Source organism: Vibrio sp. FF145 (assembly GCF_041439075.1).
GTDB classification, from domain to species: domain Bacteria; phylum Pseudomonadota; class Gammaproteobacteria; order Enterobacterales; family Vibrionaceae; genus Vibrio; species Vibrio tasmaniensis_A.
This window is the reverse complement of the sequence record NZ_JBGONH010000033.1, coordinates 1-57,671: the sequence shown is the minus strand read 5'-3', so window position 1 is coordinate 57,671 and position 57,671 is coordinate 1. Positions and strand designations below refer to the sequence as shown.

The 57,671-nt window shown below is 40.6% G+C and carries 56 protein-coding genes and 1 pseudogene (1 of these 57 running past the window's edge); 15 read left to right on the top strand and 42 right to left on the bottom strand.

Features of this window, described 5'->3' with window-relative positions; genetic code table 11:
* The 4 genes from ACED42_RS13700 to ACED42_RS13685 all read right to left on the bottom strand — a co-directional run.
* Nucleotides 1–574, bottom strand: partial view of a glutathione S-transferase N-terminal domain-containing protein gene (locus tag ACED42_RS13700; protein ID WP_017053113.1) — the 5' portion only. It extends 92 nt beyond the left edge of the window; the window shows 574 of its 666 coding nt (coding positions 1–574); the start codon lies at nucleotides 572–574; the stop codon falls past the left edge of the window.
* An 88-nt stretch (nucleotides 575–662) separates the two neighbouring features.
* Nucleotides 663–1,289, bottom strand: coding sequence for a LysE family translocator (locus tag ACED42_RS13695; RefSeq protein ID WP_017053112.1), 627 nt, complete (start codon nucleotides 1,287–1,289; stop codon nucleotides 663–665).
* Between the two features lie 68 nt (nucleotides 1,290–1,357).
* Nucleotides 1,358–3,013 (bottom strand): SgrR family transcriptional regulator, encoded by a 1,656-nt coding sequence (locus tag ACED42_RS13690; protein WP_017103371.1) that lies wholly within the window; start codon nucleotides 3,011–3,013, stop codon nucleotides 1,358–1,360.
* A gap of 97 nt (nucleotides 3,014–3,110) precedes the next feature.
* Nucleotides 3,111–3,272 carry a hypothetical protein gene (locus ACED42_RS13685; protein WP_017053110.1) on the bottom strand — a complete coding sequence of 54 codons (162 nt, stop codon included), beginning with the start codon at nucleotides 3,270–3,272 and terminating at the stop codon, nucleotides 3,111–3,113.
* A gap of 259 nt (nucleotides 3,273–3,531) precedes the next feature.
* On the opposite strand from ACED42_RS13685, the pseudogene ACED42_RS13680 reads away from it, so the two are divergent.
* A pseudogene (locus ACED42_RS13680) lies at nucleotides 3,532–4,234 on the top strand (IS110 family transposase); the annotation flags it as partial.
* Between the two features lie 192 nt (nucleotides 4,235–4,426).
* On the opposite strand, the gene ACED42_RS13675 reads toward ACED42_RS13680, so the two are convergent.
* From ACED42_RS13675 to ACED42_RS13655, 5 genes are all read right to left on the bottom strand, one after another.
* Nucleotides 4,427–4,717 (bottom strand): hypothetical protein, encoded by a 291-nt coding sequence (locus ACED42_RS13675; RefSeq protein ID WP_133151482.1) that lies wholly within the window; start codon nucleotides 4,715–4,717, stop codon nucleotides 4,427–4,429.
* Between the two features lie 23 nt (nucleotides 4,718–4,740).
* On the bottom strand, nucleotides 4,741–5,232 hold the full coding sequence (locus ACED42_RS13670) for a hypothetical protein (RefSeq protein ID WP_017099651.1): 492 nt from the start codon (nucleotides 5,230–5,232) through the stop codon (nucleotides 4,741–4,743).
* Nucleotides 5,233–5,813: 581 nt separating this feature from the next.
* Complete coding sequence (locus tag ACED42_RS13665) at nucleotides 5,814–5,978, bottom strand: AlpA family transcriptional regulator (RefSeq protein WP_102250018.1); 165 nt, start codon at nucleotides 5,976–5,978, stop codon at nucleotides 5,814–5,816.
* 153 nt (nucleotides 5,979–6,131) lie between these two features.
* Nucleotides 6,132–6,788, bottom strand: a complete 657-nt coding sequence (locus ACED42_RS13660) for an inovirus-type Gp2 protein (RefSeq protein WP_102250019.1) — start codon at nucleotides 6,786–6,788, stop codon at nucleotides 6,132–6,134.
* Nucleotides 6,778–7,047, bottom strand: coding sequence for an AlpA family transcriptional regulator (locus tag ACED42_RS13655; RefSeq protein WP_017081608.1), 270 nt, complete (start codon nucleotides 7,045–7,047; stop codon nucleotides 6,778–6,780). The genes ACED42_RS13660 and ACED42_RS13655 overlap by 11 nt, the downstream gene beginning before the upstream one ends.
* 162 nt (nucleotides 7,048–7,209) lie before the next feature.
* On the opposite strand from ACED42_RS13655, the gene radC reads away from it, so the two are divergent.
* The 5 genes from radC to ACED42_RS13630 all read left to right on the top strand — a co-directional run bounded on the left by radC (nucleotide 7,210) and on the right by ACED42_RS13630 (nucleotide 10,165).
* Complete coding sequence (gene radC, locus ACED42_RS13650; protein ID WP_371702930.1) at nucleotides 7,210–7,674, top strand: DNA repair protein RadC; 465 nt, start codon at nucleotides 7,210–7,212, stop codon at nucleotides 7,672–7,674.
* Nucleotides 7,671–8,102 carry a DUF2787 family protein gene (locus ACED42_RS13645; protein WP_371702929.1) on the top strand — a complete coding sequence of 144 codons (432 nt, stop codon included), beginning with the start codon at nucleotides 7,671–7,673 and terminating at the stop codon, nucleotides 8,100–8,102. The genes radC and ACED42_RS13645 overlap by 4 nt, the downstream gene beginning before the upstream one ends.
* Nucleotides 8,103–8,196: 94 nt before the next feature.
* On the top strand, nucleotides 8,197–8,643 hold the full coding sequence (locus ACED42_RS13640; RefSeq protein ID WP_102250021.1) for a DUF2787 domain-containing protein: 447 nt from the start codon (nucleotides 8,197–8,199) through the stop codon (nucleotides 8,641–8,643).
* Between the two features lie 82 nt (nucleotides 8,644–8,725).
* Nucleotides 8,726–9,499 carry a hypothetical protein gene (locus ACED42_RS13635; RefSeq protein ID WP_241909274.1) on the top strand — a complete coding sequence of 258 codons (774 nt, stop codon included), beginning with the start codon at nucleotides 8,726–8,728 and terminating at the stop codon, nucleotides 9,497–9,499.
* Nucleotides 9,500–9,877: 378 nt separating this feature from the next.
* Nucleotides 9,878–10,165, top strand: coding sequence for a hypothetical protein (locus ACED42_RS13630; protein WP_102250023.1), 288 nt, complete (start codon nucleotides 9,878–9,880; stop codon nucleotides 10,163–10,165).
* A 44-nt stretch (nucleotides 10,166–10,209) separates the two neighbouring features.
* Here ACED42_RS13630 and ACED42_RS13625 read toward each other — a convergent pair whose 3' ends face one another.
* A complete protein-coding gene (locus tag ACED42_RS13625; RefSeq protein WP_371702927.1) occupies nucleotides 10,210–10,473 on the bottom strand; it encodes a helix-turn-helix transcriptional regulator in 264 nt (87 codons plus the stop codon).
* A 551-nt stretch (nucleotides 10,474–11,024) separates the two neighbouring features.
* Entirely contained in the window at nucleotides 11,025–12,497 is a 1,473-nt protein-coding gene (locus ACED42_RS13620) for a hypothetical protein (protein ID WP_371702925.1), read from the bottom strand.
* A 214-nt stretch (nucleotides 12,498–12,711) separates the two neighbouring features.
* On the opposite strand from ACED42_RS13620, the gene ACED42_RS13615 reads away from it, so the two are divergent.
* Nucleotides 12,712–13,365, top strand: coding sequence for a hypothetical protein (locus ACED42_RS13615; protein WP_371702923.1), 654 nt, complete (start codon nucleotides 12,712–12,714; stop codon nucleotides 13,363–13,365).
* Between the two features lie 60 nt (nucleotides 13,366–13,425).
* Here ACED42_RS13615 and ACED42_RS13610 read toward each other — a convergent pair whose 3' ends face one another.
* From ACED42_RS13610 to ACED42_RS13595, 4 genes are all read right to left on the bottom strand, one after another.
* On the bottom strand, nucleotides 13,426–14,541 hold the full coding sequence (locus tag ACED42_RS13610) for a tyrosine-type recombinase/integrase (protein ID WP_371702934.1): 1,116 nt from the start codon (nucleotides 14,539–14,541) through the stop codon (nucleotides 13,426–13,428).
* Between the two features lie 303 nt (nucleotides 14,542–14,844).
* A complete protein-coding gene (groL, locus tag ACED42_RS13605) occupies nucleotides 14,845–16,491 on the bottom strand; it encodes a chaperonin GroEL (RefSeq protein WP_012603091.1) in 1,647 nt (548 codons plus the stop codon).
* Between the two features lie 52 nt (nucleotides 16,492–16,543).
* The gene (locus ACED42_RS13600) at nucleotides 16,544–16,834 is read right to left on the bottom strand and encodes a co-chaperone GroES (protein ID WP_371702921.1); all 291 of its coding nucleotides are present in this window, start codon (nucleotides 16,832–16,834) and stop codon (nucleotides 16,544–16,546) included.
* Between the two features lie 182 nt (nucleotides 16,835–17,016).
* On the bottom strand, nucleotides 17,017–18,141 hold the full coding sequence (locus tag ACED42_RS13595) for an LPS O-antigen chain length determinant protein WzzB (protein ID WP_371702919.1): 1,125 nt from the start codon (nucleotides 18,139–18,141) through the stop codon (nucleotides 17,017–17,019).
* 156 nt (nucleotides 18,142–18,297) lie between these two features.
* Here ACED42_RS13595 and ACED42_RS13590 point away from each other — a divergent pair, with 156 nt between their 5' ends.
* A complete protein-coding gene (locus ACED42_RS13590; RefSeq protein ID WP_371702917.1) occupies nucleotides 18,298–19,632 on the top strand; it encodes an MATE family efflux transporter in 1,335 nt (444 codons plus the stop codon).
* Nucleotides 19,633–19,945: 313 nt separating this feature from the next.
* Here ACED42_RS13590 and gpmM read toward each other — a convergent pair whose 3' ends face one another.
* The 20 genes from gpmM to ACED42_RS13490 all read right to left on the bottom strand — a co-directional run bounded on the left by gpmM (nucleotide 19,946) and on the right by ACED42_RS13490 (nucleotide 44,111).
* Complete coding sequence (gene gpmM / locus ACED42_RS13585) at nucleotides 19,946–21,478, bottom strand: 2,3-bisphosphoglycerate-independent phosphoglycerate mutase (protein ID WP_269336588.1); 1,533 nt, start codon at nucleotides 21,476–21,478, stop codon at nucleotides 19,946–19,948.
* Nucleotides 21,479–21,700: 222 nt separating this feature from the next.
* Nucleotides 21,701–23,632 carry a polysaccharide biosynthesis protein gene (locus tag ACED42_RS13580; protein ID WP_371702916.1) on the bottom strand — a complete coding sequence of 644 codons (1,932 nt, stop codon included), beginning with the start codon at nucleotides 23,630–23,632 and terminating at the stop codon, nucleotides 21,701–21,703.
* A 168-nt stretch (nucleotides 23,633–23,800) separates the two neighbouring features.
* On the bottom strand, nucleotides 23,801–24,349 hold the full coding sequence (locus ACED42_RS13575; protein ID WP_269336585.1) for a sugar transferase: 549 nt from the start codon (nucleotides 24,347–24,349) through the stop codon (nucleotides 23,801–23,803).
* A 5-nt stretch (nucleotides 24,350–24,354) separates the two neighbouring features.
* Nucleotides 24,355–25,302, bottom strand: coding sequence for an SDR family oxidoreductase (locus ACED42_RS13570; RefSeq protein ID WP_269336584.1), 948 nt, complete (start codon nucleotides 25,300–25,302; stop codon nucleotides 24,355–24,357).
* Nucleotides 25,299–26,450: a glycosyltransferase family 4 protein gene (locus ACED42_RS13565; protein WP_269336583.1), complete on the bottom strand. Its 1,152-nt coding sequence runs from the start codon at nucleotides 26,448–26,450 to the stop codon at nucleotides 25,299–25,301. Before ACED42_RS13565 ends, ACED42_RS13570 begins: the two co-directional genes overlap by 4 nt.
* A 1-nt stretch (nucleotide 26,451) precedes the next feature.
* Complete coding sequence (locus ACED42_RS13560; RefSeq protein ID WP_269336581.1) at nucleotides 26,452–27,645, bottom strand: hypothetical protein; 1,194 nt, start codon at nucleotides 27,643–27,645, stop codon at nucleotides 26,452–26,454.
* Entirely contained in the window at nucleotides 27,645–28,448 is an 804-nt protein-coding gene (locus ACED42_RS13555; protein ID WP_269336579.1) for a polysaccharide deacetylase family protein, read from the bottom strand. The genes ACED42_RS13560 and ACED42_RS13555 overlap by 1 nt, the downstream gene beginning before the upstream one ends.
* Nucleotides 28,432–29,508 carry a hypothetical protein gene (locus tag ACED42_RS13550; protein ID WP_269336578.1) on the bottom strand — a complete coding sequence of 359 codons (1,077 nt, stop codon included), beginning with the start codon at nucleotides 29,506–29,508 and terminating at the stop codon, nucleotides 28,432–28,434. Before ACED42_RS13550 ends, ACED42_RS13555 begins: the two co-directional genes overlap by 17 nt.
* Nucleotides 29,509–29,510: 2 nt before the next feature.
* Nucleotides 29,511–30,164 (bottom strand): hypothetical protein, encoded by a 654-nt coding sequence (locus ACED42_RS13545; RefSeq protein ID WP_269336577.1) that lies wholly within the window; start codon nucleotides 30,162–30,164, stop codon nucleotides 29,511–29,513.
* The gene (locus tag ACED42_RS13540) at nucleotides 30,154–31,005 is read right to left on the bottom strand and encodes a GT-D fold domain-containing glycosyltransferase (protein WP_269336575.1); all 852 of its coding nucleotides are present in this window, start codon (nucleotides 31,003–31,005) and stop codon (nucleotides 30,154–30,156) included. Before ACED42_RS13540 ends, ACED42_RS13545 begins: the two co-directional genes overlap by 11 nt.
* Nucleotides 30,980–31,912, bottom strand: a complete 933-nt coding sequence (locus ACED42_RS13535) for a glycosyltransferase family A protein (RefSeq protein WP_269336574.1) — start codon at nucleotides 31,910–31,912, stop codon at nucleotides 30,980–30,982. Before ACED42_RS13535 ends, ACED42_RS13540 begins: the two co-directional genes overlap by 26 nt.
* A complete protein-coding gene (locus ACED42_RS13530) occupies nucleotides 31,872–32,960 on the bottom strand; it encodes a hypothetical protein (RefSeq protein WP_269336573.1) in 1,089 nt (362 codons plus the stop codon). The genes ACED42_RS13535 and ACED42_RS13530 overlap by 41 nt, the downstream gene beginning before the upstream one ends.
* A gap of 5 nt (nucleotides 32,961–32,965) precedes the next feature.
* Complete coding sequence (locus ACED42_RS13525) at nucleotides 32,966–34,036, bottom strand: glycosyltransferase (RefSeq protein WP_269336571.1); 1,071 nt, start codon at nucleotides 34,034–34,036, stop codon at nucleotides 32,966–32,968.
* A 1,384-nt stretch (nucleotides 34,037–35,420) separates the two neighbouring features.
* The gene (locus ACED42_RS13520) at nucleotides 35,421–37,592 is read right to left on the bottom strand and encodes a polysaccharide biosynthesis tyrosine autokinase (protein ID WP_269336569.1); all 2,172 of its coding nucleotides are present in this window, start codon (nucleotides 37,590–37,592) and stop codon (nucleotides 35,421–35,423) included.
* A gap of 128 nt (nucleotides 37,593–37,720) precedes the next feature.
* Entirely contained in the window at nucleotides 37,721–38,161 is a 441-nt protein-coding gene (locus ACED42_RS13515) for a low molecular weight phosphotyrosine protein phosphatase (protein WP_269336567.1), read from the bottom strand.
* A gap of 119 nt (nucleotides 38,162–38,280) precedes the next feature.
* Nucleotides 38,281–39,417, bottom strand: a complete 1,137-nt coding sequence (locus ACED42_RS13510) for a polysaccharide export protein (RefSeq protein WP_269336566.1) — start codon at nucleotides 39,415–39,417, stop codon at nucleotides 38,281–38,283.
* A 486-nt stretch (nucleotides 39,418–39,903) separates the two neighbouring features.
* Nucleotides 39,904–42,171 (bottom strand): YjbH domain-containing protein, encoded by a 2,268-nt coding sequence (locus tag ACED42_RS13505; RefSeq protein ID WP_371702909.1) that lies wholly within the window; start codon nucleotides 42,169–42,171, stop codon nucleotides 39,904–39,906.
* Nucleotides 42,171–43,025, bottom strand: coding sequence for a capsule biosynthesis GfcC family protein (locus ACED42_RS13500; RefSeq protein ID WP_371702907.1), 855 nt, complete (start codon nucleotides 43,023–43,025; stop codon nucleotides 42,171–42,173). The genes ACED42_RS13505 and ACED42_RS13500 overlap by 1 nt, the downstream gene beginning before the upstream one ends.
* A gap of 21 nt (nucleotides 43,026–43,046) precedes the next feature.
* Nucleotides 43,047–43,751, bottom strand: coding sequence for a YjbF family lipoprotein (locus ACED42_RS13495; protein WP_371702905.1), 705 nt, complete (start codon nucleotides 43,749–43,751; stop codon nucleotides 43,047–43,049).
* 111 nt (nucleotides 43,752–43,862) lie between these two features.
* Nucleotides 43,863–44,111, bottom strand: a complete 249-nt coding sequence (locus ACED42_RS13490; protein ID WP_371702903.1) for a hypothetical protein — start codon at nucleotides 44,109–44,111, stop codon at nucleotides 43,863–43,865.
* A 259-nt stretch (nucleotides 44,112–44,370) separates the two neighbouring features.
* On the opposite strand from ACED42_RS13490, the gene ACED42_RS13485 reads away from it, so the two are divergent.
* The 5 genes from ACED42_RS13485 (at nucleotide 44,371) to ACED42_RS13465 (ending at nucleotide 48,912) form a co-directional block, all read left to right on the top strand.
* The gene (locus ACED42_RS13485) at nucleotides 44,371–44,805 is read left to right on the top strand and encodes a rhodanese-like domain-containing protein (RefSeq protein ID WP_371702901.1); all 435 of its coding nucleotides are present in this window, start codon (nucleotides 44,371–44,373) and stop codon (nucleotides 44,803–44,805) included.
* Nucleotides 44,806–44,904: 99 nt separating this feature from the next.
* Nucleotides 44,905–45,372 carry a protein-export chaperone SecB gene (secB, locus tag ACED42_RS13480; RefSeq protein WP_009847959.1) on the top strand — a complete coding sequence of 156 codons (468 nt, stop codon included), beginning with the start codon at nucleotides 44,905–44,907 and terminating at the stop codon, nucleotides 45,370–45,372.
* Nucleotides 45,373–45,550: 178 nt separating this feature from the next.
* Nucleotides 45,551–46,597 carry an NAD(P)H-dependent glycerol-3-phosphate dehydrogenase gene (gene gpsA, locus ACED42_RS13475; RefSeq protein WP_371702900.1) on the top strand — a complete coding sequence of 349 codons (1,047 nt, stop codon included), beginning with the start codon at nucleotides 45,551–45,553 and terminating at the stop codon, nucleotides 46,595–46,597.
* A gap of 268 nt (nucleotides 46,598–46,865) precedes the next feature.
* Nucleotides 46,866–47,687, top strand: coding sequence for a serine O-acetyltransferase (gene cysE, locus ACED42_RS13470; RefSeq protein ID WP_371702898.1), 822 nt, complete (start codon nucleotides 46,866–46,868; stop codon nucleotides 47,685–47,687).
* 73 nt (nucleotides 47,688–47,760) lie between these two features.
* Nucleotides 47,761–48,912 (top strand): murein hydrolase activator EnvC, encoded by a 1,152-nt coding sequence (locus tag ACED42_RS13465; RefSeq protein ID WP_371702896.1) that lies wholly within the window; start codon nucleotides 47,761–47,763, stop codon nucleotides 48,910–48,912.
* Nucleotides 48,913–49,345: 433 nt separating this feature from the next.
* Here ACED42_RS13465 and ACED42_RS13460 read toward each other — a convergent pair whose 3' ends face one another.
* The 5 genes from ACED42_RS13460 to rffG form a co-directional block, all read right to left on the bottom strand.
* Nucleotides 49,346–49,984: a TetR/AcrR family transcriptional regulator gene (locus ACED42_RS13460; RefSeq protein ID WP_086050227.1), complete on the bottom strand. Its 639-nt coding sequence runs from the start codon at nucleotides 49,982–49,984 to the stop codon at nucleotides 49,346–49,348.
* A gap of 107 nt (nucleotides 49,985–50,091) precedes the next feature.
* The gene (locus ACED42_RS13455) at nucleotides 50,092–51,216 is read right to left on the bottom strand and encodes a DegT/DnrJ/EryC1/StrS family aminotransferase (protein WP_371702894.1); all 1,125 of its coding nucleotides are present in this window, start codon (nucleotides 51,214–51,216) and stop codon (nucleotides 50,092–50,094) included.
* A 17-nt stretch (nucleotides 51,217–51,233) separates the two neighbouring features.
* A complete protein-coding gene (rfbC, locus tag ACED42_RS13450; protein ID WP_371702892.1) occupies nucleotides 51,234–51,779 on the bottom strand; it encodes a dTDP-4-dehydrorhamnose 3,5-epimerase in 546 nt (181 codons plus the stop codon).
* Nucleotides 51,766–52,641, bottom strand: a complete 876-nt coding sequence (rfbA, locus tag ACED42_RS13445; protein WP_269336554.1) for a glucose-1-phosphate thymidylyltransferase RfbA — start codon at nucleotides 52,639–52,641, stop codon at nucleotides 51,766–51,768. Before rfbA ends, rfbC begins: the two co-directional genes overlap by 14 nt.
* Nucleotides 52,641–53,735, bottom strand: a complete 1,095-nt coding sequence (gene rffG, locus ACED42_RS13440) for a dTDP-glucose 4,6-dehydratase (RefSeq protein WP_135445129.1) — start codon at nucleotides 53,733–53,735, stop codon at nucleotides 52,641–52,643. Before rffG ends, rfbA begins: the two co-directional genes overlap by 1 nt.
* A 360-nt stretch (nucleotides 53,736–54,095) precedes the next feature.
* On the opposite strand from rffG, the gene rfaD reads away from it, so the two are divergent.
* Both rfaD and lpxM read left to right on the top strand, forming a co-directional pair.
* Entirely contained in the window at nucleotides 54,096–55,037 is a 942-nt protein-coding gene (gene rfaD / locus ACED42_RS13435) for an ADP-glyceromanno-heptose 6-epimerase (protein ID WP_029223856.1), read from the top strand.
* A gap of 75 nt (nucleotides 55,038–55,112) precedes the next feature.
* Nucleotides 55,113–56,066 carry a lauroyl-Kdo(2)-lipid IV(A) myristoyltransferase gene (gene lpxM, locus ACED42_RS13430; RefSeq protein WP_012603053.1) on the top strand — a complete coding sequence of 318 codons (954 nt, stop codon included), beginning with the start codon at nucleotides 55,113–55,115 and terminating at the stop codon, nucleotides 56,064–56,066.
* Nucleotides 56,067–56,130: 64 nt separating this feature from the next.
* Here lpxM and ACED42_RS13425 read toward each other — a convergent pair whose 3' ends face one another.
* Nucleotides 56,131–57,015 (bottom strand): lipopolysaccharide biosynthesis protein, encoded by an 885-nt coding sequence (locus tag ACED42_RS13425; RefSeq protein ID WP_371702889.1) that lies wholly within the window; start codon nucleotides 57,013–57,015, stop codon nucleotides 56,131–56,133.
* Nucleotides 57,005–57,671 (bottom strand): glycosyltransferase (locus ACED42_RS13420; RefSeq protein ID WP_371702887.1); only part of this gene is annotated, 667 nt, incomplete at its 5' end. The genes ACED42_RS13425 and ACED42_RS13420, both read right to left, overlap by 11 nt.

Here is a 57,671-nt window from a genome sequence, read left to right as displayed (position 1 = left end):
GCAGCCACTTCAACGTTCCATAGACGATATAGTCTGAATACATGGGCGCATCGCCCGATAAATATCGTGTCTTAGCTAAATAAGATTCCAGTACTCTCATTTTTTTGAGTAAATCGGCCTTTGCTAAATCTTGGTTGTTGTTTTGTACATTTTCCAAGCTGTCCTGAAAGTGTTTCTCTCTAGAGGAACGAAAGTATTCTTTATCTCGATCTTTAAGCTTGCAGTAAATGTCGAAGATGGCAATTTTGGCAATGTCCGAATGTAATGATGCTGCCCACTCATGGAAAAAAAGTGCCATTAAACGCCCTTTTTTACCGCCAAATAATGAGGGTAATTCAGGGTAGTGAGCCTCAAGATAATCAGCGATGTTAAACGAATCAGAGAGTACCGTTTCACCATCTTTGATGGCGGGGAGTGTAGAAAATTGCCCCTTAAACTTAGCCTGAAGGTCGACAAAAGATAGGTCAGTGGTATCAAACGCTATATTTTTGTGTATCAAGCACATTTTCGTTCGCCAACAATAAGGACTGAATTTTAAGCCATCGTCCCCACACAGTTCGTAAAAAGTGATCATAAGTGTCTTACTCCGAGAGTTGCTAAATAGGTGTAATGGTTGTGCTGGGCACAGTGTGTTCAATCTTGAACGCGGTTCTCAGTCGAGATTAAGTGGGTTCTTTAACTGCTAGAATACCTGCGGCTCCGAGCAGTAAAGCACCACTTCCTCTGGTCACAGTGTTAAGAGATAGTCTGCTCGCATTAACAATGCGCCTGGCCGAAAATGCATAAAACATTACTAAGCTGAAATCAAGAAATGCCATGGTTGGGCACATCACCATCAGTTGAGGTAACACTGGCAAGTCAGGGTTGATGAATTGCGGAAAAAAAGCAGAGAAGAATATGATGGCTTTGGGATTACCAGCGGCGACTAAAAAGCCAGAATAGAACAACTTTTTGTTCGAGGCCTGCAAATCCGAGTCGTTGAGGTCTAAGCGCTCAACTTGTTTGGGTTTAACGAGGAGCATTTTTAGCCCCATGTAAACCAAGGTCATGACACCAAAGACTTTAATGACAGTAAATGCCATTACCGAACTCGCAAGGATGACTCCTAAACCCAAGGCAACTAACACCATTTGAATAAAGTTAGCAGAGATATCCCCAAGGGCGGTATATAACACACGTTTATGACCATATCTCAGTGCATGTGCAATACCTAAAAATATGCTAGGCCCCGGTGTTGCGGTAAGAATGAGGGAGGCTGCGACAAAACTGAGCCAAACGTTAAAATCCATTTTCTATCCTTAATTATCCGTTAAACACTGCAAACAAAATTGCCACTCAAACACTACCATACCAGCGATTACTCCAACCACATATTCACCAGAGACATGACACCCATATTGTTTGTTTCTGTGCCATACAAATTGTCCGCTCGAGTGACGGTGAAATGATTGCGCCAGAGAGGGCAATAATAATAGTTCTGAATAAGCCAATCCTCCGCTCGATACAGCTTGTGCAGAAATTCCTCACTGTCGTTACTTTCCTGCATGAGCATATCAATAAAGGTTAATAGGCTTTGTTTTCCACGTTCAGGCAAACATAGGCTAAACACATTGCCGCAAAGTAGCCATTCGTAATACTGGAACGTCAGGTCGTCGCCAAATACGTAACAGTCGTAAGAGACATCAACAGCCACATCTTGAGACTGTCCTTGAAGATATACCTGCCAAATAACCCCTTTTTGAGACAACGCATCAAGCAAAGGTTGCAACTCCCTCATATGACTGTCTACCACTTCAATGACCACCGGGCGAGCCGGCAGTTTCATGTCGTGATTGAACAAGTGAAATCCCTTGTCTTGATGGCAATCCATCACGCTGTTCGCTGATCTTTTTGGGCCATCAAGCGTAAAACGTCGACTATGATGAACAAGCCAGGCTCTTTCTTGAGCGGACAAGGCGTTTGCATGATGATGAAACTGAAAAACAGTACACCCACTGCGATCGACTTTTTGTGGCTGAGCGGGTTGAGATTCGCAATAGAGCAGTTCTGCCACGTGCATAGGCGTTTGAGGTTGTGCATCGCTACACCAAAACTCTACTCGTTCAATATGGCCACCAAAGCCAAAATAGTGGTTGTTACGAACCAAACTCCAATACTGTTTTTCCAGACTTTCGGCCCGATATGCTCCACACCCGATAGGTTTTGATGCCTGATAATCAAAAATCGCACTGTGAGAATCGGCTAATAAATGAAGCAAAACTGGGTCAGATTGACGCATAGAGAAAATGACCCACTGTTTATCTATGTCAATCCGCTCGACATGGCGAAATAAAATTTGATATGGGTGAGGCGTGTTGAGACGCATCTCGATATTTTTTTTGACCAGCTCCGGTGTCAGCGCTTCTCCATTGTGCATCATTATGTCAGTGCGAATGCGAAGACGGATTTGTTTGTCGCTGAAATGAAATTGGTGTGCGATGTGAGGCACAATATCATTTTGAATGGGGTCATAGCGCACTAAGGTATCGAACACGCTTTCGATCAATAAAATAGAACGAGCGGACTGTGCCAAATGTGGATGCCATTCAGGCAGCATATATGGCACTAAATACATTAAAGTGTTCTGCTTTTTCAGTTCCTGTTGTGCGTCCCCTAACCAGAGAGGTATGTGATCTTGAAACAGGTGGACTTCGCCAAATTGAGTGGCTAGCCGAAATGCCTGATTCATTCTGCCAGACCGAGCCATTTGCTCTAACTGAGTCAGCAGTGAGGCCTCAAAACTTTTGAGTAGTGTCAGTTTAGAACGATGGCCACGTCCCTGGCCCGCAGCCCAATGGATAAGCCCAAAACTCTCAAAGGCAGCCATTAGCTTACTCACGTACCTTTCTGAACAGACCAGAATTTCGGCAAGGGTGACGATATCGACATCATAAGTTTCATTGCGAAAAAAATGTTTCTCGAGTTGCTTTAAGCGTTGTAGATGACTCGTAGACAACGACTGAGAACCTACCATGTCAACCTCAAAAATATGTTCATTAGATACGACGGCTCACTCTGACACTTGACGAAATAACGTAAAATTGTTCTTTTTGTCATCTCAGAGTCCGAGTTTAATATAGGTGGACTAGCTGACCAACTAAGAAGCCCACCAAGAAAACTATACCAGATAAACGCGGACGGCTTTGAGTTTGTATCACTGTCATCGTTTGAGGTTGTTCTGGTAAGTACTGTTTCGCATTTAAAGTATAGAAGGTGTAATCTAATGGATTCATGGTTCACTCACACAGCAGGGGATCATGTCGCTATTATCAGTGAATAAACCCGAAGTAATAACGTTCGCTTTACTGTGAATAGTTCATCTTTTAATTAATAAAGGAAGGCTCTATTTTTCATCTGCCACCAAACCAACTAATTCAATAAACACGTAGAGGTAGATCAATCCCAGTCACATTCAATATTAGCAATCGACACTACATCTTCATCAGAGCAAACGTAGGTAGGCTTGCCAACATGGGGCTCAAAGGTTACGTAACCCGCTTTGTTCCTACCAAATCTCCTGACTCTGTTCATCGTGCGTAAGTATTGGGTACGTGAACGTACTACTCTAATGAACAGTATTCGAGCGTTACTGTCTAAATTCGGTCTCATTATTACGGGCGGACGATTTTCTTTAATGAAACCAGTTCCCCTCACGCTGGAAGATGCTGAAAACGAACTTCCACACTTAGATCGAACTGTTATTGCTGACGCGTACTATCACCTTGAACAACTTAACTAACGTATTGCGGATACCGAGCAAGTCTTCGATGCCTTTTCAAAGGTCAGTGATAATGTTCTACAGATCATGAAGCTCAGAGGAATTAGCCCACAAACAGCAACGGCTATTCTGGCCTCTATTGGCAACGGCTCTCAGTTTGTGAAAAACAGAGATTTTTCCGCTTGGCTAGGGTTAGTTTCGACGCAGTATTCAACCGGCGGCAAACCCAGATTGGGCAGGGTTACCAGACACGAAGACTAGTATCTACACACCTTACTCGGCTATAGTGCTAGAACGGTCATTGCTAATCTAGTTGATAAACAAGACAGGCTCAGTCAGTGGTGTCGAGGTGTGTTGGAACGACGAGGAATGAACCGAGTTATTGTCGCTCTTGCAGCAAAGAATGCTCGAACTATCTGGTCGCTATTACACACCCAAACGGAGCAAAATTTAAGTTATATGGATTACAATTTCTAGGCGAGAAAGTCTGCGTTTGAATGCGCCACAGACAACGAGTTAACTTGTTTTTGGACAAAACCTTGCCAGTACTTTTGCTAAATTAGAAAACCATCAATAACTAGGGGTATGTCAAATCTACTTGTGAAGAGCTAGTGCGATGAGTAGCATCGCACTAGCAAAAGTATTGGTTTAGGTGCGTATTAAGTGCCGTTATGTAAAATATGACGTTCCACACTCTAAATGTGAATGACTTAATGGTGGGTACTCTCTCAATAGCTTTGATCTTACTTCTTGAAAGTGACTCTGATTAGCCGACAACCAACTGCTCACATATTCATTAAATCTTATGTGCCTTTCTGGATTGGCGTTAACAGAACGTTGAAAGTGGCAACTAATAACAATCATTGCCCCTTCATATCTTTCTTCAGATGAGTGATTTGAGTTGTTGTATTTACTCCAGCCATTTCTTTTTTCATTTTCTAATCTTTCATATTCGCTCATATACCCTCATATAAAGTTTATTATCAATGAGAACCATCACAATTCAATGTTTGATATGCACGCTTAAAACCATCTAATGAATACCATACATTTAGATAATCAGATGATTTACCAATATAAGTTTTCACCTCAAACCCCATAGCATCTTCACCATTTAACTTGTTGAGATCAGAGTTGGTAAAAACGTATATATGACGATACCTCTCACTTCCTGATACCACATCAAAATATGAAAATTTTGGTTTCGCCAGTTTATTACCAAAAAAATCATTTACATGATAAGACGTAACTTTGGTTTCATACCTACCTGGTTCATAAGCTAAATATGGCTCAATCGTTAACTGAGTAGCTTTCGCAGAACCAGCATTACACTCCATAACAACTTTGATATTTTTATATAGAGAGTAAGACTCAGCATTTTTTACATTACCAGAGCCTTCCCAGTTATTAACTTTCCAATCCGCATGAGCTAATGATGATAGAGTTACAAATAACAAAAAAATTAATATTTTCATGGAGATATGCCTTAATTTTGAAATCCAATTATCTCAAACCAAAAAGCCAAGATCAAATTTGACGCTAATCTTGGTCTCAGACCAAAAATGTCACTATCTGCATCAAAAGTCTGTCCTGTCCTGTAGTCATTATTCCTATTATGGTAAATGCGCGAGTTTGCTATCAGAAACAGCCCTCAAACGCTCTTAGCGAAGTTTTTAGACACTTGATCAAGGCGATATTACTTCCATAACGCCTTGTAAGTTTGTGACGCTTTCAAAGCGATTGACTGGGCAAAAATTAGCAAATTCATTTGAGCTAAGAACTGCACTCTGCCCCCCATTTTTTTGTTCTTTGTGAGCTTTGGGTGTCAGATTAGTTCTATTTGGTCAAAATCCACTCGCATTTGAATGTAGACTTTTTGGCGAAACCAATTTTTGGGGCAGAAACTTTTTTGAGTAGTCGCACTAAAGGGCTCTTATCCCGAAGCAACTTAGATAACTTTATTCTAGCCCAATGAAACAAGACGCCTCCGACTCAAACCCCTTCTCTAAAAGGGCATAAAGCCAGCAGCATTCGCTGCTGGCTCATGTCATTGCTACTATCTGCTCTCAATCCATTCATCCAACTCATGCTCAACCCATGCTGAGGCTCGCTCTCCAAGCGAGACATTGCGTGGGAACTCCCCGTTAGCCATCATTTTGTAGATGGTCGACTTACTTAACTGCACTCTTTCTATCACTTCTTTTAAACGAACTAATCTCATGAAATTCTTCCTCTATGGTTATCACTCATGAGATAGAGTTGAAGTGTAAAAATTTCCCTAACCTAATATCAGCCTGTAGATATAGGACATCCCGTTATTGGTTTACCTTCCAGCCCGTAACATCAATCATACTTGTGCTGGTGGCCTCGCGGATTATGGTTGTCTTTTCTTTGACCTTTTTTCTCTCGGCTTTCTCGGCTGCCTTCCTTTCTTTTTAGATTTACTGACAAATGAACCTATCGTGCTTTGAACGTCAATATCATGATTTGTGCTGAGTTTGGCTTGTCTGCTTAGTACGAAGAACAAGCAGCGGTGTTGGTGGTCAAAATCCTCATGGTCTTTATTGAGTTCAATCAGGGGTTGAGTAAGAAAGGAGCAAAGTTCACTGATGTCGTATTGGCTTGTCTGTGTGGTCGTTGCCCACGTTCGCGTAATGTCTTTCGTCAGTTTTTTTCTGATTTGGTATTCATTTGCCATCGGTTGGTAGGAAGCTGCATCTAAAAACATCGTGAAGCGGTAGCTGATTGCGCCAGTGTCAGATATTTCCTTTTTCCATATCACGCTAATCTTATCCTTCTGTCTGTAATGGCAGAATCGATAAAACCACTGATTAAATAACGTCTTGGCTTGATGGTTGTACTTTCTGGGTATGCCTAGCCGAAACCGAAATACATAACTGTGACCAAAACGACTTAAGACACTTCGATAAGCAAAATAGAGTTTTTCTATCAGTGGCAGCGAAAGCCCCCCATCCACCGTATCGATTTGGTACTCACGGAAACATTCATTCTCAATCGTATTATCGACCATAACGTTTCTCCTGCTTTGCTTTCAACTCAGCCTGCTTGATTAACTTCTCATCTCGCTCTTGTATCTTTTCTAGTATCCAATTTTGGATATCTTGATATCGCCAACCAATGGCTCTTGCGCCTAGGGACACGGATTGAGGAAAAGTATTTTCCTCCATAAAGCTGTATATCGACGCTCTGGAAAGACCGCTGATATGAATCACTTCTTTAAGTCTTATCAAGCGATTCGGGTGTTCAGTGTTTGAATGGTTTGGGTTCATGGTTATTGCCTTTGTTGGTATCACTCAAACAAAGACGCAGGTCTGTATTTTTTATCTCAACAAGTCTCAGTCGGTCTCATAGTGGATTTGGATTCGATTGAAGAATTATTCACATCTATATCATTCCCTTGAGCACTGCATTTATTGATACAAGGAGAAGATATGGAAACGCTATATACTTTCAGCGCTCCCGTTACGGAGCACCAGATATTAGAGAAAGCCGTCGAGATCTTAGAGAGTCGATTGGTCAGCGGGGATGCCTTTACACGTCCGAATGACACGAAAGCCTTTCTACGCTGCAAGCTAGGAGAATATGAGAGAGAAGTCTTTGGGGTAATGTTACTCAACAACCAACATCAGTTGATTGAATTCAATGAGTTGTTCTTTGGCACGGTGGACAGTGCTTCAGTGTATCCACGAGAAGTGGTGAAGCTGGTACTTGAGAGAAACGCCTCAGCAGTGATTTTTGCTCATAACCATCCATCGGGTGACTCCAACCCATCACAAGCTGATAGACGCATTACAGAGCGTTTAAAGGATGCTTTAGCACTGGTTGGTGTGCGAGTACTCGACCACATTGTGGTGGGCAGTGATTGTGTCTCTTTTGCTGAGAGAGGTTGGCTATGAATCGTAGTATCAAACGTAATTTCAAACTCGACTTGTTCCACCAGCTTGTCAAGCTATTGATTGAGCAATATGACATCCCCACCGAAACAAAACGAGTGGCGCTTAATCTCAAGGTCGCAAGCTTCTATCGCAACCGAAGCGGGATACAACCGATTGAGGTACAGCTTGAACGAGCTAACACTAATGAGCCTTGGGAAGTGCGATTCATCGCTTCTTTTGATTACCCGACACCAGAAGCTGAGAGTGTTGATGTGGCTTTGTATTTCAACTTCAAGCATCAATGGTTCTACCAACCTGACATCCAACGATGTGAGCTCAATCGGCCTGAGGTGCAGTCGCTCTTCATTAGCTGGCTTAAGGCGTTCACCAATCACCTAAAGGCATCACAGTTCGATACACAGACGTTAACGGTCGTCAGTCAATTCTAGTCGTTGTCACTTCAAGCATCCCCCACCACATTCGATTCAAATCAAACTCAGGTACATATCATTGACCTGACCAAAACGATTGAAAGGAAAACCTATGAAATCTCAAACATTAACAATCACAGCGCCATACTCACCAGTCTCTCAGAAGCTTAAGAGTTTGTTGAAAAGCAAGATGGAGACATTCTGGAAACAGAACCCAACCAAGAAGGACGGTGAAAGCCTCACCATTAACTTTCGAGATACCACTTACAGTGCTGAAGCGGGAGGGTATCATCCTGTCGAAATCATGTTACTGAAAGAAGATGAGAGTCAGTATCAAATCCAATATCTCACTGACTTCGCTTACCAAGGCAACATCTACCCAGAACTTGAGCGTAATGTCGATTTTGATGTCGCTAACGGACAAGCGCTCATTGCCCCTATGGGATGGCAAAGCTGTCACAACCAAGCCATTGTGGAGTTCTACTCTCTCTGGGAAGGTAACTTTCTCGCTTACTTACAAATGGGAGCCTATGACGAGATTAAAATATCGATGAGCTAAAGACGCTATCGGCCAGATAGTGACGTACCCATCGCTAGGATGATTGCCATTCTATCAATCAGCCACCAGCAGTGACCTAACAATGACAACAAGGGATAAAGCCAGTACCACAGAGCAATTATCATTGGTGTTTGAGTTGTATCGACGCATACCACAAGGTCGAAAGGTGACGGCTAAGCAGCTTCAGGCTGAGTTAGCCGATGCAGGAATGTACCGAGGCATCAGAAGCGTACAGCGTAATCTTGATGTCATTGTCGATTATTTTGATGTCGACAAAGACACTCGAAGTAAACCTTTCGGTTACAGTCGCGGAATGTACAGCCAACCAACCTTAAGCGCTAGGGATCTTGTCTTACTACAGCTTGCTAAAGCAACCCTTAGTCAGCAACTTCCATCATCCTTAGAGTACGCCATTGATTTTACATTCAGCCTGTTACGAGCTCAGCCACGCTCCTACACAGGAATGAAACCACCACAAGGAGACACAAGCAAAGCACATGCTGCGATAGATGAACTAAACGCACCCGACCTGCTAGGGGAGTTTTTCGAACCCATTTCAGTGGCACTGGTTCATCAAAAGCAAATCACGCTTACCCTTAAATCCGGTGAGCAGATAGAGCAAGTTTCACCTGTTGGTATTACGACCACCACAAGTGAGCTTTATCTCGTCTACCAAAACACATTCAACGATTACGACGACCTTCCTTTAACCTGTATTGCTAAGCTGAAAGTACTGACCTTCTACTTTGATTACCCGTCAGATTTTCACTTACAACAATATCAACTCAAGTCAGAGCCTCAGCGTTCGGCTCTACAAACAACCAATATCACTCAGTTGATTGCATCGGACAGATAGTGACGCAAGCAGTGATACCTTACTTCTGTTTCACAAATTCAATGGAACCTACAGGGCACTTACTCCCTTTCATGTTCCATTGAGCCATAGCGCAATCAAAGTAAAGTATGGGCACTAATCTTACATCAACTCCATTAGGTTAGTGTGCAAGGCAGAACTGTGCTTTATGAGTGGCTGCGCCATCAACCGTCTTTAGCTAAGACGAGCAGTGTTAAGGGGGACGGCCGCCCCCTTAGTATGGCCTAGTCGAAACAACCTCATCTGAGACGCATATTATTAAAGAAAACCCTGTTTTTCGACCATTTGCGTTTACCCCACCAGTCGTCACTTCGTTGAGTTTTACCTAATTAATACACACATCTCAATTGGAGAATCATCATGAAATCAATCATTACTAAAGTTATCACACTAGCCGCTTTAACCCTTTCAATGAACGTAAGTGCTGCCAGTGCTATTGATGCACTCAGTGTCGAATCGATTAAAGCCACCCTGACACCTGAGCAGATCCAACAATCTCTCAATCACTGGAAACAGAATGAACTGAAGCAGCTCGAATCACGCGCACAGGCCATCTCAGATAGAGCACCTATTGAAGCAAGACGAGAGCTAGTGGAATCTCAAATAGAGCAAGAATACAAACAGACAGCGAAAGCCTTAGGCTTGTAGTCTGTTGATTATCAGAAAGGAGCATGATGCTCCTTTTTTTTGCCTTAGTATCGCAAATAGGGACTGACTCTTTTCTCTGGAGGAACGTAGTGAGGGCTTTTCTTCATTTCAGCTTGCTCTCGCTTGAAGTTGCTCTGGCTAATCATATTCAGTAGATATTCGTCGACTTGAGATTCCTCCCAAGCTACCGCGCGATAGGCAATTTGAATACTTGCAGGAAACTTACCAGAAGCAATTAAGCGATAGAGTGTCGCTTTGCTCAACCCTGTTTTATCGAGAACTTCACGCATTCGAATCAATCTCATCATGACCTCTGTATCTTGTTGTAAAAGTAATGACTTCCTTGGATGCCAAGATATCTAGCCCCATAGGGAATCAAGTAGTCTCATACAATAAAGAACAACCACAGAGTTTATTTCGCATAGAAAGCCATACCACCAGACTACGTATGGTTCTAGCATCCTAATGACCCCATCAAGTATCACTGTAACCAACTTACTCAGTCACGAACCTATTCACAGAGAGAGCGTATCCATTGATTAAGAATGATGAATGAAGCTAGGTGATATGACTTCTAGATAGAATGTCATTGAATTGATTATTGCAGACATTGGTTAGTATCAGAGTCTTGAGGACTCTTCTTGGTTGAGTAGTTCTTTAGAAAAAGAAGAAAAGAAAAAGATTTATAATGTTGTCGCATAGTCATGCTCCTCTAAGCATTATAAATCCTACCCAGTATTCTCTACTCACTTAATCCAGCAGACACAACTGAATCTCTTCAGTCATGCCTGCTAGGTAAGAGCATCATGCTGATGCAGACACTCTCTATACAATAGGGGTGAGATGAGTATTTTTTTATTTAACCATGTTGAGATGCGAGCTTAGGCACGAAAATCTTTTTTATATCCTGAATTGAGATCTTTGGATCAACGTCTTGAACTTTCTCTGCAATGAGCAGAGTGACTTCTTCATCTTTATCCGCCAGCAGTTTGACATTCTGCCGCTTTCCATCTCCGAGTGCGAATCGGATTGTGTATTGAAAACAGAACTCTTCAAAAGCTGCGACAGGAACGACAACGCATTGATTGATGCGCTGCTCTCCCTGACCACTTAGCTTAAGTAGTTTTTTGTAGCGTTCAGCCATGTTGAACCCAAGCGTTAAAATTAATCGGGTTAAAACGATGTGTTGCCAGTATAAAAGGGAACTACCTTGCACTTTATCATCAATGCTCAGTACATCGCTTAAGAAGAGTGAGTCATCCAAAAGTCGTTTTGTTCGTTGAAGTGGTGGCAGTGCATCTATTACTTGCTGCTGTTTGGTAAGAGGAACTGATTTAGAGAGTGAGAGCAACTGAGTAAGCCTTTCGCTACATTGATTAACTTGGAGGTCACCAATACGATTGAAAGAGTGTAGCATGAGCTCAGAAGCCACCTGACAAACCCACTGGTGCAAATGGTCATGAAATATTGGGTTGCGGAAAAAATGAATCACAGGCTGGATAGGAAAGTCCTCCATGACTTTACCCATAACATCAGACCACGGATAATATTTAAGCTTGCCTTGGTGAGTTGTCTTTCTGTCAATATCCCGAGTATCTCTATAGGCCTCAATTAAACACGTCACTTCTGTTCTTTCGCTGTAGTCGTGCGGAATATTATTGAAATCCAAAAGAAACGAGCTTACTTTCTCAAAACTGTCTTTAAGAAAAGGATGGTCAATGTTTAAGTAATAACTTCCGTTCGTACGTCCAAACAATTCTTTCCCGGTCATGCCTGTAATGTGGCGCTTCACTAAGCCTAGCTTTTTGAGGGTGTTCAATTGAGACTTAAAACGCTCTGCGCTGATGTTGCCCATCATCTTACGGATCTGTGTGGAACTCATCTCTTCGATGACCCCTAGCTTATTGCTATGCAGTAGTAACAAAGTCAGAAATAAACGATTAGATGCTCGGAACGGTTGACGTTTTTTGATGCCGTTACTGTCATTTATTTGTGGTTGAATTTCCTCAATTAGGTTTGAGAGTTCGTTACCCAACAGTCGTATTATCGCTGGATTTTGGGTAGCCATAACCTTTGGCAGTATCCCGAAGTCATCATGACTGAGTAGTACTTTGTTGGTTAATGTGTAGCTGTTTTTGCCGCGACCTTTTAGTGCGTACTGCTCTCTAACCCTGACACTTTGGGTACTTCTTAAGGCTGAAAAAAGAGATGAAACCGTGTTGGTACTTATACCAAAACTTTCTGATATCTCAAGGGCTTTATTACTAAATTCACTTCCAAACCCATGACTTCTAACAAGGCAATATAATAAGTAAATTTCTTCTGTTTTCATATTCTTTAACTACTGTTAATGTGGGCGATTGAGTTTTTAATATAGGGTATATATAACAAATTGTAACCTGTTTTACTCAATGTTTCGCTATCGGTCTCATGACATGTTCTAACAATTGTTTTGATACATGAATTCATGAGAAATTCGATTCCGTTTGAATTTAGTAATCAAGAGTATTACCTTGTCCCTAACGTAGATCATGAGCAGGTAAATAATGTCAGAACCGAAGCTAAATCCTAAGATGAAAAAGCGCTTAGAATGGATAAATAAGAACGATGAATTAATGAGGTCATGGCTAGTGGACTACATCCAACAACACGACTGGAAGCCCCCATTTAACAGTAAAGAAGAAACAGAGCTTGATTATATTAAACAGTTTTTGAATGATGCTCGTTTCTGTGCAGAAACAGCTCAAACCCGAGAGGAATGTCGTAACATGAAATCGGCATGGAATCGATGGGAAAAAAGGTATAACAACAGAAAGAGTAAAACTATAGTTGAGGGTAATTACACTATCTCAATGGTTGCTAGAAAAGAATTGGAGCGACTAGCAAAACAACAAACTTGTAGCTTTAGTAAAGTACTCGATACATTGTTGAGAAACGCCAAAGAAATGGAGTCCCTTCAGAAGAAACTTGAGAAACATTTACAAGAAGAGAACGACGGACTACGTATGGACACTGCTTTCCTTGCTACTTTTTTTGATACTGATTTCCCACACCAACAAGCTCAAATCATGACTCAAGATTTACGAAAAGAAATGGAAACCGATAAAAAACAGTATCAAGAAGAACTTAGAGAGCTCAAGAAAGAGCTAAAAGAAAAACAAACCAAGATAGCAGAGTTAACTGCGATTATTGAGGACTAAGGTGGACCTAATACAGCCAAGCCCAACTAAGGAGTTAAACCTTAAGCTGGGCAATAAAAGCTAACAACTTCTTGATAACTCATCTAAGTAATCTGCCCACTCTTGCATTAGCTTTGTTCTTTCGGCTAAGTAAAGTGAACGATTGTAAGCTCTTGAAGTTGCGGAGCCTGTCAAGTGAGCTAGTTGAACCTCGATAACCTCTGAATTCCAACCTTTTTCATGTAATATTGTAGAGGCGCTACTCCTAAAGCCATGTGCTGACATTACATCTGCGGCATAGCCCAAGTCCCGCAAGCGATTGGTCAGGATATTCTTACTCATAGGCTTACTGCTATCTCTTTGATTTGGAAATACAAGCTCAGAGTAACCAGTGTACAATTTTACATCTTGTAATTGTTGGATAACTTGTTTTGACATCGGCACCAAGTGATCTCGACTGCGCTTCATCTCTTCCGCTGGAATCCTAATCAAGCACGCCTCAAAATCAATATACTCCCACTTCAAGTTTCTTATTTCCGTTGGCCTTAAAAAGACTCTAGGGATCAACTTGAGCGCCTCAACGCTGCAATAGTTACCAGTTGGTGTGGTATCAATATCCTTAATCAATTGACCAAGTTCACTAGGATTAATAATTGCTGCTCGATGTTGAACTTTGGGCAGGGGTTTTAATATATCACCAAGCGGTAAGCCCTGAGCGGGATTGCTTCGTGTTAGACGATGAGCTAATGCATAGCCAAACACCCTATTGATGACAGCAAGTATGTTAGGAGCTTTCTTAGGCACACCAGCGCCCTCAATAGCTAACATGAGATCCGTGATGTGCCCAGCATCAATCTCATCAATATGAAGGTTACAGATACCTTTAGAGTCAATCATTAGCCAACGTCTAACCCGGGCGGCATGATCCGTTGACCAAGAATCTTTTTGCTGCTCCCACCACTTTATAGCCACTGCTGAAAAAAGCTTATTTTGGTCAACACTCTTACTACGCTTCCTCTCCCTTCTCTCATCCATGGGATTGATACCGCTCACTAACGATGCTCTTGCTTCATTTGCTAACTTACGAGCTTTAGTGAGAGTTACTGTGGGGTACTTTCCTAGCGCCATTTCTTGGTACTTCGATGAGTACCTAAAACGAAAACGCCAGAGCTTTGATCCATTCTTTTTTACAAACAAAAACAATCAGTTACCATCAGATTTCTTTATCTGAGACTTACCTTTAGGACACGATAATTCCTCTATATCCTTTACTGTTAATGGCATTCAGAGCTCCAATGCGGGGTACAAAATGAGGGGGTTCACCAAAATATATCACTAAATTTGAAAGTTAGGAAACATACGATACCCCGCATTACCCTCACGATTTTCATAGAACCAGCTATACACCCTTGGACTTTACTAGACGATAAATATAAAAAAAGCCCGTAAACACTGGGCTTACGAGCTCTTAATGGACTTTACTGGATTAAGTCAGGTCGTTTACATCATGCCGCCCATGCCACCCATACCGCCCATGCCACCCATATCAGGCATTGCAGGGCCAGAATCTTGAGGTTTGTCTGTGATCATCGCTTCTGTTGTGATCATAAGACCCGCAACGGATGCGGCGAACTGAAGTGCAGAACGAGTTACCTTAGTTGGATCTAGGATACCCATAGCAATCATGTCGCCGTATTCGCCAGTAGCCGCGTTGTAACCGTAGTTACCTTCGCCAGCACGAACATTGTTAGCAACAACAGACTCTTCATCACCTGCGTTCTTAGTGATTTGACGAATAGGCGCTTCCATTGCACGTAGTGCAACACGGATACCTACGTTTTGCTCTTCGTTGTCGCCTTCAAGGCCAGCAACTTTAGATGCAGCGCGGATAAGTGCAACACCACCACCAGCAACCACACCTTCTTCAACAGCAGCGCGAGTTGCGTGAAGTGCATCTTCTACGCGGTCTTTCTTCTCTTTCATCTCAACTTCAGTTGCAGCGCCTACTTTGATTACTGCAACACCGCCAGCTAGCTTAGCTACGCGCTCTTGAAGTTTTTCTTTATCGTAGTCAGACGTTGCATCTTCGATTTGTTGACGAATTTGAGAAACGCGACCTTTGATCATATCTTCATTACCCGCACCATCGATGATGGTTGAGTTTTCTTTAGTGATCGTAATGCGCTTAGCTTGACCTAGGTCTTCTAGCGTTACTTTCTCAAGGTCTAGGCCGATCTCTTCAGAGATAACCGTGCCGCCCGTTAGGATAGCGATGTCTTGCAGCATAGATTTACGACGGTCGCCGAAACCAGGTGCTTTAACCGCAGCCACTTTCACGATGCCACGCATGTTGTTCACAACAAGAGTTGCTAGCGCTTCGCCTTCTACATCTTCAGCGATGATAAGAAGTGGACGAGATGCCTTAGCAACCGCTTCTAGAGTCGGAAGAAGTTCACGGATGTTCGACACTTTCTTGTCGATAAGAAGAATGAACGGGCTATCTAGATCAACAGAACCGGCTTCTTGGTTGTTGATGAAGTAAGGAGATAGGTAACCGCGGTCGAACTGCATACCTTCAACTACGTCTAACTCGTCTTGCAGAGCCTGACCTTCTTCAACCGTGATAACGCCATCACGACCTACTTTTTCCATCGCTTCAGCAATGATGTTACCTACTGTCGAATCAGAGTTCGCAGAGATAGTACCTACTTGCGCGATAGCTTTTGTGTCTGAACAAGGAACAGAAAGGTTCTTCAGCTCTTCAACAGCCGCGATAACCGCTTTGTCGATGCCGCGCTTAAGATCCATTGGGTTCATGCCAGCAGCAACCGCTTTTAGGCCTTCAGCGATAATAGACTGAGCCAATACTGTTGCTGTTGTTGTTCCGTCGCCCGCCGCGTCATTCGCTTGCGAAGCCACTTCTTTAACCATTTGTGCGCCCATGTTTTGGAACTTGTCTTCAAGTTCGATTTCACGTGCAACTGAAACACCATCTTTAGTGATAGTCGGTGCGCCAAATGATTTGTCTAGAACAACGTTACGGCCCTTAGGACCCAGCGTTACTTTTACTGCGTCAGCCAGAACGTTTACACCTTCTAACATTTTAATACGTGCGTCGTTACCAAATTTAACGTCTTTAGCAGCCATCTTAATTTCCTTTAAAATTCTTTATTCAGTCAGTTCAGTTTTATGGGTCGGATTACTCAACGATCGCCATGATGTCGTTTTCAGACATGATCAGAACTTCTTTGCCGTCGATCTTTTCAGTTTTAGTGCCGTAGCCTTCAGAGAAGATAACGGCATCGCCAACTTTAACGTCCAATGGTTGTACTGAACCATTTTCTAGAATGCGGCCTTTACCAACAGCTAGAATAGTACCGCGCGTTGATTTTTCAGCGGCAGAACCAGTTAGAACGATGCCACCAGCAGATTTAGATTCAACTTCTTGGCGCTCAACGATAACTCGGTCGTGTAGAGGACGGATATTCATCGGTCGTATCTCCTGATAATTTCCATTTAATTTGATAGTTGCCACGATTGGCATGGGGTTAAAGAGTATGTTGGGGCGATGTAGAAGAACCCAAGGGGGGAAAGAGACTTTTTGTGAGGAAACTCAAACAACAATAAATGAGAAAGAAAAATGGCTAGTGAAAAACACTAGCCATTTAAAATTTAATCTTCTTTTCTAAACGCAAAGCGTATTAGAACAATTGCAACGCCAAGCATACCGCCTAACAATGTTCCAAGAACAACTATCAAAGCACGTTTAGGTTTATCTCGAGTGGTTGGTTGTTCAACATTGCTTAGATAGCGAAATGCTTGAAAATCAACAGTTCGATCGATTTGAATACCGTCAAGCATGGCTAGCTGAGCTGTTATTTGTTGGAGGCGAGGCTCTAAAACCGTTAGATTTTTTACAGACTCCAAAATTTTTATTTTTTCTTGCAAAGCTTTTGAGCCAAGTTCAATTGCATAAAAATCTCTTGCGTTACCACTTAAAAGAGGGGTATCTACACCGGCTGCTTTGGCAATTTTCAAGGCAGACTGCGCGCGCTCGATTTCAGCGAGCAACTTATTTTTAGCCTTGCTTTCAAGAACTGTTTTTTGTTGTAGTAGCTCGTTACGCTCACCAAAAACGAGAGCTTCAAGGTGATCAAATACATCTTCACGAACTTGAAGCTCAGTGAAAACAATATAAGAGCTTAATAAATCAAAGCTGCTTTCTTTTGTTATGGATTGAAAACTCAGAACATATGGCGCATCTTCGTCCTTCTTATCAGCTAATGACGCAGAGATCCTTTCTAACCACTCTATATAAAACTTACGTTCAGCACCTTCAGTTATTTCAGAATCATTCGCAAAGTGATTATCTTTAATATCTTGAAACTCAGGGCTTTCATTTAAGAAAGCTTGCTTATTATTACTTGAATTAAATAAATCGACAAACCGTTGATATATAACTTGAGAATCAACTAAAGAATCGAGTTCTTCACCACCTCTAGCTGAGCCATTTGATTGATAAATAAAGAAAATAGGTTGAAATTGTTTCACTTGCTGCTGATACATCATTCTATCTTGAAGTTCAGCTTTTGTAATCTCGGCTTCAGAAGACCACCATTCTTGAGCCAGTAAAGCAAAACCAATAGCACTAGACGTAAATAAAGCGGTAACCAAAATAATTAAGAGCTTACCATCCCACAAAGCTTTAAAAAGCTGTCTAAGGTCGATCTCATCATTTGGAATGTACATCGGCGGATTTTGTTGGGTATACGACTGTGGTTGTGTGTGCTGCTTCACTGTAAATCTCTCAAAATATCGAAATTGATAACGGCAGAATCCTATCACACCGTATACCGTTAGTAATGTGTGAATTGTAAACTTTATGAAAGCGATCTTCAGACTATTCACAATTCACTGTACTCTACTCATATTCTAGTTCAATCGGCGTTTTACATGCAAGATAAGCACGGGCTATTAACCGCCCCTATTGAGAGTACATTGCGTACCATGACCATACCGACCATATTCGGTATGGTGGCGATCTTAATGTTTAACCTCGTCGATACTTTCTTTATCTCGTTGCTTGGTACTCAAGCCTTAGCAGCGGTGAGCTTTACCTTTCCAGTCACCTTTGCCATCAACTGCATTACTATGGGTATAGGCATTGGCTTATCGACGTGTATTGGGCGGTTACTTGGCCAAGGTTGCGCGAAAAATGCGGCAAGGTTTACCTGTCACTGCTTATTGCTTGCGGTGCTGCTTGTTGGTTTTGCATCAACACTGGGCCTAGTAACGATAGAACCTATGTTTACTCTGTTAGGTGCTGAACCTGAGTTACTGCCACTAATATCCGAATACATGTCAGTCTGGTTTTTAGCGATACCGCTGCTTGTTATTCCTATGGCAGGGAACAGTGCGATACGAGCGAGTGGTGATACCAAAACACCCGCCAAGATCATGATGCTGGCCGGCTTGATTAACGGCATTCTCGATCCTCTATTAATCTTTGGTTACGGCCCTTTCCCTGAATTAGGGATTCAAGGCGCAGCCATTGCTAGCGGATTCAGTTGGTTTGGTGCGTTGTGTGGCTCACTGTATGTATTAACCATGCGAGAAAAACTGCTTGCTCCGCCCAAAGTGAAAAACCTCATCGATGACTGGCGACAGATCTTAAAAATAGGCACCCCAGCGGCTCTATCTAACGCTCTGAACCCACTTGCTGGCGCTATTATCATGATGATGTTAGCCAAACAAGGAACCGAAGCTGTAGCTGCTTATGGTGCAGCCCAACGCATTGAATCGATTCTTATCATTGTGTTGATGTCTCTGACCTCTGCCCTCACGCCTTTTATGGCGCAAAACTTTGGCGCTGATAATCCACAACGTAGTTTCAAAGCTCTGTTTTTAAGCATGCGATTTGCCATAATGTTCCAAGGGCTAATTTTCTTAATGATGGTGCCATTGAGCATCCCTTTAGCTGCCCTATTTTCTCAAGAAGAATCCGTACGAGGCATCTTGTGGCATTACCTGTTAGTCGTTCCCTTTAGCTATGGGTTCCAAGGTATTGTGATGATGCTGATCAGTGGCATGAATGCCATGCATCAACCACTCAAAGCCTTTCAATGGAGCTTCATGCGTTTGTTTGTCTTTACCTTGCCCTTCGCGTGGATAGGCAGCCAAATTGATGGTGTCGAAGGACTGTTTATTGGTTTAGCCTTGGGGAACATTGTCGGCGGAGTTTCAGGGTATTGTTTCGCGCTTCGTGTGAAGACTCAAACTAGCAAATAACTCTCTGTCATTCCCTACAGAGAGGGACGAGCGTGATAGAGAATCTCTCTTTGTGTTGAACACCGAATATGAATACATGGCATGAGATTCCAGATATTTCGTTCCTCAATTCTGGAATGACGAAATCATTAAGGCCTTTGTCTAATCTATTTTTAAGCTCTAAAAGATCTTCGTATCCCTATTACCAGCATCCACATCTCGCATCTATTCTCCAGACTACAGATACAAAAAACGGCCACACTTACATGCAGCCGTTCTAGTATTCGATGAAAGTTAAACTATTTATCTAAAACAGTCATTACTTAACTACTTACTACTTAACGATCACGTCACCTGACATTTCAGCTGGGATATTAATACCAGACAGAGAAAGCATCGTTGGTGCAAGGTCAGACAGTTTACCGCCTTCTTTGAACTCAACGTCTTTGCTACCTACATAAATAAGTGGAACTGGTAGGTTAGTGTGCGCCGTGTGGATACCGCCCGTTTCTGGGTTTACCATCATTTCCGCGTTACCGTGGTCTGCAGTGATAAGCAGTTGGCCATCCGCTTCTTTGATTGCTTCAACCACTTTGCCAAGACATTCGTCTAGCGACTCTACCGCTTTAACCGCTGCATCGTAAACGCCAGTGTGGCCAACCATGTCACAGTTAGGGAAGTTACACACGATAGCGTCGTATTTGCCGCCTTTGATTGCTGCAACTAGCTTTTCAGTAAGTTCTGGTGCGCTCATTTCTGGCTGTAGATCGTAAGTCGCGACTTTTGGAGAAGCAACAAGTTGACGCTCTTCGCCTTCAAACTCGTCTTCTTTACCGCCGTTGAAGAAGAACGTCACGTGCGCGTATTTCTCTGTTTCAGAGATACGTAGCTGCGTTTTGCCTTCTTTCGATAGCCATTCACCGTAGGTGTTCTCTAGAGAAGCCGGTGGGAATGCACATAGAAGTGGGATGTCTGCTGCGTATTGAGTCAGCATCACGAAATCGATCGCTGGGAATACGTTACGAGCAAAACCATCGAAATCAGGAACGAATGCACGTGTGATTTCACGAGCACGGTCAGCACGGTAGTTCATGAAGATAACTGCATCGCCATCAACGATAGCTGCAGACTCTTCGCCTTCCGCTTTAATTTCAGTCGCTTTAACGAACTCATCGTTTTCGTCACGAGCGTAAGCCGCTTCTAGGCCAGCAACCGCAGTGTCGAATGTGAACTCTGCTTTTGCTTGAGTCAGCAGGTCGTAAGATTCTTGAACGCGATCCCAGTTGTTATCACGGTCCATTGCGTAGTAACGACCAATAAGCGAAGCAACACGGCCTTTACCCAATTTGGCGAATAGCTCTTGGAAACGTGCCAGTGTGTTTTCTGCACTACGTGGCGGCGTATCACGACCGTCTAGAAAAGCGTGTAGGTAGATTTTTTCTGCGCCACGCTCTGCAGCCATTTCAACGGTTGCATAAATGTGGTCTTCATGAGAGTGAACACCACCAGGAGACATAAGTCCCATGATGTGTACTGCTTTCTCGGCTTTCACTGCTTTATCGATAGCATTGACTAACACTTCAGTTTGAGCGAACTCACCATCTGAAATTGACTTAGTGATACGAGTAAGATCTTGGTATACCACACGACCTGCACCGATGTTGGTGTGACCCACTTCAGAGTTACCCATTTGGCCATCAGGTAGGCCTACATCTAAGCCAGAAGCCGAGATTAGCGTGTTAGGTTGGTTAGCAATAAGACCGTCTAATACAGGTGTATTAGCGTTCGCGATAGCGTTATCTTGGTTGTCTTCACGGTAACCGTAACCGTCAAGGATCACTAGAGCCATTGGCTTCTTAGCTGACATAGGATTGACCTCGTTCAATTCAAAATAAATCGGTATAAAAACAAATTAGCGTAATTTTACTACAGTTTACAGTCAAAACTGTAGTAGAAGATCAAGAAAGGGCGCAGGTAGGATGATCAAATATGAAAAAAAATGTCATTTCATCTTGTATTAATACATAAACAGTAGTCGTAATAACCGAACAAAAAAAGAGGTCAATAATATAATTACTGACCTCTTAGATTAATTGTTTTCTTCTACTGATTTGGACATCTGCGCAGCATTCCAAACCAAATCACCAATACCATCAGTTGGTTTAAACCCAGTAGGAGCATCCAGTAGAAGCTTGCGAATCGATTCATGATCTAGGTTGTGACAAGCAAAATCTAAAGATTCGAGTAGCTTGTCATACACATCAACTGGTAAGAACAATTCTTGCGCCGTCATGATCCGCTCATGGGCAGTACGTGAGACGTTATCGCCAATCAATAACTCTTCATAGAGCTTTTCTCCCGGGCGTAAACCTGAGAATTTTATTTCGATATCGCCATGCTGGTTATCTTCGTTCTTAACTGACAGCCCAGACAACTTGATCAAATTTTCAGCAAGGTCGGTGATTTTCACTGACTCGCCCATATCCAGAACGAACACATCTCCACCTTTCCCCATAGCACCGGCTTGAATAACCAATTGTGCAGCCTCAGGGATAGTCATAAAGAAACGTGTGATGTCAGGATGAGTAACAGTAAGAGGTCCCCCAGCTTTAATCTGCTTTTTAAACAGCGGAATCACTGAACCTGAAGAACCAAGCACATTACCAAAACGCACCATACAAAAACGTGTACCATTTTCTTTTAGGTTCTCTTGCTCGGCTAAAGCCTGCAAACCTAGCTCTGCCATACGCTTGGTTGTACCCATCACATTCGTTGGCCGTACCGCTTTATCTGTTGAGATCAGTACGAAAGATTCAACACCCGCTTCAATCGCCGCTTTAGCTGTATAGTAAGTGCCATATACATTATTACGCACACCCTCTACTACATTGTATTCAACAAGGGGCACGTGCTTGTACGCTGCTGCATGATAAACCGTTTCAACTCCAAAGGATTGCATTGAGGTTAACAAGCGATGTGAACGCTGAACGGAACCTAGTAGCGGGACAATTTCTACATCGTAGCCTTTGCTTTCTTTTAATAGAGACAGTTCTCGTTCAATTTGATATAATCCAAATTCAGAAAGCTCAAACAAAACTAGCGTTTTTGGCTGTTGATTTATAATTTGACGGCTAAGCTCTGAACCAATAGAACCACCCGCACCAGTCACCATTACAACTTTGCCTTTGATGTTCGCTTCCATTAAAACTTGCTGGGGCGTAACGGCATCACGTCCTAATAGGTCTTCAATTGGTACATCTGTTAACTCATCAATTTTAGCCTTACCAGAAACAATATCGGCCATATCTGGCACAGTTTGAATTTCAACTGGCAAGGGGGCTAATAAGTCCAATACTTGCTTACGACGCGCACGAGAGGCACTAGGGATAGCAAGTAATATCTTTGAAGTAGCATACTTATTGATTAAAGCCTCGGATTTATCTAATTCAATCACGGGCAAGCCCAAAATCATAGTATTAATAAGCGTCTTATCCTCATCAATAAACGCGCGAATTCGATACTTTTCTGACGCTCGAAGCGCAACAGCCAATTGACGGCCACCAGAACCGGCTCCGTAAATCAAAACCTCTTCTCTAGGATCTTTTGATGTGGTTGCGACAAGGTTTCTAACAACTAGACGAGAGCCGCCGCTCAGTAGTACCAGATAAGCACCATAAATAATAGGTACGGTACGGGGAATTGGTTCTTGTAAATAGTAGGCAAAAAGAGCCAAAGCAACCGCCGATAAAATTGCGCCTACCGAAACAATGAATAATGCTTGAAACGTCAAATAACGAAGTATAGTACGATACAAGCCAATCTTCGTGAAAATGAGAACCGTGGAAAGGACCGTCAAAGCAATCAGTAATAGGTTATCACCATCGCTCAACAACTTTACATCACCAACCCTTGTCCAGACAGCAACATGTAGAGAAAAAAGGATAAAAAAAGTATCAATACTAACACTGATAACGCGCTTGTGTACGCGAGATAAGTGCCAGATAAAGTTTAAACGTTGCATAGAATTATTCTTATTTTGGATATTTAGGTAGCCGTGTGAAGAACATAAAGTCTAACATCAAAAATTCCATTTATGGTCAGAGTAAACCAAATATAGATTCCGCTCATTCAACTATAAGCAAAGTTTTACTGGAAAAAGGGATGTCATCGAACTCAACATCAAGATATGTTATTTAACCGCATCGCCACTTCCGCTACCTGCCGCTGTCATTATGATATACTTGAAATAATCTTTTAAGGTCAATGTATCTATCATTTTTTTATCCGTCAAAGCTAGCAATTCAGGTGTCGACATATCGATATTTTGGACTTGTGCAAGGCCAGTAATACCCGGAAGAACATCATAAACACCTTTCGCATCTCGCTCTTTAATTAACTCTTTCTGATTAAACAAGTTAGGGCGAGGGCCAACAAGACTCATCTCTCCTTTTAGCACATTAACTAGCTGAGGTAATTCATCGATCTTCGTTTTACGTAAAACCCCCCCTAGCTTGGTGATGGAACTATTGCTAGAAAGATGGCTAGCTACAGACTGAGTTTCGATAGACATTGTCCTAAACTTTATCAGCCTGAAAGGCCTTTTATTACGACCAACACGCTCTTGGACAAAAATTGGAGAGCCAGTGTCGAACAAACCAATAATGATCACAATTAGTAAAACAGGCCAAAGGAAAAGCAAGCCAAAAAAAGAGGCTAGAAAATCTAATAATCGAATCATTTAAATTACTTCTTACTGTTTATGAGTGCTTGAGCGGCTTCTCTAAAGCCATCTTCTAACGATTGAGGTGGTCTCCACTCGAGCGTTTCTTTAGTGTAGGTAATATCCACTTGAAGCGAACCGACCAATCTATCCACAACATCAGATTTACCTAACAACTTTCCAGCTAATTGGTAACACCAAACGGGGACAGGCAATTGCCGGGTTGTTTGTTCAAAGGAAATCGCCATTTGACGAGCCATTTGAGAAGTTGAAACGTCATTATCATCCGAAACTAAAAAAATTTCATTAGCAGCTTTAGGGTGTTTAATACAAGTCACAATAAGATCGACTAGGTTTTCAACAGAGACTAAGCTTCTTTGGTTTTGACTTATGCAACCAAAAGGAAGAGGAATACCTTTTTCTGCCAATCGCATAAGAGAAGCAAAGTTAGCTTTTACACCAGGTCCATAAACTAGTGGAGGGCGAATAACCACAATTTCCATTCCGGTTTGCTTTCCAATTTGAAATAATTTATTCTCAGCCTCTGCCTTAGATAAACCATATTCATCTTCTGGTTCCTGAAGATCACTAGCACTAAAGGGGGCTCCAGCTCTAGTGCTTTCTCCATTTACCTTAACACTGCTAATAAAAATGAATCGTTTAACTCCTGACTTTGCTGCTTGTCGAGCCAAATTTTCCGTACCATGAGTATTCACCTCACGATATAAATCTAACGAGTCATCTCCCGTATAACCCATAGTATGAACTCGAGCAGCCAAGTGAATTACTACCTCAACACCCTCTAATACATCCAGATAATTTGAGCTACTATTTATATCGACCTTGAAAAACTGTCCATCTGACATTCTCTTAGGCTGAGTCCGTCCCAATAACAATAGATTTTCATTAGCAAGTCTAGTTGCCAACATATTACCTACTAATCCTGTACTTCCGGTTACTGCCAATTTCATCGCTGTTTCATCACTTTATTGTATGTATCTAAGTGTTTAGAGAATACAGTCTCATTAGAAAATAACCTCTCCATCAATTTCCGACCATTCCGACCTAAATTAGCTAATAACTCCCTATCATTATTCAGTCTAATTATTTCGTGCTTTAAATCTTCTACGTTACCGGGCCTAACAATAAAGCCGGTATCTCCATGAATACAAATATCAGAACAGCCACCCAAGTCAGTAGTTATCATAGGTCTACCTATAGCTGCGCTTTCGATAAGAATTCGAGGTACTCCTTCGCCGTAACGCGTCGGCAATATGACAGCATGACAACCTTCAATCAATTTACAAATATCATTACGCTCGCCAAGCCACTCTATATCATCATCATGCTTATACTCCTCAATCTTATCATAAGGAATAGCTAACGGAGAAGCATCGTCAATGATACCGGCAACTTTTAACTCCATATTCATTCCTGCAGATTTTAACTCTTTAACAGCAGAAACTAGAGTATCAAGACCTTTATCCTTTAACAAACGGCTTGCGAAGAAAATGGAAAATTTAGGGTTATGAAGTGAGTCATAATCCTGTGGAATAAATTTAAACTTATCGATATCTATCCCAGCGCCAAACACCCTACTTGAATTTTCCATTGAATAAGTTTTATTCTTGATAAGAAAGTTTCGATCTACGTCATTTTCAAAAAGAGCATGATTTTTATGAGTTGTTGTGGAATGTTTTATCACTGAAAATATTAAAAGTCTTAATATTTTATAGTGTAGTCTATCAGAAGTACTAAGAGTACCTAAACCTGCATAAGTAGACACCAATGGAATTGATAACTTTTTACATATAACTGCTGAATATAAATTAGGCTTTATAGTAACCGAATGAACGATCGAAGGCATAATTTTATTAATTATTTTGAAGAGACTTAATAGTGCAAAAATCTCTTTAATTGGGTTTAATTTACTCCTATTCATTGAAAATAGGTGTATCGTAAATTTCAAACTTTCAAACTTTCTAATAAGGTGAGAACGACACTCCGGTAGAGCAACATGGACTTCGTAACCTTCAGCTTTTAAGTAATTGGCTCGATCTAACCAATGCAAATCAAAATACCAATCAGCATTCAAAACAAACAATATAACTTTATTCAAACTAACTCCACCTTTTAAAATAAGATAAGAATATCAAAGGTTGTATCAACTGACGAGTAAACAAACAGACAACAATCAATAAAATAGATTCAAAATCAAATAAAAAACCCAACATAGCAAAAGTAATAATAACAGAAACAAATGAATATAGTAAAAGCGCTCGATTATAACCTAAATAATAAGTTTTATGCACAAAATAAAACTCTACCCCACCGCTAATTATAAAAAAACATGCACATAATACATCAAAGAAACTATAGGTGTAAAAATCACCAAAAAAAAGTGGATAAACAAAAAACAAAAAACATGCCAATAAAAACAATGAAGAAAAACAAAAAAACACAATAGCTATCACTTTAGATTTAGCTATTTGTTTTGGTGAAGACATAATTCTTCTATAAAAAATAGGAATTAAAGAGTCAACTAATTTTGCAAGCTCAAGGGGAACCATAACCAATATTGAATAATAAGCTAACTTCTCGGATCCTAAATTATTTTTAATCAAAATCTTATCTAGGGAAAAGGCTAACGTCCCAAGCCCAGAGGCAAAAGTGGTTACTATTGCTGATTTTAAGTAAATACTATTCGTATTGATTGATGATTTCGTTGATAAATTATGACAAAAGCTGGACCAAGATATTAAATTCGGGACAATCAAACTCAAAATATAGAATGGAAATATCCATAAAAAGTTGACTTCTAATAACATCAACGACCAATATGCTATCATCAAGAAAAATATAGACAAGATCTTATTAATCGTTAATAACTTAACAGCCTGAGACTTTAACCTCAATCCAATCAAATAATTTCTAAATCCCGTTGTTGTTTCAAAAAAAGGCAATAATAAAACTAGGCAAGACATAAGAAATATAAGTTCAGGGCTTAAATCATTGTTTGCACATAAATATACAACAAGAACTATTGATCCTAGAATACCACCAAGCACCCGAGCAATAGTTACATTAAATAACGACAATCGTATTTTTTTTACAATACTTCTTAAAATCACGCCATCATATGAAGGAAGTGAGAATAGCATTAGAATTGGCAATATAGACATAATATAACGTACATCACCAAACTCTGATGGAGACAATGAATTAGTAGCTAAATAAGTAAATAACAACGCATGAAATGCACCTAGAATTTGAGACAAACCTGAAGCAAACACTAATTTCATTCTATTTAACATCAAAATATTCTTCTAATCTTAAACATACAATTAGTTAACCTTTCAGACCAACCTTCAATGTAAGAAAATACAACTATCCAATGCCTCATTCCAACATTGGTTCGACCGATGAGTAAAGGAAATTGCCCTGATGATAAGAAATTAGAGTCCGATGTAAGTGCATATTTAAAACCAAGTTCACCAACTAAAGTTACACTCAAGTCTGAATAACACCCATAGGGATAAGTAAAACCAGAAACATCAACATTAATTTTTTCTATAATTTTCACCTTATCCTTTAAAATAGCATCTCTTTTAAAAGACAATTCAATATTAGGATCTTTCATATCAGTATGATAGTGTGAATGACTGAAAATTGTAGATCCATGTTTTTTTAATTCAATCAGCTGCTCCCAACTTAATGATTTTTCTCCCCAAGTATTGATATGATTTTGACAATAATGAAATGACTCCCCCTCATCCAAACCAATAAAATCCGAATTAATGGATAAAATGGGTTTAACATTATACTTGATAAAAACAGGTAAACCGTGAGTAAACCAAGACTCATAACCATCATCAAGAGAAATAATCACATTAACTCTTGATTTTGACAAATTCCCGTTCAAATAGTCATCCCAAGATATTAAATTATACCTACTAGAGATTTTTTCTAGAGCTTTATCAAATCGTTTTGGATGATCAATATGATGAAATACTAGAATTCTTGTTTTCCCTTTGTTTTTATTATGTTTTCCTTTGAACAGGACTTCAGAAATACAGTACAAAAAACCGCAAATAAATCTTTTAATCTTGTTTTTCATTTTTACGCTCATGGATAATGGCAAGAAGGTCGTTCAGTGATTCGTCCAAAGATTCAGTATCGAATATTATATGGTTCTCATTTTTAATAATATCTTTAATCGAGCTCTGAATTTTTCCTATTTCTTCAATTGATAACTCTTGTTTACGCGCATAGACAACATCAGGCCTCGCAACTAAACAAACAAACAAATCGGGTTTAGGTGTAAACTTAAAAATCAGATCATTTATTCTAGAAAGCATTCCCTTTAACATAGATGCTCTATTTGTTCCGGGGAAGCGATCAATTAAAACAGTATATCCTACGGTCTTCAGAAAATAAACTTTAAAACTTCTTAAAATATTTTCAAAATAATATAAAGCATAAATAAACCTGTTAAATGGTGATGGAATCTTTAAAATAATGCAGTATATTTTTTGCAAAAAGAAGAACCAATCCCCCATGTACTGCTTTTTACATACTGTTGTTTGACTAATAAGATCTATAATAAATGTTTTACCTGAACCATCAGGGCCCAGAAATGAAATCGACTTACCCGTGTTAAATAATTCAAGATATTTTGAAATTCTAAATTTTGATTTTTTAACAAAATAGCCTTTCATTATTTTATTTCTAATAACATTGAGATTACTCCCCTTAATCTCAGATGCTTTATAAAAACAATAATCATTAACAAAACTTAGTAGCTGTTCTGGTGAATTTAACCCCCTTTCAGGTTTAAACACAAAGCTTTTCAAATCTCTCGCTAGTTTAGGATCGTTTGCAAGTATATGCTCCCCAGTATCACTAATAGAAAACTGAGGTAATAAAGTATAAAACATAGAAAAACTTGAAAAAACATCAAACATAAATAGCTTATGATTTTCAAACTTAACAAAAACTAATTGTTCTTTTGAATCTCGAATAAATACAAACCCAAATTCTGAACCAATCCTTTTAGCTTCATTGATGTGTTCATTGGGAACATAGATATCGATATCCTTAGGGTATTCAGAAAGAGGAGAGTGCGGGACAGCTCCACTTAAAGAACACAGTTTTTCAAAACATTTGGTGACAGACATAATTAACCCAAGATAAAAATCATTACAATTAGAAGATGAACAATGGATTTAAGAGTACCATGGCCAGCTTTGACCCTAAAAGACAACATATTTCTAGCAACTCTAAAAACATACCAATAAGACATATTAATATTACTGATTGAATTATAACCAGCAATAAAATCCCGTTGACAACTCTTAATAAACTTCATATCAAAAATTGATTTTTTCACTCCAAAACAACTCGGAAGAGACATCAAAAAAAAGAAGTAATCCAACTCTGCATTGCCGTACATTAACGACATATGACTACCAAGAATTTCAGGAGGATTAGAATCAATAACCGAAAGATTGCCTTCCGAGAAAAATAAGTTATGCGGGGCAAAATCAGAATGCAGCAATTTAGAACTACCCGAAGTATGCAGTTTTGCCAAAACCCTTCCGGCCTGATATAGTGCAGAGGATAAGCTTTCATTTTTATTCAAAATTAACTCCTCTACACTAGAAGGCAACTCTAAATACTCAAAGCAAATAGATTCTTTCGTATACGAAATCGGCTTTGGTATTAAACAGGAACCCTTAAGAACACCCCATACTGCTACAGAATGAACATATAGAGCTTCTACATCATTAACCTCTATATATTTTATTTTTTTTGTAAATGTTTTATTTGACATAATTTTTAGCATGCTTAAACATATGGCCAGTATCCCAAACTGTAATATTCTCGTCTAAAAAATCAAAGGCTAAAATACCAGCAGCAGGTCCAAGTGAAGCCAAAACTATAACATTAGACACATCTAAATTATTAGACAATATTACATTTCTAATGTCGTTTTTTATCGTATCTAGCCTCTCAAATGCATCAACTTTACCACACTCGACAAAAAAATTCGTTTGTCCTAGAGTTATGTTAGACAATTTGTTAGCATCACCTGTCGCTACGATTACCGTTTTGCCTCTGAGATGACCTGTTAACTTTTTCCAATCGAAATTAGGTGAACAAAAGGGAACAAACAACCTACAGTCGCCATACCTTTTACTTTTATTTAAAAATTTATATAAAAATGTTTTAGTATAAACCCACATATTATAATCGAACGGTTCATCTAGTTTTGAGTTCTTATCTGATAAAAAATAATGAGGAGGATTAATGGCTATAAGTAATCTAGGGTCTTCAGTCGTCAAAACTGACGTCATAGCCTTGATAAGTTTTGATGAATTTTTCTGTGACCAATCTGAATCGGGTGGATAAATACCAAACCCAGCCAATTGGTCAAATTCTCCATCGTTAAATCTAGCTAATGACATCCCACTATCTATTAATTCTGCTAGAGTTTCATTATAATCCAAATAGTGAAATTCAGCATACTTCTCAGAATAATCTATCTTACTATGTTTATAATATATATTTTTAAGCACCCAGCTTATAAAACATTTGGGGTTATCTAAAATCTGAAAAATCCTAACAAATGGATATCTCCCCTTGATGCTAATCCTTCTTAAAAATATACTCATTAATTTTCCTCATTGAGATATCATTATTAAGACGTACGAGTGAATACATCTTAAAATATTCAGTAAAACAGACTTTATAACTATAATTCCTTAGATCTAAAATATAGTTGGCTAGCATACCTAAAATATAACTGGTCAAACTCTTTTTCCCTGAAAGTCTAGACCATAAGTAATATCTATATAAAACCCTCATCCTCATAACACTTATTGATGCAGAACCATGACTGCCAAAATCGTTATGAATAACTTTTAACCCTGGTAGTATTACAAGAGATGCTCCATACTTCTTAGTTATTTCATTCCCAATAAATAAATCCTCCAAAAAAGACCAAGTCATCATTTCATTTGGAAAATTTATGTTACTTAGAACATCCTTGCGATAGACCATATTACAACCAAACAACCACTCTGATTTTCTTTCAAAACAGGTGTTATGACCTCTAATATTATCTCCCCAACCAGATTTTAATATCCTATTACTTTCTCCATTTGAGTAAATATTAAGACCTCTACCTATCAAGGTAAATAGCTTATTTTTTTCAACTCTTGGATTATTCTCATAAATACCACCTACACCATTACAATCGGGGTTATTTTCCAAATAGCCAAGTGCAGTTTCTATATATTCTTTCGGTGGGGATATATCATCATCCCAATATATTAATACCTCTTTATTTGAATTCAACATACCCAAATACCTAGCATTGGCTAGTGACTTTATATTCGTATTGATAAATACCACCGTATCTCTAATTAACTTAGGGACGATGTCATCGTCTATAAACTCGTCTCCTTGATTAACTATAATAATTTCACTGGGCAACTGAGTTTGACATGAAGCATCTATCAGTAATTTCCTCAATGAATCACTTCGATTCAATGTTGGAATAATTAGAGAGCAATCCATTTTGTTGTCCTTTTATTACGTTCGTTTTTGATAAGGAAAATATATATGCAAGATAGAAGTCAAAGAATATAAACGATGTTAAAACTTCATCTTTAAAAGAATGAATTAACATCAATAATGTAACAACCCCCAAGGAAGCACTAGTTTTAACTTCTAGAAAAAAAAGAATTATTATCGCGAATAAAATCAGAATCAAACTAGGAAAACCTGATTGTAAATACCATCGAGTATAAAAAACATCATTCCCACCCAATGCATGAAACCTATTATGTCCATTCCCAAACACTAATTCTTTGACGTCTAAAGGAAAACGATAGAACTTCATGGTTTCTGAAGATGAATAATTACTTCCAGCATCCATCTTCATTACAACATCAATTGCTTCTAACATCCGATTTAAATGTACAATTGCAATATCATATTGGTTTAAATAGAAAGATAGTAATAGTAAGAAAATTAAAAAAATCAAGGTTCTACTTAAAAATACCTTAACATCCCCTTTAAACAGACTTACAACTGTCACGAACACGAGATACATTACATATAATAGAGAAAAAATCATCACCAACCTTGGGCCGAAAACAATCCCAGACACTACTAAAGGTAGGAGTTTATAATGTGATTTAAATCTTATAATCAAAATTAAAGAAAACAACGACAACAACGAGCTTACTTGAGAACTTCGAATTAGCCCCCCTTTGCGAAATGGCTCATAGTCTACGGAAGAGTCATAACCCCAGAGCCCCCCATATTTCATATATACCGGCAATGAATACAGATTCGTTGTTTGCTCTAAAACCTGAATTAAAATAAAAAAACCATTAAGGGCAGCTAAATATATAATAATCTTACATAAAACATTTCGATTTATTTTCAAGCGAAAGTAATAAATGAAACAACTTGAAATCAACAACCTTACAGCGCTAAATACACCTTGAGTACTCTCTTTGTTCACAAAATAAGATATAGAGCACCATACTAACAAGCAAAAGAAAATAAAAAGAGAAAACTGCTTTAATTCTTTCTCTAAGACTGGTTCTTGATTCATTATAGTTAACTTTTGTATATTGATATCCATTTACGAGCAATGCTATCTAAATCAAATTTAGTCATCACAACCTCGCGACACTTATCATAGCTAACTTTATCATTTGATGAAAAAACAGCCATGACCTCTCTAGCCAATGCATAATGGTCAGAGACAGGTACGACACCGTTTCCAACAATCTCTTTCATCCCACCGCAATCGGTAGCAACGACTGGACACCCGCAACCAAATGCTTCAACGGCCACTAAGCCAAAACCCTCCCAACGCGAAGCAATAACTAAGCAATCTGCAGCTGACATGAATCGCTCTACATCATGTCGACTTCCCACTAGCATAACATTTTCTTCTAGGTCCAAATCTAGTATGGATTGGTAAATATTCCCCTTCAATTCGCCATCACCCACTATGATTAACTTAACACTATCATCATCATCCAATATTAGGGACATTGCACGCAGCAGGTTGGGATAATCTTTAGCTTCTGTCAGACGACCAACAGCAAGAAGAAGCTTTGTGCTTTCACCAATACCAAATTCTTTTCTAATAAAACCTCTATCTACAGAGCTAAATGAAAACCGTTTAAAATCAACACCATTATATACACATTTCATTTCATCTTTCTTTACAATCCCCTGCTCTATAAAGCTATCAATAGCAGTGTGACTTACATTTGTAAAAACATCAGACAAAAAATTGGTATATCGATATATTTTATTTATAACCCCTGCACCTTCAAAGTTACTATGCGCAGTACAAACAAGCTTTTTAATAGGGCAAAAAATACGTACGAGCCTAGTCAATATATTAGCATGAATCATATGACTATGAACAACATCGGGTTGTTTATTAATGATAATACGTCTAATATCAACAATTGCCTTCATCAAGGATAATGGTCTTTTATTCAGCCCTAGACTAATTATTTCAACATTTGACTTCGGCGATATGCATACAGTTCCTGTAAGACTAATCAATGTTACAGTATGTCCCATAGCAAACATTTTATCTATTATACTTGACACTTGAGTCTCAGCGCCTCCTATTTTTAGGCCCGTAATAACATAGATAATATTCATTAAAATTCACTCAACTAGCTATATAAAAAACACAATGAACACTATTCGTTCAACAATTAGAAAATGTGAGCATGTATACTTAACTACTTTTCTCACATTTACCTTTGGCGCCCCCTATCACCCCGCCCCACTCCCAAAAAGCAACTTACTTTTGCAGCCCTCGAAAAACCCCTTTAAGCCCAACACAAATACTCTTTCGGAGCTCTGTATTTAACGTACAGTTCAATTGGCGGTTCATTTAACCTCTACAAGCTTAATAAATTCATGTACGTTTGACGAATTCGTCACAGCTTTTCAGATACGTACTTGTACGTGATTCGACTGTCATTTTCACTCATTACAACACCAACCACTTGTGCATGCTTTCAGCAACCCAGTAACCTCGATATAATTCATCAAACATCTCGGTAGATGGAATGACGATATAACTTCTTAGCACTTTGCGACCACGCCGTGGACATCTTCCTCTTCGAGAAGCACACTCAGAATAATAGCTAAATTGCCCCAATAAAAACCACCTGTAAAGGCTTTTGAAGACTGGGGAGATTGTTTCACAAATATTGAACAATCTCCTTTTTGCCGACTACCAGTTATGCAATTGAGCACATGCACCAAATAGCATAAACACTAATAACTCGACCTTTAACTTGAGAAACTCATAGATGGTCGTTATTTCGAGCTCATTTTTAGTTGCTCTAAAATTAGCATCAACAGAATAAGAATTGACCATATGCGTTATGACATTTTTCTTGCCTTGAACATACATGCATTCTCCCACCAATGGCTATATTTTTTCATATTGAACATCGTTGAACCTTGACTTGGAATACCTGACAAGTAATGATTGAGCTTTCTAAGGCCATTCTATGCCCTCTCTCCAAAGCCCCCCCCAGGCTTTCAGTCCATATAGCAAGGCAGTCATCATTTAAAACATAACTTCAAAGAAATCATAAGTGATTTATCGGGCCTTACGGCTATCAGCCAATAGAGTAAAGTGGTCTAAATTCGTCGCAATTCACCTTTTTAATCTCATCCTGTTATCTAAACATTATATCTAACTGATTTTTTTTTAAATTTCATCCCTAAACGTTGAGACACACAACGTAACTAACATAAAAAACCAAGAAAGCTACCGCCCTTAGGTTTGGCTCCTATAAGCAAGGTTCATCATCAGTGTGTGATTTTTAACATTTGCGGGGGCTGATTCAACTAATGCGATAATAACAACTCAGGTATAAATTGTCGAATTGATATCCCCTACCCTTTAAAAGTCAGATTTAAATGTCAAGTTACTGGGATACGTACCAACTTTTCGCTTTTGGTAACTCGTAACTGGCTATTCGACTATTCGCATCTCACTACTGATCTTCAGCGTCCGCTTTAATTACTTTTTATCGCTAGAATATGCGTAGTTATAATAACCATAGCCATACGAGCTTGATGCTTTCTTTTCCATAGCGTTAAAGATAACGCCTTTAACTTCAATGCCCGACTGTTCGAAGCGGTTACGAGCAACATCGATCTCTTTGATGGTGTTTTGGCCGTAACGCGCAACCATTAATGTGGTGCCAGCGAAAGCGCCAACAATGCTTGGATCGGTTACTGCTAGTACAGGTGGGGTATCGACAATCACCAAGTCATACTCTTTTGAAGCCCATTCCATTAGTTCTGCAAAACGTGAATGCATCAACAATTCAGATGGATTGGGTGGCACTTGGCCTCGAGTAATTATATCTAGATTAGCTACTGGTGCTGTCTTAATGAATTGAGTAAAGTCTTGCTTACCACTTAACAAGTCAGAAAGGCCGTTGTCCCACTTAAAACCAAAACTTTGTTGTAAGTACCCTTTACGCATATCTGCGTCAATCAGCAGCACTTTTTGACCTGTTTTTGCTGCTACCGCTGCGAAGTTGGTTGAGATAAATGACTTACCGATACCCGGCGCAGGGCCTGATATCATCAGAATGTTATTCTTTGCTTCTAACATCGCAAAGTGCAAACTGGTACGAAGGCCACGTAGTGCCTCGATGGACAAATCGGCAGGGTTAGATTCGGCAAGCAGTGCCTGAGTTCCCTTAGTTTTCTGTTTCTTCAATTTAAAGCGATTGGTTAGCTCTACTTGTAAATCTGATTTAGGTACAGCTGCATATACGGGAAGGCCAATTTGCTCTATTTGGTCTGGGCTTTCAATACCGCGGTGAAATGCCGCTTTCAAGAACACTAATGAAACACTTAGCATCCCACCCAGTAGCGTTGCTAATAAAACAATCAGCGGTTTCTTAGGTTTTACAGCGTGTGTATACGCTTGAGCGTCATCTAAGATACGAACGTTACCTACCGTACCTGCTTTAATGATGCTTAGCTCTTGAACCTTGTTTAAAAGCTGGATGTAAATTTGTTGGTTTACTTCAACATCACGTGTCATACGCAGTACTTCACGTTGTGTTTTGGGTAGTTTTTGCACTTGCTTGTTTAGACGATCTTTCTCGCTAAACAACGTCTTACGCTTATCAAGTAGGGCTTTGTATGCTGGATGATCCTTGGTAAAGCGCTGACTTATTTCACTCTCTTTAAACGTAAGTTCATTCAACTGTGCTTCAAGCTCAACCATTACCTTCAAGGTTGATTGTGCCTCTAACCCCAAATCAATTGATTCGTTTTCTTGACGGTAATTGTTTAGAACGTCTTCATAGCCGGTTAACTCAGACTTAATGCCTGGCAGATGACTTTCTAAGAACGATAAGCTCTTCTCTGCTTCCGCTGAATTACGTTTCACGTTTTGTAAAAAGTAAATCTGGCTAATATGATTAAGGATTTCAGAAATCTGCTGTTTGTTTTCGCCTTCAAAGCTTAGCTTCAAAATACCAGTTTGCTTGCCTTGCTCAGACAGAGCCAAAGAAGATTTCAACCATCCGATCGCTTCTAATCGGCTACGCTTGCCAATTGAGAACTCAAAATCATTATGTGACTCGAAACCTGACACAAACAAGCTATAGTCATCAGCGGTTTCCAACTCACCTACTCTACCTTGTAAAATAATGCGCTCATCGTCACGTACCAATTGGTAAGTTCCTTGCTCGGCATCGAGAATTTTAATCGTGTGCGCGTAACTGCTTGCATAGTTCGGCAAAATAAAGTGGCTAACAACAATATGGTTGATGTCACCGGTTAGGCGAGCAAAGCCCTTACCGACGATTGGCGCATAGTTAGGTGAAATTGCTGTAGTGAGGTTAAATTTATCGACCGTTTTACCCAAAATCATACGAGATTTGATGATCTCAACTTCTGCAGTTGCAGAAGATTCTTGAGAGAACAGTTCTCCCATATCACCAACCATCGACGAAATGCCGCCAGAGCTCTTCTCTTCAATTTGAATCAGGGCATCCGCTTTATATATCGGCGTTGAAAGCATGGCAAACGCAATACCAAACACAGCAAAAGCGAATGTGGTCAGCATAATTAGCCATTTAGCGTCCAGTAAAGTGCCAAGCAGTTTCCCTAAGTCTATCTCATCAGAGTTATCTGTTGGTGATTGCTGAGATGGTTGTGTTGTCATCAGATTACTACTTCCTAAGTTATTGCTATTTAAGAGACGTAAAATACGCTACGCGTACTTCTCTCTTATATGATCTGTTGGGGCTTGGTTACGTTTAGAACACGACATTTAAACACGGTAAAATATACCTACAGTTTTTTTGCCCAAGCTTGTGCAGCTTCGTTAATCAGCTGATACGCATGTTCAAACGCTTCACGGCTTTGGCGATAAGGGTCAGGAATATCCTGTCGACCAATCCACTGGCCAAACAACATGGTCTTACCTCGTGCCTCTGGTGAGATTTGAGTGAGCGCTTCTAAGTGCCCCTTCTCCATCACCAATATTAAATCATATTGGGCACAAAGCTGTGCCGTAACTTGTTGAGACTGATGGTTTTCAACATCTACCTCATTTTCTGCGGCAATTGCAATCGCAATCTCGTCAGCTGGTTTACCAATTAAACGACTTTTTTCAGCAGCAATGCCGGCAGAAGCAACTTCTTTATTAGGCAACAACTTTTGAAGAACGCGCTCTCCAGTCGGAGAACGACAAATATTACCCACGCAGACCACTAAAATTTTATTAAACATAACTGATTTCTAACTGTAATGAGCTTAATAAGCTACGCATACTTATAAACTGAACGAGCTTCTTAACATAAAAATCAGGCCACATATGAAATGTGACCTGATCACTACTCTATCTCAACCTAAGGCCAATTACGGATACGTAATGCACCTTCAGTCAAATTATTAATTCCGTTAATGGTTGGTACTAACTGTCCGACAACACGGTTCCAACGGCTGATTGGTGCTGCCGTTACATAAACAATATCGTAAGGTTTTAAATCAAACTCGGTGCCAATCACCAGTGCTGAGGCATCTTCTATATTGAGTTGGTAAATATCGGCCATGCGTTGTGATTTATCATCAGAAGTTCGAATAACAAACACGCCCGTTGCATCAGCTGTAAGTTCATTTATGCCACCAACATGACTGAGAGCTTCAGTCAAGCTCATACCCTCTCTATCAATTTTTAATAGTTTCGGCTCGTTAACCTCCCCCATAACGAAGACTTTCTGCTTGTCATTACGAGGCACGTGAACAATATCACCGGCTTGCAGTAAACGGTTTTGTGTGAGGTCACCACGTTGCATCAAGCCGTACAAAGACAGGCTTTCTTCAACGCCGTTACGCGTCAATGATACATTGCGCCAATCAGCATTTTCGGATAAACCACCAGAACGGTTCACGGCATCCAATAACGTCAATGGGATATTGGTGATCGGCTGCTGACCTGGTTTGGACACTTCGCCAGTAATGTAGGTTTTCTTAGAACGGAAGGCTGCCACGTTAACATCAACCTGAGGGCTTTCAATATATTTCGCCAAACGGACTGCTATGTCAGAACGAATTTCGCGAACGGTTTTTCCTGCAACCTCAACTGTACCAATGTACGGATAGAAAATTGTGCCGTCAGCATGAACCCAGTTACCTGCTTCGGTACTGCTACGGTAAGAACCCGCAGGAATAGTCAGTTCAGGATGGTCCCAAATGGTAATGTTCAAAATGTCACCGACACCCACTTGGTATTCATATTTTGCGATATCAATATCAAGCTTAGGGTTGGCTTGTGAAACCGACAGAGTATCTGTTTGGTAACTCGATACAGATTGAGCCGTCAGTGGGTAAAGGTTAACCACATCAGAAATATCAGACTTATGCTGTTGCTCTGAAGGCTGAATCACATTCTTGTTGCCTGTCGAAAGGTGAGAGCCAGGAGTTGCACACCCTGCTAATAATGCAGGAAGGAGCCCTACTAGGAGTCGATTTTTATTAATCTTCATGTTGACCAATTCATAGAAACGAAATGTGGGCGATATCCCAAAAGATACCCGATAAAAAGAGAATTTAGCTATTGTAGCTCTCACACCATGTTATAAGCATTAAAGTAAAAGGGTTAATACCTGATTGACTCACCGCACTTGTACGCAGGCTCAGGTACGCTACCGCCCCTTGATATTCCGCGAAATCACACTGCGTGAGTTAATTTTCCCCTAACAAATAAAATAAAATAAAATAAAATAAAATAAAAATTAGAACAGGGGTTTTGTAAAGCTTTCCGCAAAAGCACTAACTTTCATATACTTACCTTACTGCTCGTGCATTATCCATTATTCGTAATTATTATCAACCTCATTAACTGGGTTTAAAGTAAAACTATAGAGCCGAGATCACATAAGATTAAGTATCAAACAAACACCTAACTCCTCGAATATCGAGGGTTAAGGTGTATGCAGTCTCGTCACCCTATAATTCCCCTGTCACTCTATTTATTTCACACTACTTGGCCTTTGGAACCAAGGAGAGCGAGCATCGGTTTGATCGAACAAGTTATACTGCTTGTTCAATACTTGCCCGCCATCACGAGTGATAGGTAACCAGGTAAAGCCTGCGCGACTTGAACTTGGCTTCACAGTGACTAAATCAAACGGAATCGACACATAAAAGCCTTTGGTATAGCTGCCTTCACCGTATTCTTCGGTAGTCATGTCTGTTAGGCTGACAAACGCGCCGGCAATCACACCGCTCTTGAACTGCTTAGAGAAGTCGACCCGAGTGCCAATATCACCGGCAAGAAATTTACCGACGCCAACTTTAAGTAAAGTATCGTTCAAGAAATCCCATTGTGGGGTGTAGTAACCGGTGATAAAGCCAGTCGTGCCCTTATCAATCACTTTGTACGTTCGGCTGCTGTCATCTGGGTTGACTTGGATCTCTTGTTCAAACGTGCCGAACCAGCTTTCAGGATCTCGCTGACTTATCGCGGTCATGTCTGCACCAATGGCCCAATTTTGGTTGAATGGACGATACAGGATTTCGCCACCCACACCCGCGAACATGCTCTCTAGGTAACCACCGTAAGCTTGGGTGTAGACACCGCTGCCGTAATCTTCAAACCAAGTCAGTTGTAAACGGTCTAAGCGAACCGGGTCATCAACATAAGAGCGGAACAAGGTTCTTACTCTTGGCGTTTGGTCGGTGCCGTCTGATGGGACTTCGTAATTAAACTTGTCGTAGTTATCAATTAAGTTGACGTAAAGCGATCCCGACAGTTCGACATTGTTTAACGCCCAGAACGAAGCGTTGGTGTATAAGCCCAAACTGTACAAGTAGAAGTTTTCAGCCGAACCAAACGATTGAGCGAGGTTTGGTGAAATCGACACATCGAATCGTTCACGCCCATCATGATAGATAACGGATTTCTTGCGTTCTAATTCGTGAGTGTTTGTTGCGTCACTGGTTTGAGCGTTAAGGTAATGACTGTTCGCTGCCGCTTTGAATGCTTGCGCGTCTACCGTTGTCTCAGTGAGTTCCATCGATTTATCGTTTTCGATGATTTTATAGGTGTCGATGTAACTCGGTACCGCGTTGGCGATCACGGTCGCACCGCGCTCAAGGGCGATATCTCTGTCTCGGTATTTAACCTGAGTGCCCTTTACCACAATACTATTATCGTCGACCAAGATTTGCGCTTGTTCATAGCCAGCGACGGTTTCAAGCTCTTTAGCAAGGGCCGCCATATCAATATCGTCAACCGTCTCGACACCACTTGGGCGCAATACTGCTGTTTCGGTATCTCGCCACACCGAATACATTTCATTGAAGTTGGTAGAGAGGTCGAAACCAAGGGTTAAAGTATCACCTCGCTCGTAGCTCACTTTCGCTGAGCCCCAATCAGTGAAACGGTACACAGCACCGACGTTCCATGGCGTGTGTTGTGTCATGTCGACACCACCGCGCACAACCGGGAAGTCTTGAGAGTAATCATTGCCATCGTATTCAAGTTTCAAGGTTAGCGGCTTATATGGGGTTTGGTATTCAAAGCCACCATAAATTGCTGCATCGCCTTTGAACCAACGTTCAAAATCGACACTGCCCCCATTGCCTTTAAAATCAGACGGGCGAGCACAATACTTATCACTGGCTTTACACAGTGGGTTGGTAAAGTTACCACTAGTACCCATGTAGCCCCAAGCCATGCCAACAGTAAAATCAATCGGACCCAAACGTTTGGTTGCCGCGAAAAATTCGCCATCAAATAAGCCAGTACCACCAAAGTCACGAACACCCACCGACACTTCCGGTAAGTAGTACCCTTCTTCGATTAGACGCAGCTTAAAGTCGATGCCTTTATCGGTGTATTTAGTACAGCCACTGAATGAGTTTTGAGAGCAATCTTGATCCGCGCCTCCGCTATAAAGCAGATCCTGTACTTGTGTATAACGAATGGTGGTTTCTAGCCAAGGCATCACCTGCAGACTCACGTTATAAAAATGGTATTCATTATTAAACGAAGCACTAAAGTTGAACTCACCTTCTGGTGCCATTCGGCCTGTTGGCATTTGCATTAAGCCAACACCACCAAAGTTCATTTGCGACGTTCTATATTCGGTATCGTCGAATGATGATTTATCAGCTCGAATCGAAGACGAATCAATGGCAGTCTCTGCGTTAACCGACACACTACCAGTCATTAATAAAGCGCAGGTAACCGATGTGCACACTGCTGATAGAGGGAATGATTTCTGTTTCAGCATTACAGGCCAACCTTATGACGTAGCAAATCGACAATATCTTGGTTCAACGTTGAGTATTCCGATGGCAAAGAGTAAAACGCCATAAATACGATAGCACCTGGCGCTAAATAAACCGGCTGTTCGTTCCAGTACGCATATTGAATGGTTTGCACCATGCCATCTGACTGAATAACATACGCCACGCTTTTGTCTGCTGACTCACCAATAAAATCACTCGGTAATGCATAGAGATAATCGTTCAGCGTTCCATGTTCAATCAAATTCAATCTTACAGAATCTTTCATTACACCCATCACCTGAATGGACGTTGATCGTTGCGGTAAGTACAGCGAAAATACTTGAGTTTGACTGTTCGGCGCTTTTGTTATGGCAGCAGATGACTTGTTAGTATTAGAACTTGAAACAAGCAACGGGTTCTTATCTGGTTGAGATATAACGGCATTGAGATCTAACTCAATAAAAACTCGATTGAGATATTGGAAAGAAGCTAATTGTTGCTTTACCAGTTTTGCTTCTGGCTCTTCTACTGCCAAAGCTTCAAGCTGGTTAAATACATTGCGCTTTTGGGCTTCGATAGCTTCAGTATTGGCTTTATCAAACAGTTGAGCCGAAAGGGGAAAGTAACCAATACTGCCGTTAGCATTCGTGCTAGCGTCGTCTAATACCTGAAGCAATCGAACGTCAACTTTATACTCAAGCGTTACACCTTGAAGGGGAAGTTCAACCGCTGTCTTAATCGAAGAAGCGTAGCTAACATTGCACAAAGAGAACAACGCACTCAACACCAACAGAGCTCCCACCACTGGCAACCGACATCCCGTCATTTTTGATACATGACTCATATAGTTCATCATTTTCGTTCATTACCCTGTTCGTTAATTACTTTGATAATGCTTAAGGACGGTTAACTCAAGCCTTGTCATATCAGGGCCTAAATACTGTATGGTTTTGACCACTTTGCCTTTACTATCGACCCAATATTCGTTGGTCATCTCTTGTTCTAACATTGGGAAATTGATTTTTTCTTGAAACTTCTTGGTATCGATTGACACTATCGGCGTTTCGACCGTTTCATTTCCCGCATACGTTCGGATAATATTTGCTTTATAGCCGAATCGATAATTGGGTTGCCAGTCGTAAACCGCTTGCCATTTTTGAGCTCCGGGGTTGGTAGACACATCAAACGCAGAAGAAGAGTCTGCTGACGAACTGTTTGCAGACGAAAACGAATTTAACGATTGGAATGCCAAACCTGAAAGGTTTTCGTAGGGAAGTAATAGCGTTTGTACGATACGTCCATTTTCAGTGACGATCATAGCTTTATCAGAAGACATCCATTTTAACTGCTCTGCGCCCGTTTGAGGGTTTTCACCGACATACGCTAAGACCATGAAAATTTTACCTTGGTCATTCACTTCCGCATAAATACTGGAATAAGGTAAGGTTTGAATGTATTCCTTTGATAACTCAACATCGGCTCTGCCAAAAAAAGCTTCATCAAAAGTGGAGTTAACGTCTTGAAACTGCTGAGAACAACCCGCAAGAAAAAGACCAAGAGATATGATTAGAAGTTTAAGCATGACGAGTTCTGCTTCCTAGCAATCTGGTTGCTGATATCCAATATGAAAATCTGATATAAAAAAACCACTTTATGCTTTCACACAAAATGGTTTTAGACACCAACTCAAAAATTATCGAGTTGTTGTTGTAGTCGTTGCACCGCTTTCGTTAGAAGCAACGGCTACTGCTGCTGCCGCTGCTACTGCTGCTGTCGTTACTGCAACTGTTGTAGCTGTACCTGCTGCAACTGCAGATGCGCCTGCACCGGCTGCCGCACCACTAGTACCAGCACCAGCACCCGCTGCTGCAGTTTCTGTTGCTGCAAAAGCACCACCTGAGAAGCTAACTGCTAATGCAGCTGCTAGAGCCATCTTTTTCATAATGATTTCCAATAATATAAACGTTTATAATAGAGACTAATTACATAGACCCTATCAGCTACTCAGCTTAAGTAACTGTTTGTACATCATAATTAATAACTTCAATCAAGTAAATGGATAAATCATAAGCAATTAGTATGTATCCCCATTAATACATCAACTCACATACAACAATGTGCTTCCTCTGTATTCTCCCCCCCTTTATAGCTATACTCCTACCCTATAATTTTTCGCCCAATAACGAATAAGAGTTCAAAATATGCAAGAGTTAGTTCCATTTGTTCAAGAAAATATGATTTTAGCCATCGTATGGATCGGCTTGGTTGTTGCCATCATTGCGAACGTTATCAAGACATCAAACGCAGCTTACAAAGAGATCACGGCAGCGCAAACCACACACATGATTAATCGTGAAAACGGTGTTGTGGTTGATATTCGTACAAAGGATGAGTTCAAAAAGGGCCATATTACTGACGCAGTTCACATTTTGCCGTCAGACATCAAAGCAAATAGCTTGGGTAGCCTTGAAAGCCACAAAGCCGACCCAATCATCGTAGTATGTAAGACAGGTCAAACAGCTCAAGAAAGCGCCAACCTACTGGTTAAAGCTGGTTTCGAAAACGTAAGCGTGCTGAAAAGCGGCTTAGTGGCTTGGAGCGAAGCTAACCTACCTTTGGTGAAAGGTAAAAAGTAGTTAAAGGTAAGCTGACCTAACTAAACGAATATGACTTTAAGGTTTTGTTCAACAGAAATGGCGAACGAAACCTAATTATAAATTTTTAAGGACAAGAAAATGGCTGAAGCAGCACAACAAGACGCACAACAGAACTTCGCAATCCAACGTATCTTCCTAAAAGACGTCTCTTTCGAAGCGCCAAACTCTCCAGACATGTTTCAAAAAGAGTGGAACCCAGATGTAAAACTGGACCTAGACACTCAAAGTCGTGAACTTGGCGAAGGCGTGTACGAAGTAATCCTACGTCTAACGGTTACGGTTAAAAACGCAGAAGACACTGCATTCCTTTGTGAAGTTCAACAAGGCGGCATCTTCTCTGCAAGCGAAATGGAAGCTGGCCAACTCGCTCATTGCCTAGGTGCATTCTGCCCGAACATCCTGTTCCCATACGCTCGTGAAACAATTTCTAGCCTAGTGGTTAAAGGTACGTTCCCACAACTGAACCTAGCGCCAGTTAACTTTGATGCTTTGTTCATGAACTACCTACAAAACCAAGCTCAACAAGCTGAAGGCGAACAAGCTTAAGTCTCAAAGTAGAGCTTAACTCTAACGATTCAAGCGCTAGTTAGCTTTTAAGTGCACATCGCAACTTCTGCGATGTGCATTTTTTCTTTACACTGTACTAAAATTGAAAGCTCCTCTGATTTTAGTGGATAGCTTTTCCAAGACTCTTCGATTTCCCTCATTATTTTTAGGTGGAAGCATGACAGAAACAACTCACCCGACAATCTCGACAAACGCTTACGGCAAAGAGATCGCCATGGCAGTAATTGGCGCAGGTTCTTACGGAACATCTCTAGCTATCTCTCTAGCGCGTAACGGTGCAAACGTTGTTCTGTGGGGGCATGATCCTGTTCACATGGCTCGTCTCGAATCTGAGCGCGCAAATAATGAATTTCTACCAAATATCGACTTCCCAGAAAGTCTGATCATCGAGTCAGACCTTGAGAAGGCAGTAACAGCAAGTCGTGATCTTCTTGTTGTCGTCCCTAGCCACGTATTTGGTATCGTTTTAGATAGCCTTAAGCCTCACTTAACAGATTGTTCTCGTATCTGCTGGGCTACTAAAGGTTTAGAGCCGGAAACTGGTCGCCTGCTAAAAGATGTCGCTCATGATGTGCTTGGTGATGGGTACTCGTTAGCAGTTCTATCAGGACCTACCTTCGCCAAAGAGCTAGCGATGGGTATGCCAACGGCAATCTCTGTGGCTTCCCCTGATGCAGAATTCCTTGAGCAACTTCAAGAAAAAATTCACTGTGGCAAAACGTTCCGTGTGTACGCAAATTCAGATTTTATTGGCATGCAGCTTGGTGGTGCAGTGAAAAATGTCATCGCCATTGGTGCTGGCATGTCGGATGGTATTGGTTTTGGTGCCAATGCACGTACTGCACTTATCACTCGCGGTCTAGCTGAGATGAGTCGACTAGGCGCAGCTCTTGGTGCGCAACCAGAAACCTTCATGGGCATGGCTGGATTGGGTGACCTAGTGCTAACCTGTACTGATAACCAATCACGTAACCGTCGCTTTGGTTTGGCACTTGGCGCAGGTAAAGATGTAGATACAGCACAAGAAGAAATTGGCCAAGTAGTGGAAGGTTATCGCAACACCAAAGAAGTTTGGTTACTATCAGAGCGTATGGGCGTTGAAATGCCCATTGTTGAACAGATTTATCAAGTGTTGTATCAAGGGAAAGATGCACACCTAGCAGCACAAGATCTGCTTGCTAGAGACAAAAAGTCAGAAAGATAGTAAGAGCAGATACGAAATTAGAGTAAGCGAGATACGAAGAGAGTTAAAGGTACGGGTAATCAAGATGGAATAGCATAAAGTAAATGACCCGAACAAAGTTCTCCAACTCGCTCGTTCCTCACTCTTGAAGATGACGTTAATATAATGTTCGTCATTCCAGAATTGAGGAACGAAGTATCTGGAATCTCATTTACGCTAATTGGCTTTTCTAAGCTCTTCGTATCTCTCATCTCGCTACGCGTATCTGGTTTAAAGGAATGGATGGAAAATGAAACACTGTGAACAACAAAAAGTTTGGCAATGCATTGTGAAGGAAGCTCGACAGCAGTCGGAGCAAGAACCTATGCTTGCGAGTTTTTATCATGCCACGATTATCAACCATGAAAGTTTAGGTGCAGCCCTTAGCTACATCCTAGCAAACAAATTAAAGACAGCTTCAATGCCAGCAATGGCAGTCCGTGAAGTAGTTGAGCAAGCATTTAAGCAGGATCAATCGATTATAGATGCGGCAGCTTGTGATATTTGCGCAACGGTAAATCGAGATCCTGCGGTCGAGATGTACTCGATGCCTCTGCTGTACCTTAAAGGCTACCATGCACTTCAAGGTTATCGAGTAGCGAATTGGCTATGGAAACAAGGTCGTATTGCGCTTGCCACTTACCTACAAAACCAAATTTCAGTCGCTTGCCAAGTTGATATTCACCCTGCCGCGCGTATCGGTAAAGCTATCATGCTCGACCACGCCACTGGTATCGTGATTGGTGAAACTGCTGTCGTCGAAAATGATGTATCGATCCTTCAAGACGTTACCCTTGGTGGTACTGGTAAAGAAGGCGGCGACCGTCACCCCAAAATCCGCGAAGGCGTAATGATTGGGGCCGGTGCTAAAATACTCGGCAACATTGAAGTAGGTGAAGGCGCGAAGATTGGGTCTTGCTCTGTTGTACTACAACCCGTACCACCTCATACAACAGTCGCAGGCGTTCCTGCAAAAATTGTCGGAAAACCGAAAACAGATAAACCATCTTTAGATATGGACCAAGGCTTCAATGGTCGCTCGCAAAATTTCATTCATGGTGATGGAATATAAGAGCTGATTCTAGGTTCGATGAGCCGAGATAAGAAAGACTTAAGAGCAGATGCTGAAAACTAATAAGAGCAACATGACGATAATGATGAAACCAGTCCAAGTAATTAGCACTGTTCTTTTGATATCAGCCAGCCTTTGCGCTGTTCTCTTCTCAACATCGCCACTTGCCGCATCGAAAGGGGAGCTGAAAGGTGTGTCGAGTGAGATATCTCGTCAACAAAAAACACTATCCTCACAACAGAAGAAGCTCGACAATTTACAAGCAAACCTCAAGCAACAAGAGCTCTCTATCTCCTTGCTTGAAAAAGCCATTAAAACAAGTAAAAAACAACTCAATACCACCAATGCTAATGTTGCTAGCTTAGATAATAAGATTAAAGCGCTTACAGTACAGAAAAAAGCCCATACCGATAAGTTAGAGCAGCTGATTCAGACTTACTACATGACCAGCAGAGCCAAAGCCTCTTCTCACATCTTAAATACTGGCGTTGAAGAAGACCGCATTAGTCACTATTACCAACACCTAGCCAAAGCGCGATCTGCAACAATCAAAACGATCGAACAAACTCAACTTGAATTAGAAGAAAGCCATAAGCAACGCCAACTTGAGCAAGAACAAATAGCGACCCTGTTAAGACAACAAACCACCAAACGCGATACGTTAGCCAAAACTCAAACACAGCGTAAGAAAACCGTCGGCAGTATTAAGAAAAATATCTCTGGCGACAAAAATTACTTAGCCGAACTTCAACGTAATGAAACTCGCCTAAAAGCCGAAATAGCGAAAGCAGAAAAAGCCGCTAGAGAGAGACGCAATGCTATTCCTATGGATGGTTTGGCCAAACGTAAAGGTAAACTGCCTTGGCCAATCAAAGATAAAGTTCTGCATAACTACGGCTCACGCCAAACTGGCCAAGTAAATTGGAAAGGCATGGTGATCAAAGCGAAATACGGTCAGCAGGTTAAATCCGTTTATTCCGGAACTGTGGTATTCGCCGAGTATTTGCGTGGTTATGGTTTAGTGGTACTGTTGGACCACGGTAAAGGTGACATGACGCTCTATGGCTTTAACCAAGCGCTTTTAAAGAAAGAAGGTGACAAGGTTAAAGCTGGGGAGGCTATTGCGCTTGCAGGAGACACTGGTGGTCAAACCCGCCCATCGCTGTATTTTGAAATTCGCAGAAACAGCCAAGCTCAAAACCCGAAAAGATGGTTGGTTAGATAAGAACAGATACGGGATTCGAGTAATCGAGATGCTAAGAGCTTAAAGCAGATTCGGGTGCGAATGTTCCTGATACAGAAGGGTTAAAGTAGATATGAGGAAAAGGTACTAATTAATCTTGAGCAACCCAAAAGAGTTAAGATGCCTTGAACTAGTCACTTACAAACCGTCGTCATTCCAGAATTGAGGAACGAAATATCTGGAATCTCAGTATCATATATGATTTATCATGCTTGATTCACCACAACACAAAGATTCCCTATCACGCTCGTACCTCGCTATAGGGAATGACGCCGCTATTTACAATACGTGATGAAGAAATCGATACGAATAACATGTTAACCAAAAGCTTTGAAAAGCGAGAGCAGTAATCATATTAATGAGTAACCATCGCTCTTCGAATCCCGCATCCCGCATCTCGCTTACTCGTCTCTTTCTACTTAGAGTTCAACGCTCTCACACCATCTTCTAACAATGTCAGCTGCTCAAAACCTTGAGTAGTCGCAATCGGTTTAACGGTTGCGATCATCTGCAACATTCCTTGATGCACAACTTGCTCAGTAATTTGAGCTTTTGGAGACATCGCCGACTGATACGCTAACCAACCCGATGCGATCAAGTGAAGAGATGTCACCATCGACTTCATTTCTGTATCTGTTGCTTTTAGTAAGTTCAACTCAACAAAGGCTCTCATAATATCCACAAGATTCGTTTGCAGCTTTTCTTGAACGGCCATGTAATCAAGGTGCAGTTTTTCATCACGTGACAATATTTCAGGCAAATTCGCATAGAAGAATCGATACTTCCACATCAGCGTGAAGATAGAATCTAAATAGCTCTTTAGTAGCGTCAGGCTTTCTTGCTGCCCTTGAATTGGAGTAAACCTTTCAAGCAACTCTGTCGAGTAGAGAGTAAATATATCACGTACGATTTCTTGTTTGTTGCGGAAGTGGTAGTAGAGGTTTCCAGGGCTGATTTCGATGTGCTCAGCAATATGATTGGTCGTAATACTACGCTCGCCGTGCTCATTAAAAAGCTCTAGAGCAGCGTAAACAATCTTGTCACGTGTTTTCATTAGCAATTAGATCCCTATCCGTTTAGTGGTTCAGTATATCGCCACTAAACAGATAGATCGACCGGTTAACATCTGGTCGAATTAGCTATAGCTACATGGCAGACAGTTTATTTACTGTATTTTTTTACCATATTTACTACATTTACAACATCATGCCTTGTTATGCCCATATGCATTGGTAATGAAATGATTTCATTACTTGCTATCAAAGCTTTTGGGCAACGACCAGATTTTTCATACATTTTGTACTCTGAATTATCTGTATAATGCACACCTGGATAGATATCATTTTCATTTAGCTTGATTAGTAACTCATCTCGATTAGAAACTCGTATTTGAAGTAAATGTGTCGATGATTCACACCCTTGAGCAATCGGAACTATTTTTACATTATCACATTCAGATAACTCTTCACGATACCACTTAGCTAACTGTCGGCGATAAGAATTATCATTATCTAAGTATTTAAGTGCAACTAAAGCCATACCGGCCATAATTGAGTTGCCATGATATTTAAAGCCTAAATCTTCAACATCATATTTCCACTTATAAGCACCTTGTGCTGCTGTACGCGCGTAAGTATCTTTATTAATACCCAACCAAGTTAGTTTACGTGCTAACGCATCATATTCTGGATTCTGGAAACAAATCATTCCAGAGTCAGCTGTAGGCATATTTTTTACAGCTTGATAACTAAACACGGTGACATCAGCATTATAACCTACGTGCTTTCCATCAAACCTTGAGCCAGCCATATGCGCCGCATCTAAGACTAGAGCCAACCCACGCTCTTTACACAGCTTTGCCACCGCTTCAAGTTGACCAGTATTTCCACCAAGCCCCACAAAAACAACAGCTTTAGTCTTATCAGTTATCTTTTCTTCAATACTCTGAGGGTCCAAGCATAAGTACTCATCAACATCAGCAAAAATAGGCTCTAGACCAGCGTACTTAATAGCGTGGTTAGTAGAGACAAATGTTAAAGATGCAGATATAACTTCATCGCCATCACTCCAATTATGCGCACGCTTTAAGACTTCAAATGCGAGGTGAAGGCCCGCTGTAGCTGAACTCAAAAAGTGAGCATGAGGTAGGCTAGTATACTTTTTCCATTCATCCTCAATTTCGACAGTTTTAAAGCCCATTCCTGTCCAGCCTTTTTCTAGGCACTCTCTTACATGCTCTAGACACTCATCAACACGAAACTTTGGAATAAATAATTGCGTTGTCATCTTATAAAACCTTATTTTTAGAAATGCTCTGCATCTTTAAGTAGCAGCCCATTCTTGTCTTTATCTGAAACGATCAAACTTTCTTCATCTAATTGCCAATCGATCTTTAATTCTGGGTCATTCCAGGCAATAGAGCGTTCACTTTGTGGGGAGTAATAATCGGTTGTTTTATACAAAAACTCGACTTCATCTGTCAACGTCAGAAAACCATGAGCGAAGCCCTCGGGGATCCATAATTGCTTCTTATTTTCCTGACTCAGCTCAAACGATTGCCATTGTTTATAGGTTGGAGAGTCAGCTCGTAGATCGACCACGACATCTAAAACTTTTCCACGGACAACTCGAACAAGTTTGCCTTGCGGGTGCTGTATTTGATAATGCAGACCTCGAAGCACAGCCCTGCCTGATTTAGAGTGGTTATCTTGAACAAATTGAACGCTTCGGCCAATTAATTTTTCAAAGTTTGAATGATTAAAGCTTTCCATAAAAAAGCCTCTCTCATCTTCAAAAACTTTAGGTTCAATTATCAAAATATCTTTTAATTTTGTCTTAGTTGCTTTCACTGCTTACTAGCCTCTCTAGGTACTGTCCATACTCATTTTTCATCATTGGTTTAGCAAGCATTAACATTTGCTCATCAGTTAACCAACCATTACGCCAAGCTATCTCTTCTAAACAAGCAACCTTTAGCCCTTGTACATTTTCAATAGTTTGAACAAAAGATGAAGCCTCATGAAGACTTTCATGTGTACCAGTGTCTAACCAGGCAAAACCACGGCCTAATAGTTCCACATTCAGAGAGCCATCATTTAGATACATTTCATTGAGAGTGGTAATTTCTAACTCACCTCGAAGAGACGGCTTCACTTGTTTTGCCATTTCTACAACTCGATTATCGTAGAAATACAAACCAGTTACCGCATAGTTAGATTTTGGTATTTCAGGCTTTTCTTCAATCGAAACGGCTTTCATTTTTTCGTCAAATTCAACGACGCCAAAACGCTCAGGGTCTTTGACTTGATAACCAAAAACAGTAGCACCAGACTCTTTTGAAGCGGCATTTTGTAGCGTTCTAGAAAAAGACTGACCATAAAAGATATTATCTCCCAACACCAAACAAACACTATCATCACCAATAAACTCTTCACCAATGATAAAAGCTTGCGCTAAACCATCCGGACTTGGTTGAATTGCATACTCAAGGTTGATGCCAAAATCTGAGCCATCACCAAGTAAGCGTTGAAAACCAGCATTATCTTCAGGTGTCGTGATAATCAAAATATCTTTGATACCAGCTAACATTAACGTCGATATTGGATAAAAAACCATCGGCTTATCGTAAATGGGCAAAAGCTGTTTTGATACGCCGCGAGTGAGTGGATATAAACGCGTGCCTGAGCCTCCAGCAAGAACAATCCCTTTCATTACTTATCAACCTTACCATTTACAACTAAATCTGAAGAAACACCTAAGCGTTCACCAGCGTAAGAGCCATCTAGTACGCGTGACCACCATTGTTCGTTATCTAAGTACCACTCGACCGTTTTTCGAATACCTGACTCGAAAGTTTCTTCTGGCTTCCAACCCAGTTCACGTTCAATCTTTGACGCATCGATTGCATAACGTACATCATGCCCAGGTCTATCAGTAACATAAGTAACTAAGTCAAGGTAGTTACCCACACCTTCTGGCTTATTTGGCACCAACTCTTCAAGTAATGAACAGATCGTTTTTACAACATCAATGTTTGCTTTTTCATTGTGACCACCAATGTTATAGGTTTCACCTACCTCACCTTCAGTGACCACCTTGTACAACGCTCGAGCGTGGTCTTCGACAAACAGCCAATCACGGATTTGCATACCGTTGCCATACACTGGCAGAGGTTTTCCATCGAGAGCATTCAAGATCATCAATGGGATTAATTTTTCAGGGAAGTGGCAAGGGCCGTAGTTATTTGAGCAATTAGTGACGACGGTTGGTAAACCATAAGTACGTAGCCAAGCTCGGACGAGATGATCAGAAGAAGCTTTCGAAGCGGAGTATGGGCTTGATGGCTCATACGGCGTCGTCTCGGTAAACAAGTCATCCGTACCTTCTAAATCGCCATAGACTTCGTCAGTAGAGATATGGTGGAAACGAAAAGCAGCTTTATCACTTTCAGAAAGCTCATTCCAATAGGCTCTAGTCGCTTCAAGTAATGTATATGTACCAACAATATTAGTTTCGATAAATGCAGCAGGGCCGTCAATCGAACGGTCAACATGAGATTCAGCAGCCAAGTGCATTACTGCATCAGGCTTATGCAGCTCAAAAATACGGTCTAGCTCAGTACGATTACAAATATCCACCGCTTCAAATGCATAGCGCTCGTGCTCTCCCACGTCAACAAGAGACTCTAAGTTACCCGCATAAGTCAACTTATCAACATTCACGACGCTGCTAGATGTATTATTTATAATGTGACGAATGACAGCTGAACCGATGAAGCCAGCGCCGCCTGTAACTAATATCTTCATAAGATTTCTAAAACCCTAAAATTCAAAGGAAAAGTTTTTCTAATTTTGTAAATCTATTTCTTACTATTCGAAGGATAGTTTCGATACGTAATACCAGCTCAAATGCTTAAGCAACTAAAATAGTTCAAAATCAATTGCGACCAAACAACTCTCATGTCGCGCGTAAGCCAGCCTACAAACAAAAGTCGAAGACGTAGAATCTTTCATACGAAGACCGATAAGATCGTGTTTTGAGTAGGTAATAATGACTAGATTAACACAATCATATCACACTAGAATTAAAGAATTATTCCGCTAGCTCGCTTCGTTTGTTCCTTGCTATACTCGTGTGAGTTTGTATTCAAAAAAGTAGGAAGAAATATGATTATCGTAACTGGTGGTGCAGGCATGATTGGCAGCAATATTGTTAAGGCGCTCAATGAAGCAGGCCACAACGATATTCTAGTTGTCGACAACTTAAAAGATGGCAAAAAATTTAAGAACCTGGTTGATCTAGATATCACCGATTACATGGATCGTGATGACTTTCTAACTCAAGTTATGGCTGGTGATGATTTCGGTCATATTGAGGCTATTTTCCATGAAGGTGCATGTTCTGCGACCACAGAGTGGGATGGCAAATACATGATGCTAAACAACTACGAATACTCGAAAGAGTTACTGCATTACTGTATCGAGCGCGAGATCCCCTTCTTGTATGCTTCTTCTGCTGCCACTTATGGTGAAACCGATACCTTTATCGAAGAGCCGCAGTACGAAGGCGCGCTAAACGTATACGGCTATTCAAAACAGCAATTTGATAACTATGTGCGTCGCCTAACTGCAGATGCAGCCGCGCACAACGAAACGCTTTCTCAAATCACTGGTTTTCGATACTTCAATGTCTACGGTCCACGTGAACAGCACAAAGGCAGCATGGCCTCTGTCGCATTCCACCTAAACAATCAAATGAACGCAGGTGAAAACCCGAAATTATTCGCAGGAAGCGAAACCTTCAAGCGTGATTTTGTGTATGTTGGTGATGTTGCGGCCGTAAACCTGTGGTTCTTAAAAAATGGCGTATCAGGTATCTTCAACCTAGGTACAGGTAATGCCGAATCATTTGAAGAAGTCGCAAAAGCGGTGATTAAACATCACGGTAAGGGACAGATTGAAACCATCCCATTCCCTGAGCATTTGAAAGGCGCTTACCAAGAGTTTACTCAAGCTGATTTAACTAAGTTGCGTAATACTGGTTGCGATGTTCAATTTAAATCGGTTGCTGAAGGCGTCAGCGAGTACATGCAGTCAGTTAATCGCTAGATTACACTCTCCCGAAAACAAGCTAACTGTATACTGTTAGCTTGTTCAATCTATATCGCCAGTTAAAGGTTTACAGTGACAACTCAACGCGACGACTACGATCCTAAAGCATACAACCCTAAATTCATCAGTGCGTTTTTATCACCAAAACACTGGGGAACTTGGCTCGGGCTATGCCTATGCCTGCCCATTTCTTTGCTGCCAAACTCGATTCGAGTAGCCATCGCAAAATTCGTGGCGACAAAAATGGCGAAGAAGCAACGTGGCTCAGTACAAAAGGCACGTATAAACCTCGCGCTTTGTTTTCCAGAAAAGTCTGTTCAAGAGCGTGAAACTATTCTAACCAATTGCCTAACAACTGCTGGCGCCTTTTTACTTGGTTTTCCTGCTATATCATTACGCAGTAAACGTTGGCTTGAAAAACACTCAGAAATCATTGGATTAGAACACTTACAACAGCTACAAAAAGACAATCAAAGTGCTATTTTGCTAGTACCTCACTCTTGGTGCATCGACATTCCGGCGATCCTTTTAGCTTCAAGAGGCTTACCCGTTTCTGCGATGGCCAATAGCCAGAAAAATCCTCTGACCGACTGGTTAATGCACAAGCAAAGAGTTCAGTATGGCGGACGAGTTTATGATCGCAGTGGCGGCATTAAGCCTTTTATCAAATCAGTCAAAGATGGCTACTTAGGATATTACTTGCCAGATCAAGACCATGGCCCAGAACAAAGTGTATTCTCAGACTTCTTTGCGACTGAAAAAGCAACCTTGCCTGGACTTGGAAAACTAGCAAAAGTAAGCCGAGCGAAGATCGTTCCAACCTTTGCCAGCTATAATATTGAGACGGGTAAATACGAAATTGAAATCAAAGCACCCATTGAGTTATCCGGCGATGAACATCAAGACGCTAGGGCAATGAATGAAGTCGTTGAAGGTTTTGTTAATCCGAAACCGGAGCAGTACATGTGGATTTTAAAGTTATTAAAAACACGTAGAAACGGACAAGACCCATATGTGGGTTATTAACACACATATCTTCTAATTTATTAAAGATTATCCGCCTTCTTAGAAGGCGGATTTATTCGTCTCATTATTTTTGACTAAATAATAGGTTATGATAAAAACCATCAACTGTGTAATCTTCAAGCTTAATCAAAACTGATTCATCAAAGTCACCAGAGATAAATTCCTCAATATGATTTGCGAGTTCATTTAGAGAGTCAAATATAAGGAAATTATCTTTTGAGTATAAAGGGTGATTATAAAGTCTCGTATTATTCGTGATAACTTTCTTTCTGGCGTATAACGCTTCTTTAACCCTCATAGTATCAGACGTCTGTCCATCAAGAACAATTTCCAGTACACATTTGGTATTGAGCATCACGGTTAGGTATTCAACATAGGAATAAGAAGGTTTTTTGTCAAAAACAATAAAGTTGCACTTAAAATCACCCAATGCCTCTTCTATTTTTTGAACCTTTTCTTTCCTTCCTTTATCCACCCCCACAAAAGACACATCGTAATCAGAGGATTTTGCTATCTCATCAATAATTTTTAGTTGAGGCATCGGAGAATAAGCATGCTTAAAGTTGTATTTTTTTGCATCACCCTCATCAAACGTATATATTTCAAAATCATCTAAAAGATGGTTCAAGCTCCCATCTGTAATATTCCTAAAAAGAATAATCTTCCTCCCACTAACCTTTGATATTGACTTAATGTCTCTCAAAGAGTCGGTTGTGAATATGACATCAAAGCCATTTAGCGTCTTTATTTTTCGTCTTATGATCGCTCCATAAGCCTCATGATAGTGTTTTTTACTGTAGAAAAATAAAAAGGAAATTAATTTCACTAACCACTTGCTTAAGAAAATATGATGCTTTTCATAATCAGACGATAGCACATCAATTTCTAGTTTTTCATACTGTTGCTTGTAGCCTACAAAAACCAGTTTTGGCTTCAAATTATCGTTCATAAGGCAACCTTTTAAAAGACTCGACAATACTTCCTAATGCACTATTGGCTTTACTACCTTCAACTACCTTCTCGTAATAACTAAAATACGCTGCAGCCATGACATTGGCATTGAATTGATCTCTCGCGTATTCATTACAACGAGCTGAATCATAGGTGTCAGAATTTAAGATCCCTTCTACGAGCTCTTGTTCACAGCTCGATAAAAGACCTACCTCACTAGAAACTAATTCCGGCAGTGAGCCATAGGGTGTACCAAACACTGGACAACCAAAATACAAACTCTCTGTAATCGCTAAGCCAAACGGTTCATGCCAAGTCACGGGGAATATCAGACCTTTTGACTGAGTCATGATCTGAGATTTCGTTGTATCGTCCACCATCCCTAAAAAACGAACATGACGATCTAACGTTAACCTGAAACCCATTTTTAGGTTCAATCGATGGCCGCCCAACACATCAAGCTGCTGGCCAGCTTTCTTGGTAATATCAATGGCACCTTGAACATTTTTAACTCGCCACGCAGCTTTCCCAAGAAAATGGAAACGTTCTCGTTTCAAGTTAAAGTTAGGCTTTTGGTAGTTGTCCCAATTCAAGCCATTGTAAACATAAGCTTGTGCACCATGATTTTTTGCATGCTGAGATGAAACAAAGACG

Excerpts from the sequence above, each read along its gene's own strand:
- ACED42_RS13695 (WP_017053112.1), bottom strand. The coding sequence starts at position 1,289 with ATGGATTTTAACGTTTGGCTCAGTTTTGTCGCAGCCTCCCTCATTCTT.
- ACED42_RS13690 (WP_017103371.1), bottom strand. The coding sequence starts at position 3,013 with ATGGTAGGTTCTCAGTCGTTGTCTACGAGTCATCTACAACGCTTAAAG.
- ACED42_RS13685 (WP_017053110.1), bottom strand. The coding sequence starts at position 3,272 with ATGAATCCATTAGATTACACCTTCTATACTTTAAATGCGAAACAGTAC.
- ACED42_RS13675 (WP_133151482.1), bottom strand. The coding sequence starts at position 4,717 with ATGAGCGAATATGAAAGATTAGAAAATGAAAAAAGAAATGGCTGGAGT.
- ACED42_RS13670 (WP_017099651.1), bottom strand. The coding sequence starts at position 5,232 with ATGAAAATATTAATTTTTTTGTTATTTGTAACTCTATCATCATTAGCT.
- ACED42_RS13665 (WP_102250018.1), bottom strand. The coding sequence starts at position 5,978 with ATGAGATTAGTTCGTTTAAAAGAAGTGATAGAAAGAGTGCAGTTAAGT.
- ACED42_RS13660 (WP_102250019.1), bottom strand. The coding sequence starts at position 6,788 with ATGGTCGATAATACGATTGAGAATGAATGTTTCCGTGAGTACCAAATC.
- ACED42_RS13655 (WP_017081608.1), bottom strand. The coding sequence starts at position 7,047 with ATGAACCCAAACCATTCAAACACTGAACACCCGAATCGCTTGATAAGA.
- radC (WP_371702930.1), top strand. The coding sequence starts at position 7,210 with ATGGAAACGCTATATACTTTCAGCGCTCCCGTTACGGAGCACCAGATA.
- ACED42_RS13645 (WP_371702929.1), top strand. The coding sequence starts at position 7,671 with ATGAATCGTAGTATCAAACGTAATTTCAAACTCGACTTGTTCCACCAG.
- ACED42_RS13640 (WP_102250021.1), top strand. The coding sequence starts at position 8,197 with ATGAAATCTCAAACATTAACAATCACAGCGCCATACTCACCAGTCTCT.
- ACED42_RS13635 (WP_241909274.1), top strand. The coding sequence starts at position 8,726 with ATGACAACAAGGGATAAAGCCAGTACCACAGAGCAATTATCATTGGTG.
- ACED42_RS13630 (WP_102250023.1), top strand. The coding sequence starts at position 9,878 with ATGAAATCAATCATTACTAAAGTTATCACACTAGCCGCTTTAACCCTT.
- ACED42_RS13625 (WP_371702927.1), bottom strand. The coding sequence starts at position 10,473 with ATGATGAGATTGATTCGAATGCGTGAAGTTCTCGATAAAACAGGGTTG.
- ACED42_RS13620 (WP_371702925.1), bottom strand. The coding sequence starts at position 12,497 with ATGAAAACAGAAGAAATTTACTTATTATATTGCCTTGTTAGAAGTCAT.
- ACED42_RS13615 (WP_371702923.1), top strand. The coding sequence starts at position 12,712 with ATGTCAGAACCGAAGCTAAATCCTAAGATGAAAAAGCGCTTAGAATGG.
- groL (WP_012603091.1), bottom strand. The coding sequence starts at position 16,491 with ATGGCTGCTAAAGACGTTAAATTTGGTAACGACGCACGTATTAAAATG.
- ACED42_RS13600 (WP_371702921.1), bottom strand. The coding sequence starts at position 16,834 with ATGAATATCCGTCCTCTACACGACCGAGTTATCGTTGAGCGCCAAGAA.
- ACED42_RS13590 (WP_371702917.1), top strand. The coding sequence starts at position 18,298 with ATGCAAGATAAGCACGGGCTATTAACCGCCCCTATTGAGAGTACATTG.
- gpmM (WP_269336588.1), bottom strand. The coding sequence starts at position 21,478 with ATGTCAGCTAAGAAGCCAATGGCTCTAGTGATCCTTGACGGTTACGGT.
- ACED42_RS13580 (WP_371702916.1), bottom strand. The coding sequence starts at position 23,632 with ATGCAACGTTTAAACTTTATCTGGCACTTATCTCGCGTACACAAGCGC.
- ACED42_RS13575 (WP_269336585.1), bottom strand. The coding sequence starts at position 24,349 with ATGATTCGATTATTAGATTTTCTAGCCTCTTTTTTTGGCTTGCTTTTC.
- ACED42_RS13570 (WP_269336584.1), bottom strand. The coding sequence starts at position 25,302 with ATGAAATTGGCAGTAACCGGAAGTACAGGATTAGTAGGTAATATGTTG.
- ACED42_RS13560 (WP_269336581.1), bottom strand. The coding sequence starts at position 27,645 with ATGTTAAATAGAATGAAATTAGTGTTTGCTTCAGGTTTGTCTCAAATT.
- ACED42_RS13555 (WP_269336579.1), bottom strand. The coding sequence starts at position 28,448 with ATGAAAAACAAGATTAAAAGATTTATTTGCGGTTTTTTGTACTGTATT.
- ACED42_RS13550 (WP_269336578.1), bottom strand. The coding sequence starts at position 29,508 with ATGTCTGTCACCAAATGTTTTGAAAAACTGTGTTCTTTAAGTGGAGCT.
- ACED42_RS13545 (WP_269336577.1), bottom strand. The coding sequence starts at position 30,164 with ATGTCAAATAAAACATTTACAAAAAAAATAAAATATATAGAGGTTAAT.
- ACED42_RS13540 (WP_269336575.1), bottom strand. The coding sequence starts at position 31,005 with ATGAGTATATTTTTAAGAAGGATTAGCATCAAGGGGAGATATCCATTT.
- ACED42_RS13535 (WP_269336574.1), bottom strand. The coding sequence starts at position 31,912 with ATGGATTGCTCTCTAATTATTCCAACATTGAATCGAAGTGATTCATTG.
- ACED42_RS13530 (WP_269336573.1), bottom strand. The coding sequence starts at position 32,960 with ATGAATCAAGAACCAGTCTTAGAGAAAGAATTAAAGCAGTTTTCTCTT.
- ACED42_RS13525 (WP_269336571.1), bottom strand. The coding sequence starts at position 34,036 with ATGAATATTATCTATGTTATTACGGGCCTAAAAATAGGAGGCGCTGAG.
- ACED42_RS13520 (WP_269336569.1), bottom strand. The coding sequence starts at position 37,592 with ATGACAACACAACCATCTCAGCAATCACCAACAGATAACTCTGATGAG.
- ACED42_RS13515 (WP_269336567.1), bottom strand. The coding sequence starts at position 38,161 with ATGTTTAATAAAATTTTAGTGGTCTGCGTGGGTAATATTTGTCGTTCT.
- ACED42_RS13510 (WP_269336566.1), bottom strand. The coding sequence starts at position 39,417 with ATGAAGATTAATAAAAATCGACTCCTAGTAGGGCTCCTTCCTGCATTA.
- ACED42_RS13505 (WP_371702909.1), bottom strand. The coding sequence starts at position 42,171 with ATGCTGAAACAGAAATCATTCCCTCTATCAGCAGTGTGCACATCGGTT.
- ACED42_RS13500 (WP_371702907.1), bottom strand. The coding sequence starts at position 43,025 with ATGATGAACTATATGAGTCATGTATCAAAAATGACGGGATGTCGGTTG.
- ACED42_RS13495 (WP_371702905.1), bottom strand. The coding sequence starts at position 43,751 with ATGCTTAAACTTCTAATCATATCTCTTGGTCTTTTTCTTGCGGGTTGT.
- ACED42_RS13490 (WP_371702903.1), bottom strand. The coding sequence starts at position 44,111 with ATGAAAAAGATGGCTCTAGCAGCTGCATTAGCAGTTAGCTTCTCAGGT.
- ACED42_RS13485 (WP_371702901.1), top strand. The coding sequence starts at position 44,371 with ATGCAAGAGTTAGTTCCATTTGTTCAAGAAAATATGATTTTAGCCATC.
- secB (WP_009847959.1), top strand. The coding sequence starts at position 44,905 with ATGGCTGAAGCAGCACAACAAGACGCACAACAGAACTTCGCAATCCAA.
- gpsA (WP_371702900.1), top strand. The coding sequence starts at position 45,551 with ATGACAGAAACAACTCACCCGACAATCTCGACAAACGCTTACGGCAAA.
- cysE (WP_371702898.1), top strand. The coding sequence starts at position 46,866 with ATGAAACACTGTGAACAACAAAAAGTTTGGCAATGCATTGTGAAGGAA.
- ACED42_RS13465 (WP_371702896.1), top strand. The coding sequence starts at position 47,761 with ATGACGATAATGATGAAACCAGTCCAAGTAATTAGCACTGTTCTTTTG.
- ACED42_RS13460 (WP_086050227.1), bottom strand. The coding sequence starts at position 49,984 with ATGAAAACACGTGACAAGATTGTTTACGCTGCTCTAGAGCTTTTTAAT.
- ACED42_RS13455 (WP_371702894.1), bottom strand. The coding sequence starts at position 51,216 with ATGACAACGCAATTATTTATTCCAAAGTTTCGTGTTGATGAGTGTCTA.
- rfbA (WP_269336554.1), bottom strand. The coding sequence starts at position 52,641 with ATGAAAGGGATTGTTCTTGCTGGAGGCTCAGGCACGCGTTTATATCCA.
- rffG (WP_135445129.1), bottom strand. The coding sequence starts at position 53,735 with ATGAAGATATTAGTTACAGGCGGCGCTGGCTTCATCGGTTCAGCTGTC.
- rfaD (WP_029223856.1), top strand. The coding sequence starts at position 54,096 with ATGATTATCGTAACTGGTGGTGCAGGCATGATTGGCAGCAATATTGTT.
- ACED42_RS13425 (WP_371702889.1), bottom strand. The coding sequence starts at position 57,015 with ATGAACGATAATTTGAAGCCAAAACTGGTTTTTGTAGGCTACAAGCAA.